General features: G+C 64.1%; 38 protein-coding genes, 3 pseudogenes and 1 riboswitch (1 of these 42 running past the window's edge). Of the genes and pseudogenes, 18 read left to right on the forward strand and 23 right to left on the reverse strand.

Annotated features, from left to right (window positions below; genetic code table 11):
• Window positions 1–467: 467 nt before the first annotated feature.
• From ACCAA_RS13625 to ACCAA_RS13640, 4 genes are all read right to left on the reverse strand, one after another.
• Window positions 468–14615 carry a PKD domain-containing protein gene (locus ACCAA_RS13625; RefSeq protein WP_186407795.1) on the reverse strand — a complete coding sequence of 4716 codons (14148 nt, stop codon included), beginning with the start codon at window positions 14613–14615 and terminating at the stop codon, window positions 468–470.
• Between the two features lie 540 nt (window positions 14616–15155).
• Window positions 15156–15563 carry a type II toxin-antitoxin system VapC family toxin gene (locus ACCAA_RS13630; protein ID WP_186407796.1) on the reverse strand — a complete coding sequence of 136 codons (408 nt, stop codon included), beginning with the start codon at window positions 15561–15563 and terminating at the stop codon, window positions 15156–15158.
• Window positions 15560–15826 carry an antitoxin gene (locus tag ACCAA_RS13635; protein WP_186407797.1) on the reverse strand — a complete coding sequence of 89 codons (267 nt, stop codon included), beginning with the start codon at window positions 15824–15826 and terminating at the stop codon, window positions 15560–15562. Before ACCAA_RS13635 ends, ACCAA_RS13630 begins: the two co-directional genes overlap by 4 nt.
• A gap of 54 nt (window positions 15827–15880) precedes the next feature.
• On the reverse strand, window positions 15881–17425 hold the full coding sequence (locus ACCAA_RS13640) for a class I adenylate-forming enzyme family protein (RefSeq protein ID WP_186407798.1): 1545 nt from the start codon (window positions 17423–17425) through the stop codon (window positions 15881–15883).
• 462 nt (window positions 17426–17887) lie between these two features.
• Between ACCAA_RS13640 and ACCAA_RS13645 the strand changes: the two genes are divergently transcribed.
• Window positions 17888–19363, forward strand: a complete 1476-nt coding sequence (locus ACCAA_RS13645; RefSeq protein ID WP_186407799.1) for a metal transporter — start codon at window positions 17888–17890, stop codon at window positions 19361–19363.
• 209 nt (window positions 19364–19572) lie between these two features.
• A complete protein-coding gene (locus ACCAA_RS13650) occupies window positions 19573–20349 on the forward strand; it encodes an enoyl-CoA hydratase (RefSeq protein WP_186407800.1) in 777 nt (258 codons plus the stop codon).
• 108 nt (window positions 20350–20457) lie between these two features.
• On the opposite strand, the gene ACCAA_RS13655 is transcribed toward ACCAA_RS13650, so the two are convergent.
• From ACCAA_RS13655 to ACCAA_RS13710, 12 genes and pseudogenes are all read right to left on the reverse strand, one after another.
• A complete protein-coding gene (locus tag ACCAA_RS13655; protein WP_245754577.1) occupies window positions 20458–23073 on the reverse strand; it encodes an extracellular catalytic domain type 1 short-chain-length polyhydroxyalkanoate depolymerase in 2616 nt (871 codons plus the stop codon).
• A gap of 102 nt (window positions 23074–23175) precedes the next feature.
• Window positions 23176–23607: a type II toxin-antitoxin system VapC family toxin gene (locus ACCAA_RS13660; protein WP_186407801.1), complete on the reverse strand. Its 432-nt coding sequence runs from the start codon at window positions 23605–23607 to the stop codon at window positions 23176–23178.
• Window positions 23604–23870: a type II toxin-antitoxin system Phd/YefM family antitoxin gene (locus ACCAA_RS13665; protein ID WP_186407802.1), complete on the reverse strand. Its 267-nt coding sequence runs from the start codon at window positions 23868–23870 to the stop codon at window positions 23604–23606. The genes ACCAA_RS13660 and ACCAA_RS13665 overlap by 4 nt, the downstream gene beginning before the upstream one ends.
• A 196-nt stretch (window positions 23871–24066) precedes the next feature.
• Entirely contained in the window at window positions 24067–26268 is a 2202-nt protein-coding gene (locus ACCAA_RS13670; protein ID WP_186407803.1) for a YgiQ family radical SAM protein, read from the reverse strand.
• A gap of 102 nt (window positions 26269–26370) precedes the next feature.
• Window positions 26371–26667 carry a type II toxin-antitoxin system RelE/ParE family toxin gene (locus ACCAA_RS13675; protein WP_186407804.1) on the reverse strand — a complete coding sequence of 99 codons (297 nt, stop codon included), beginning with the start codon at window positions 26665–26667 and terminating at the stop codon, window positions 26371–26373.
• Window positions 26655–26945: a CopG family ribbon-helix-helix protein gene (locus tag ACCAA_RS13680; RefSeq protein WP_186407805.1), complete on the reverse strand. Its 291-nt coding sequence runs from the start codon at window positions 26943–26945 to the stop codon at window positions 26655–26657. The genes ACCAA_RS13675 and ACCAA_RS13680 overlap by 13 nt, the downstream gene beginning before the upstream one ends.
• Window positions 26946–27062: 117 nt before the next feature.
• Complete coding sequence (locus tag ACCAA_RS22505; protein ID WP_281193198.1) at window positions 27063–27188, reverse strand: hypothetical protein; 126 nt, start codon at window positions 27186–27188, stop codon at window positions 27063–27065.
• 63 nt (window positions 27189–27251) lie between these two features.
• A pseudogene (locus ACCAA_RS22105) lies at window positions 27252–28136 on the reverse strand (formylglycine-generating enzyme family protein).
• Window positions 28137–28211: 75 nt separating this feature from the next.
• Window positions 28212–29132, reverse strand: coding sequence for a formylglycine-generating enzyme family protein (locus ACCAA_RS13695; RefSeq protein WP_245754578.1), 921 nt, complete (start codon window positions 29130–29132; stop codon window positions 28212–28214).
• 393 nt (window positions 29133–29525) lie between these two features.
• Complete coding sequence (locus ACCAA_RS13700) at window positions 29526–31433, reverse strand: serine/threonine-protein kinase (protein ID WP_186407808.1); 1908 nt, start codon at window positions 31431–31433, stop codon at window positions 29526–29528.
• A 27-nt stretch (window positions 31434–31460) separates the two neighbouring features.
• Complete coding sequence (locus tag ACCAA_RS13705; RefSeq protein ID WP_186407809.1) at window positions 31461–32978, reverse strand: Hsp70 family protein; 1518 nt, start codon at window positions 32976–32978, stop codon at window positions 31461–31463.
• On the reverse strand, window positions 32975–34891 hold the full coding sequence (locus tag ACCAA_RS13710; protein WP_186407810.1) for an AAA family ATPase: 1917 nt from the start codon (window positions 34889–34891) through the stop codon (window positions 32975–32977). The genes ACCAA_RS13705 and ACCAA_RS13710 overlap by 4 nt, the downstream gene beginning before the upstream one ends.
• Window positions 34892–35042: 151 nt before the next feature.
• Between ACCAA_RS13710 and ACCAA_RS13715 the strand changes: the two genes are divergently transcribed.
• The 10 genes and pseudogenes from ACCAA_RS13715 (at window position 35043) to ACCAA_RS13760 (ending at window position 44538) form a co-directional block, all read left to right on the forward strand.
• Window positions 35043–36524: a coiled-coil domain-containing protein gene (locus ACCAA_RS13715; RefSeq protein ID WP_186407811.1), complete on the forward strand. Its 1482-nt coding sequence runs from the start codon at window positions 35043–35045 to the stop codon at window positions 36522–36524.
• Between the two features lie 17 nt (window positions 36525–36541).
• A complete protein-coding gene (locus ACCAA_RS13720) occupies window positions 36542–38986 on the forward strand; it encodes a hypothetical protein (RefSeq protein ID WP_186407812.1) in 2445 nt (814 codons plus the stop codon).
• A gap of 285 nt (window positions 38987–39271) precedes the next feature.
• On the forward strand, window positions 39272–39502 hold the full coding sequence (locus ACCAA_RS13725) for a DUF433 domain-containing protein (protein ID WP_186407813.1): 231 nt from the start codon (window positions 39272–39274) through the stop codon (window positions 39500–39502).
• A gap of 14 nt (window positions 39503–39516) precedes the next feature.
• Window positions 39517–39687, forward strand: a pseudogene (locus tag ACCAA_RS13730) (DUF5615 family PIN-like protein); the annotation flags it as partial.
• Window positions 39688–40051: 364 nt separating this feature from the next.
• A complete protein-coding gene (locus ACCAA_RS13735; RefSeq protein ID WP_186407814.1) occupies window positions 40052–40336 on the forward strand; it encodes a ribbon-helix-helix protein, CopG family in 285 nt (94 codons plus the stop codon).
• A 2-nt stretch (window positions 40337–40338) separates the two neighbouring features.
• Window positions 40339–40656, forward strand: a complete 318-nt coding sequence (locus ACCAA_RS13740; protein ID WP_186407815.1) for a type II toxin-antitoxin system RelE/ParE family toxin — start codon at window positions 40339–40341, stop codon at window positions 40654–40656.
• 8 nt (window positions 40657–40664) lie between these two features.
• Window positions 40665–41525 carry a metallophosphoesterase family protein gene (locus tag ACCAA_RS13745; protein ID WP_186407816.1) on the forward strand — a complete coding sequence of 287 codons (861 nt, stop codon included), beginning with the start codon at window positions 40665–40667 and terminating at the stop codon, window positions 41523–41525.
• Between the two features lie 212 nt (window positions 41526–41737).
• Entirely contained in the window at window positions 41738–42781 is a 1044-nt protein-coding gene (locus ACCAA_RS13750; RefSeq protein ID WP_186407817.1) for a formylglycine-generating enzyme family protein, read from the forward strand.
• Between the two features lie 133 nt (window positions 42782–42914).
• Entirely contained in the window at window positions 42915–43280 is a 366-nt protein-coding gene (gene avd, locus ACCAA_RS13755) for a diversity-generating retroelement protein Avd (protein ID WP_186407818.1), read from the forward strand.
• Window positions 43264–44538, forward strand: a complete 1275-nt coding sequence (locus ACCAA_RS13760; RefSeq protein WP_186407819.1) for an RNA-directed DNA polymerase — start codon at window positions 43264–43266, stop codon at window positions 44536–44538. Before avd ends, ACCAA_RS13760 begins: the two co-directional genes overlap by 17 nt.
• 204 nt (window positions 44539–44742) lie before the next feature.
• On the opposite strand, the pseudogene ACCAA_RS22110 reads toward ACCAA_RS13760, so the two are convergent.
• Window positions 44743–44853, reverse strand: a pseudogene (locus ACCAA_RS22110) (type II toxin-antitoxin system VapC family toxin); the annotation flags it as partial.
• A gap of 46 nt (window positions 44854–44899) precedes the next feature.
• Window positions 44900–45193 (reverse strand): antitoxin, encoded by a 294-nt coding sequence (locus tag ACCAA_RS13765; protein WP_186407840.1) that lies wholly within the window; start codon window positions 45191–45193, stop codon window positions 44900–44902.
• Between the two features lie 152 nt (window positions 45194–45345).
• Here ACCAA_RS13765 and ACCAA_RS13770 point away from each other — a divergent pair, with 152 nt between their 5' ends.
• From ACCAA_RS13770 to ACCAA_RS13795, 6 genes are all read left to right on the forward strand, one after another.
• Entirely contained in the window at window positions 45346–45537 is a 192-nt protein-coding gene (locus ACCAA_RS13770) for a GntR family transcriptional regulator (RefSeq protein ID WP_186407820.1), read from the forward strand.
• On the forward strand, window positions 45534–46631 hold the full coding sequence (locus ACCAA_RS13775) for a branched-chain amino acid ABC transporter substrate-binding protein (RefSeq protein ID WP_186407821.1): 1098 nt from the start codon (window positions 45534–45536) through the stop codon (window positions 46629–46631). The genes ACCAA_RS13770 and ACCAA_RS13775 overlap by 4 nt, the downstream gene beginning before the upstream one ends.
• Window positions 46632–46781: 150 nt before the next feature.
• Window positions 46782–49925, forward strand: a complete 3144-nt coding sequence (putA, locus tag ACCAA_RS13780; RefSeq protein ID WP_186407822.1) for a bifunctional proline dehydrogenase/L-glutamate gamma-semialdehyde dehydrogenase PutA — start codon at window positions 46782–46784, stop codon at window positions 49923–49925.
• A gap of 56 nt (window positions 49926–49981) precedes the next feature.
• A riboswitch (cyclic di-GMP riboswitch) is annotated at window positions 49982–50066 on the forward strand.
• 72 nt (window positions 50067–50138) lie between these two features.
• Complete coding sequence (locus ACCAA_RS13785) at window positions 50139–52436, forward strand: S8 family peptidase (RefSeq protein WP_186407823.1); 2298 nt, start codon at window positions 50139–50141, stop codon at window positions 52434–52436.
• A gap of 50 nt (window positions 52437–52486) precedes the next feature.
• Window positions 52487–52798, forward strand: a complete 312-nt coding sequence (locus tag ACCAA_RS13790) for an EscU/YscU/HrcU family type III secretion system export apparatus switch protein (RefSeq protein WP_186407824.1) — start codon at window positions 52487–52489, stop codon at window positions 52796–52798.
• 86 nt (window positions 52799–52884) lie between these two features.
• On the forward strand, window positions 52885–53682 hold the full coding sequence (locus ACCAA_RS13795) for a flagellar brake protein (RefSeq protein WP_186407825.1): 798 nt from the start codon (window positions 52885–52887) through the stop codon (window positions 53680–53682).
• 151 nt (window positions 53683–53833) lie between these two features.
• Here the strand turns inward: ACCAA_RS13795 and frdD are convergent, their stop codons facing one another.
• The 5 genes from frdD to rquA form a co-directional block, all read right to left on the reverse strand.
• Window positions 53834–54232, reverse strand: coding sequence for a fumarate reductase subunit FrdD (frdD, locus tag ACCAA_RS13800; protein ID WP_245754579.1), 399 nt, complete (start codon window positions 54230–54232; stop codon window positions 53834–53836).
• Window positions 54229–54627 carry a fumarate reductase subunit C gene (locus ACCAA_RS13805; RefSeq protein WP_186407826.1) on the reverse strand — a complete coding sequence of 133 codons (399 nt, stop codon included), beginning with the start codon at window positions 54625–54627 and terminating at the stop codon, window positions 54229–54231. Before ACCAA_RS13805 ends, frdD begins: the two co-directional genes overlap by 4 nt.
• Complete coding sequence (locus ACCAA_RS13810) at window positions 54624–55379, reverse strand: succinate dehydrogenase/fumarate reductase iron-sulfur subunit (protein WP_186407827.1); 756 nt, start codon at window positions 55377–55379, stop codon at window positions 54624–54626. Before ACCAA_RS13810 ends, ACCAA_RS13805 begins: the two co-directional genes overlap by 4 nt.
• Window positions 55372–57159, reverse strand: coding sequence for a fumarate reductase (quinol) flavoprotein subunit (gene frdA / locus ACCAA_RS13815; RefSeq protein WP_186407828.1), 1788 nt, complete (start codon window positions 57157–57159; stop codon window positions 55372–55374). Before frdA ends, ACCAA_RS13810 begins: the two co-directional genes overlap by 8 nt.
• Before the next feature lie 103 nt (window positions 57160–57262).
• Window positions 57263–57671: the 3' portion of a rhodoquinone biosynthesis methyltransferase RquA gene (gene rquA / locus ACCAA_RS13820; protein ID WP_186407829.1), read on the reverse strand. The gene runs 302 nt beyond the window's last position; 409 of the gene's 711 nt are visible here — the last part of the coding sequence; its start codon lies off the right edge, out of view; the stop codon is at window positions 57263–57265.

Consider the following 57671-nt stretch of genomic DNA (forward strand, 5'->3'; position numbering starts at 1 on the left):
TACGGGCCTACCAAGGTACCAGGCCAGCGCTGGGATTTCACGCAGCATTGCCGAAAGGACACGTTTCCTTATACGCGTCAGTCAGTGGCCTCCCCACTACCGCAACGGGTCTCCCGTGCTGCACGGTCTATCCTCCACAACATGCCACCCCTGATACCCCGGGAGTCGATGCGCGCCACTTCCGTTATTCCAGCGCTCATCCAACGGCCTTCCCCTTCAGACGAGAGGGTCGGCTTCTCCATTCGTGTTACGAGGCTACGTCTAGGTTCACTTGCGTTGCGGCCTGCTGCTTTGCCCTTGGGAAACTTACGACCCCCGATTACTCGGACGCCGCTTCCCAGTGCTAAAAAGGCGTACGGACAACTCCTTTCACGGGACTTTAACCCGCTGGATATACCGCCGATCACGGCGAACGGTCTGTCCCCGGATCTGCGCATGCGGATCTGCCGCATGTGTGCGACCCCTTGCTACCAGTAATCCTTTAGGGCGTTTATTCTGGGCAAGGCGGCTATTGATAGCACCTGCTGCAAACGTAAACGCGCTTTATCTTGCGATTTCGGCCGATAAGTCTTTCGCACAAATTGATCGACAACCAACCAACTAATCGTCTCAGTCACTGTTATGGCGCTGCTTCCAAAGAAGATCTCTTCGCTTGTACCTTGTTTTCCTTGCGGCGTCGCCTTGTAGTAGCTCCCGAAGGGAAATGCCACATGGTAGTTCGTGTTAAGGTAGCCACCGTTGTCAGGTTCGGATTGGGCAGTAAGATTGACGTGACACTCGGGATCCGTTCCACCCCCAGTCTCAGGCCCACCAACGCTGAGGACTATGGTTATATTCGGCGGGCCTCCAATCGGAGCTCGTGACTCCAGTTTTGGATGTGGGCCACTGGAAGTAGGGCAATTGCGGCATTCGGTCGCTGTGCGTGTCTTGCTCAAGATCTCCGAGAGTCCCCTGGGCGCTTGCCATCCCGCCAAAGCTACAAACGGTAGGCCGACATCCCGAACAGACAGATCGGCCAAAGTTGTAGTGCCACTAGGGTCCAAATTACTCTGCGGATCGTTCGTAGCATACTGGTACCGATGAAAACTTGCTGGGTCCGAGCTATCGCCCTCCGCCGGATCAGTCGTTCTGAATCGAGACGTTGCCGGATCATAGTATCGAGCTCGAAGATAATAAGCCGAAGCATTTGCGTCCAACGCTTCTGCTCTATAGTAGTACCCGTTACTGGTCGTACCCACGTTCAAGACAACATTCCCAAACGCCTCATAGCTATACGTATCCGTCACAGCGCCACTCGCATCCGTCAGATACCTCACACTCCCATGCCCGTCATACCCATAAAAACTCACCCCTGACGCCTGCTTCTGACTGACAAGCTTCAAGCCATAGGTATAACTCCGCTCCAGTGCCCCGCCAACGACCTCCTCCAGCACCTGCGCGTACCCCGTCGGGTTGCGATCATCGACCAGGAAGCCTGTCGTCACCCCACCCGCGCTCTTCGCCACCCGAATCCCGTCGCCGTTATAGACGAAGCTCACGCCGCCGTCGGCGCTGGTCAGGTGGTTCTCGAAGTCGTAGCCGAAGGTCTTGCTGCCCGAAGTCAGCGTGTTGCCGTTGTCGTCGTAGCCTTCGCCGCCGAGGCGGTCGTTGAAGTCGTACTCGAAGCTCTGGTCGGTGATGCCGGCGACTGTCGAAATGCGGGTGAGGCGATTGCCGACCTTGTCGTAGGTGTAGCCGATGGCGCCATTCGGCCCTGCTGGATCGGCGCTGATCGTCTCGCTCTTCAGGCGATAGAGGTCGTCGTAGGTGTAGTCGACGCGGCGGCCATTCGCTTCGGTGACCGCGGTGCGGTTGCCCGCCGGGCCGAGGGTGTAGGTGTAGCCGGCGATCGTCGTCGCGCCCCTGGCGCCGGTGACATTGGTCAGGCGGTTCAGCGGGTTGTAGGTGTAGGTTGTCTGCACGCCGTTCGGGTAGAGGAAGCCGGCGAGGTTGCCGACGGCGTCGTAGCCGTAGGTCGTCACGCGGCCCTCGGCATCGGTGACCGAGGCGAGGCGGTTGCGCTGGTCGTAGCTATAGTCCATCGCCGCGCCGCCGGCGTGGTTCGAATGGATACTGGTCAGGTTGCCGGCGGCGTCGTAGCTGTAGCTGAGCGCTCCCTGCGGAGTGGTCTTGCTGAGCAGGCGGTCGCGGTTGTCGTAGCTGTAGGTCGTGCTGCCGCTGGCGTCCTGCATGCTCGCGCGCTGGCCGGAAGGCGTGTAGCTGAAGACCACCGGCGGCTGGCCGAGGCTGGCGTCGGGGGTCTTCCTGAGCAGGCGATTGACGCTGTCGTAGGTGTAGCTGGTCGTCCGGCCGTTGAAGTCGGTCTTGGTCCTGAGGTTGCCGTCGGCGTCGTAGCTCATCTGTTCGGTCTGGCCGAGCGGCAGCGTGCGCTTCGTGCGCCGGCCCATCGTGTCGTAGGCAAAGCTCGTGCTGCGCCCTTCGCCGTCGGTCTGGGTGAGCTGGTTGCCTTGTTCGTCGTAGCTGTAGCTGGTCACCTGGCCGAGCGCGTCGGTGACGCGGATCAGGCGGCCAAGCGCGTCGTAGGCGAACTGGATGGTCTTGCCGGCCTGGTCGGTCTTGGCGGTCTGGCGGCCGAGAGCGTCATAGCTGACCTGGTCGAATGTGCTGTCGGCGTAGGTGGTGCGCGTGCGGCGGTTGTTGGCGTCGTAAGTGAAGGCGACGGCGTTGCCGTTGGCGTCGGTGACGCGCGTCTGGTTGCCCAGGTCGTCGTAGCTGAAGGTGGTGGCCTGACCGAGAGCGTCGATGACCTGCGCGCGGCGGCCGGCGCCGTCGTAGACGTAGCTGGTGGCGTTGCCGCGCGCGTCGGTGCTGGTGAGGACCTGGCCGGCGGCGTCGTAGGCGGTGCTGCTGCCGGTGCTGTCGGGGTACGTGGTGGCGGTCAGCCGGCCGAGCGCATCGTAGGTGGAAGTGGTCGTCCGCCCTGCCCGGTCGGTGCTGCCGGTGCGCCGGCCTTCGGCGTCGTAGACCGACGATTCGCTGCTGGCGTCGGGATAGGTGGTGCGGGTGAGCCGTCCCATGTCGTCGTAGTCGAACTTCGTTTCGCGGCCGAGGGCGTCGGTGGTGATGCTCTGCTTGCCGATGGCGTTGTAGGCGACGCGGGTCAGCGAGCCGTCGGGATGGGTGGTCTGCGTGAGGTGGTTGGCCTTGTCGTAGGCGAAGGTGGTGACCAGCGTTTCGAGACCGCTGGCGGTGGTGCGGCTGGTCGTCTGCGTCAGGCGGTTGCCGTTGGCGTCGTAGGTGTAGTTCGTGACGCGGCCAAGGGCGTCGGTTTCGCTGATCAGGTTGCCGGCGGCGTCGTAGGCGTAGCGCATGAGATTGCCGAGCGGGTCGCTGCGCGTGAGTTGCAGGCCGCGCGCGTCGTAGGTGTAGCTCGTGACCTGGCCGGCGGGGTCGGTGGTGCTCGTCAGGTTGCCGGCGCCATCGTAGGCGTTGCTCGTCGTCCGCCCGAGCGCGTCGGTGACGGTGAGCACCTGGCGGTTGCCGTTGTAGGAGTAGGCGGTGGTCTTGCCGAGCGCGTCGGTCTCGGTGAGTCGGTTGTCCTGGCCGTCGTAGGTGTAGGTGCGCGTGCGGCCGAGCGGGTCCTGTTCGCTGAGCGTGTTGCCGCGCGCGTCGTAGCTGCGGTTGGTGACGCCACCGAGGGCGTCGGCGGTCTGCGTGACGTTGCCGAGGTCGTCGTAGACATGGACGGTGGCGTTGCCGAGCCGGTCGGTGATGACTTCGCGGTTGGCGCCGAGGTCGTGCGTGTAGGTGATCGCCTTGCCGTAGGCGTCGGTGGTGCGGATCAGCCGGCCGGCTTCGTCGTAGTCGTTGCGGATCGGGTGGATGCCGCGCGGGTCCTGGATCTCGATCAGGCCGTGGTCGTAGTTGTAGAGGAAGCTGGTGCGCCGGCCTTCGCCGTCGGTGTGGCTGGCGAGGTCGCCGTTGATGTCGTAGGCGTAGCTCTGGACGTTGCCCTGCGGGTCGGTGACGGTGGTGATGCGGTTCTGCGCGTCACGGTTGAAGACGATGCTCTTGCCCGCCGAATGGGTGATGCCGCCGGGGGCGAAGCTGACGGTGTTGCCGCTGCGGTCGCGGATCTGCTTGACGCCGGCGCTGCGGCTGAGCACGATGACCTGGCCTTCGGGAGTGGTGTATTCGAACTCCTCCGGGTTGAAAACCTCGAGCCCGGATTCGGTGAGCAGGTCGAGCGGACCGGTGGCGCCGAAGGTGACCAGCCGCGTTTCGCCGAGCGCGCGCAGGCTGCCGCGGGTGAGCGGGCGCGGCGCATAGACGGCGTCGGTCACTTCGATGGGGACGAAGCGCTGGCTGGTCGGCGAGAGGGCGAGGTCGAACTCTTCGACCTTGCCGTCGGGCAGCGTGATGGCGACCTTGTGAACACCCCGCGGGACGAGCGTGTACAGGCGGTTGAGCGTGTCGCCCGTGCGAACCTGCTCCCAGCCCTGCCCGTGCACGCCGACGACGCGCAGGCGCAGGCTCTGCACGTCGAGCCGCCAGCCGATGCCGAAATCGCCCTTCGTCTTGTCGCGGCTGTCGTAGCTGCGCACGACGCTGATCGGGATGCCGGCCATCGGGACGTTCACGTCCTGGAAGGCGAGCGTGAAGTTGCCGACCTTCTTGTCGCGCGTGAGCTGGAGCGTGATCTCGGTCTGCGTGCGGTTGTCGGCGCGGTCGACGACGGTGAGGCGAACGACGTAGATGTCATTGACCAGCGTCGTCGGGTCTAGCGTGGCGAGCGTTCCGTTGCTCACCGGCGCTGTGCCGACGGCGAGCGTGCTGAAAACGCCGGTCTCGAACGGCGCGATCTCGATCACGTACTTGAGGAAATTCGCGTCGCTGGCGGTACCGACGATCGCCACCGCGGCGGCGACGCTGGCGCCGTCGGCCGGCGAGGTGATCTGCGCGACGGGCAGCGTACCGTCGGCGACCGCCTGCGCGACGTTCAGGGTCGTACTGCCGGTGACGCCACTCTGGCTGACGCTGATCGTCGTGCTGCCTTCAGCGAGCGCGCTGACGACGCCGGCGGAGTCGATGCTGGCCACTGCCGGGTTGCTGCTCGCCCAGGTGAGGCCGCTGGTCAGCGGCAGGCTGGATCCGTTGGCAAGGATTCCCGTGGCGACGAAGGCCTGGCTCTGGCCGGTGAGGATCAGGAGTTTGATCGGCGTGACGCGGATCGAGGCGAGCGCCGGTCCGGCCGGGCCACTGGAGACGACGAGGGCGACGGCGCTGCCGCTGTTGACGACGGTGCCGGCAGTCGGGTTCTGGCTGATGACGCGGCCGGCGGGAACAGTTTCGCTGGCGGCGAGAGTGACCGTGCCGACGGTCAGCGCGGCGGCGGTGATCGCACTCTGCGCGCTGCTCTGTTCCTGGCCGACGACGTTGGGAACGCTGACCGGCACCGGTGCGGCGACGACGACGATGACGAAGCTTTGCGGGGCGAAGAGGCCGCCGGGGTCCTGGACGCGGAGGGTGACGTTATGGCTGCCGATCTGGCCGGTGGTCGGGGTCCATTGGATCAGGCCGCTGGCAGAGTTGATGCTCATCCCGGCGGGAGCGACGGGAAGCGAGAAGGTCAGCGTGTCGCCGGCGTCGGGGTCGCTGGCGGCGACCGGGTAGGTGTAGGCGCTGCCAGCGGTGGCGGCGGTGATCGGCGTCGAGCTGATCGTCGGCGCGTGGTTCACCCTGGCGGCGGTGATGCTGACGCTGTCCGGCGCGCTGGCGCGGCCGGCGTTGCTGACGATCAGTTCGAGCGCGTAGCTGCCGGCCTTGTCGGCGATGAAGGTCGGGCTGACGGTCGTCGGGTTGGCCAGGAGCGCGGCGCTGTCGGCCGGGCGGGTGGTGAGCGTCCATTGATAAGTGAGCGGGGCGCCGTCGAAGGCGCGCGACGCGCTGCCGTCGAGGGTGACGGTGGCGCCGACTTCGACGGCCTGGTCGGCGCCGGCGTCGGCACGGCTGTAGCCGGCGGTGCATTTACCCAGGTCACGGGCGGCGTGCAGCGTGGCGATCTCGGCCGGGGTGAGCGCGCGGTTGTAGAGCGTCGGTTCGTCGAGCAGGCCGGCAAAGCCCGCGGCGGCAAAGCCGTCGGCATTGCCGAGCGTGATCGGGTCGCTGCTGTCGATGATCGAGAAGGCGTTGTCGAGGCCGGCTTCCTCGATGCCGTTGACGTAGAGGCGATAGCGCGCACCGTCCCAACTCAGTGCGACGTGTTGCCACGTACCGGCCGGCCAGGTGGTCGTGGTGCTGACCAGCGCCGGGGTGGGCGGCATGCGCACCAGCAGCCGGCCGTCGCCGCCCAGCACCTGAATCGCCACCGGGGCGTTGAAGCTGCCTTCGAGGTACCGCCCCTTGGCCAGCAGCACCTGGTTGGGCGTACTGGTGCCGATCGCCGTCGTCGGGTTGAACCAGAATTCGACGGTGAACGCGCCGCCGAAGCTGACCGTCCGGCTGCTGGCGACGCGGATGACGTCGTCGACGCCGTCGAAGCGGAAGGCCTGGCCGACCAGGCCGGCGGCGAAGGTCGCCCCGTTCTCGGCGAGGCCGTCGTTGGCCGCGGCGCGGTCGAGCGTGTTGCCGTCGCCCGGCCACCAGCTCACGAGGCCTGCCGGCGGCGGAACGCAGACGGCGGTGGCGCTGACGGTCAGAGTGAACGGCTGCGTGGCGAAGAGTCCGCCGGAGTCCTGGACCTTGACTTCGACCGGGTGGTCGCCAGCCTGCTCAGCGGTGGGCGTCCACTGGATCAGGCCGGTAGTGGCGGCGATGGTCATGCCGGCCGGAGCGGTGGTCAGCGAGTAGGTCAGCGTGTCGCTGGGGTTCGGGTCGGTGGCGGTGACGGCGTAGGTGTAGGGCGTGCCGGCGGTGGCGGCGGTCGGCGCAGTTGAGGTGATGACCGGCGGCTGGTTGCCCGGCCCCGGCGCGGTGACGGTAATCGTGAAGCCCTGTTCGGCGAAGAGGCCGCCCTGGTCGGTGACACGGATGGTGACCGGGTGAATGCCGACTTGCGCGAGGGTCGGCGTCCAGGTGATCAGGCCGGTGGTGGCGTTGATGCTCATTCCCGCTGGGGCGGTCGGGAGCAGGAAGGTCAGCGTGTCGCTGGGGTTCGGATCGGTGGCGGTGACGGTGTAGGCGTAGGGCTGTGTTGCCATTGCCGACGTGACCGCCGTCGACGTGATCACCGGCGCTCTATTTCCTGTCACATCGACTCGCACCGTCGCGACGTTCGACTGCTCCGCGCCGTTGGACGCACGGTAGGTAAAGGTATCGATCCCGACGAAGTCGTTCCGCGGCAGGTAAGTGAACGACCCATTTGCGTTCAGGGCCAGGGTACCGCCGGCAGGTCCAGCGATCAGCACAGCGCTCAACGCCTTGCCGGCCACGTCGCCATCGTTGCCCAGTACACCCGGCACTGGGACCGTCAGGAGAACGCCTGCCTGAGCGGTGTAGCGATCACTGGCGGCCACCGGCGGAATACTGGTCGGCTCGATCACGACCGTCACCGTCGCGGCGTTCGAATCGGTCGTGCCGTCGTTGACCTTGTAAGCAAAGCGGTCGCCGACGTGGACCACCGACACGCTGTGCGAGTCCGCGTCAGCCGTGTAAAGGCGATCACTGAGCGGATTCACCGCCAGCATCTGTGGGTTGCGACCCACACCGACGGTCGCGCTGACCGTTGTGGTGGCGGGGTCGATGACGGACACCGTGTTGTCGCCCGCGTTGGCGACGTAGACGCGGTTGCTGAACGGGTTGACGGTGATCGACTGCGGCGAGGTGCCGACCGGGAGGGTACCGAGATTCGCGCGACTGTGCCGATCGAGCACGCTGACGCTGTTGCCCGTGCCGTTGGCGACATACAGCCGATCGATCGTCGGGTGCAGCGCTATGGCTGTCGGTCCGCTGCCGACGGTGACCGTGTCGATCGCTGCGTTGAGCGTTGTATCGATGACCGTCAGCGTGTTGTCGGTGCCGTTGACGACGTGGAGCCGCTCGAACTCGGCGTCGACCGCCATGAATCGTGCACCCGCACCGACCGGTACGGTGGCGACCACTGCATTGCTCGCGCCGTCGATCACGGTCACGTTGCTGTCCAGCGTGCTCAGCGCGTAAATCCGGTTCGTCCTGGCATCGACCCGTACCTGCCTCGGTTCACGGCCGACCGGGACCGTCGCAAGCACCGCATTGCTCGTGCCGTCGATCACCGACACGCTTCCGCCTGCCACGTTGGCCACGTAGATCCGGTTGGTCGCGGCGTTGACCGCCAAGTGCCCAGGCTGATTGCCGACGGGAATCGCGGCGATCCGGGTGCTCGTCGCCCCGTCAATGACCGTTACCTCATTCGACTGCACGCTGCTGGAGGTGTAGTTGTTGATGGCCGTCCCGGTGACATAGAGGCGATTGGTGACCAGGTTGGCTGCAACTTCCTCGATGTGCGAGTGGTTGGTTGTCGGCAGAGCGATCACCTTGCCGGTGGCGCCGTCGATTACCGCCAAAGTGCCGGCGAAGAGGTTGGTCACATAGATCCGGTTGGTCTGCGGGTTGATGTCGATGCTCTTCGGCTGGCCAGGCATGAAGGTCGTTCCGATCAGAGCATGGGCGCTCGCGCCGGGGCCGAAAACGCCGGGGTTGGGCGTGTAGTTGAACGAGCCGTCGCTGTTGAAAACCAGGCTGCCGTTGGCTGGATCGCTGAGCTTGGCGGCGGCAAGTGGATTGCCGTCCGGATCGTAGTCGTTGGCCATCACCCCTGGGGCTGGCACAGCCAGCGTCTGGCCTAACTTGACCGGGTAATTGTCATCCAGCGCGATCGGTGGACGATTGCCCTCCATCACTGCGATCGAGATTTCTGACGGCGCGCTGTCGGTGACCCCATCGTTCACGACGAGTTGCAGGCGATAGCTTCCCTGCCGGTCGGCGACGAATGTGGGCTGGGCTGCGTTCGCATTGTCCAGCGCGGCCGTGCTGTCGGCAGGTCTGGCTAGCAGCGTCCAGCGATAGGCCAGCGCGTCCGCGTCCGGGTCGCTGGAGCGGGTACCGTCGAGCCGCACCGTGTCGCCGACGCGCAGCTTGCACTTGCCGGCGCTGCCGGCGAGGTACAACGACTGAATCTCGGCCTGCGAGAGCGCGCGATTGAAGATCTCTGCCTCGTCGAGCACCCCCTTCAATGGGCGCATCGGATTGAAGCCAGGCCAATCCAGATTCTGATGACCAATGAACAGCCGGGAAGTCGTGAGAAGATCGCCAACATGCTCCACGCTCAGTTGTTGTTGGAGCACCCCATCCATGTACATGGAAACCGTCTGGCCGGACCGATCAACAGTGACAGCAACAAAATGGAACTCTCCGTAGGCAACGGGTTTCGCAAAAACGTCTTGGCCAATGTTCGCCGCATGGTCCTGCAGGAGCCCGAAGTGGAACGACCAGGTGCCAGTGGGATTAAAGGGAGGGTTGAGAACGTCAAGGACGTAGCCGCCCCGCGTCCCGTCCACTCTCGGACCAAGCTTGTCTACCACCGAGTTGGCAGCGTTATCTCCTCCCTGGCCGTCGACGCGCACCCAGGCATCGATCGTGAAGGAGTCGTTCTTTCCAAAATTGACGCTCGGATCATCAGGTGCGATCAAAGCGGTGCTGCCGTCGAATTTGATCCCTTGGCCGACCTTCCCGGCGACAAACTGTGGATTGCCGATCGTTGAGTTCGGCGAGTTCGGCCCGACGATGTCTGCCGAGTTGCCGTCACCCGGATACCAGGACACCAGTCCAGCCGGTGGCGCCACGCAGGCCGGTAGCCCCGGCGCATTGAGCAGACCGGCCACCGCGACTGGCCCGCCATTGGTCACCCTGGCCGCGATCGTGAAGCTTTGCTCGGCAAACAGGCCAGCGGCGTCGGTGACGCGAACGGTGACGCTGTGGCTCCCCAGTTGCGCCAGCGTCGGTGTCCACGCGATAAGGCCAGTGGTCGCGTTGATCGTCATCCCTGCCGGGGCAGTCGGCAGCGAGAATGTGAGCACGTCGCCAACATTGGCGTCGGACGCCGTCACTTGGTAGGCATACGGCTGGGAAACAGTGGCGGCGGTGAGCGGGGTCGAGGTGATGACGGGCGCGACATTGACGGGTGCCGGTGGGCCGGTCGACATGACGATCGCCACGGGTGTGTCCTTGGGTACGTGGATGTTCGGCAGCGGCGACTGGTCGCTCACCTGCCCGGCCGGGATCGTCGGGTGGGGGGCGCTGGTGACGCCCCCCAGCTTGAGGTTGGCGGTGACAATGGCGGCTTCGGCGACAGCCTGGGACAGGCCGATGACGTTGGGCACCGTCTCGGTGGCCGGGCCATCGACAATGGTGAGATCGACCGCCGTCTTGTTCGGAACCAGCGTACCCGCCGGCGGGTTCTGGCCGACGACGCGGGGTTGAGTGAACTTATACAGTGCGTATTCGGCACGGGCATTGCCACCGGTAATCGTCGGATCACCAAGCAAGAGCAATCGAGCATGCGGCGTCCCTGGGCTTGAAATCGGGGATCTGTCCTGAAGTCGAGTCGTCCCGTCAACAAGGAGGCTATATCGATCGCTCCCCTGCCTCTCAAGAAGGTAGTCGTGAAACACGGTGTTGTCCTGAGTACTCACGGTTGTCCAACTCGTCCCATTGATGAGTACTTCGTGCGGATTGAGATGAAACGAAAAAATTTCGTTGTCCGTTTCCGCGTACAGCCCGACGCCCACGAAAGGACCTTCGAGCACCCGAATCCGGGTGGCCAACTGAAACGGCAAGCGCGGATCCACCGCCTTTAGCTCGTACATCGCAAATACATCGCCCCCACCGCTGGTGTTTTGTTTCAGTACGCCGTCGGCAACGGAGAACATCGCCTCGGTGCCACCTGTATGCCCATCGAAGTTCCACCCCTGCCTGCTCGGTAAGGAATCGAAGTTGAGCGTCACCGCCCCACCCTGACTGGTCTTCGTGCCGACGGAAAGATCCGCCGCAGTGATGAACGACTCCGCCCACTCGGGCGCCAGCCCGACGACGTTCGGCACCGCTACCGCCGCCACAGTAGCGGTCAAGGTCTGTGTCGTGAAAAGCCCGCCCCGGTCGGTAACCCGTACGGTGACCGCGTGGTTGCCGATCTGCGCGATCGCCGGAGTCCAGGCAATCGCCCCGCTCGCCGCGTCGATGGCCATTCCGGGTGGTGCCGCATCCAGGGAATGCCGCAGCGTATCGCCAATATCCGGATCGCTTGCGGTGACCTTGAACGTGCATGGCTGGCCGGCGGTGCAGTTACCCGAGGCGTTGGCAAGAACCCACACGTCATTCAGAACGGCCTCCGCGGTGCTGATCCCAAGTGCCACGATGAGCCGATTAGATGACTTCATGTAACCCGCCGTCGGCGAACTGGCCACTGCCGGCGTCGCTCCCGAGGTCAGCTTGATCCACTCCGACGTTCCACCCTGGCCGTTCGCTTGGGTCAGAACCCAGGTGTCGTTGAGCCTGCTATCCTGAACGCCATCGTATCCGCCGAACACGATCAGGCGGTTGCTGTTCGGGTCATAAGCCATCGTGTGGTGTGCGCGCGGAATCGGGGCAAGACCCGCGGGGCTCAGTTGCGTCCAGATCGGGACGCCACCCAGGCCGTTGGCATTGCTGAGGACCCAGACGTCGTTGTAGTTGTAGCTGCTGCTGGCAGTGGACTGCCCGCCAAAAACGATCAGCACGTTCGACAGTGGGTCATAAACGCCGGGCTGGCTGTGACCCCGCACGGGCGGGCGCGCTCCCTCGGGGCTGAGGGTCAGCCAGCGCGGATCCCCGATGCCGTTGGCGTCTAGGAGAACCTTGACGTCGGTGGTGTCCGATCCCTTTCCCGCAGTCGATCCGCCGAATACCACCAGCCGGTTGCTGATCGGGTCGTATCCACCGACACCATAGGCAAGGGCATTACTGGCAGGCAGCGGCAACCATTCCGGCTGCCCCCCGAGCCCGTTGGCATGGGTAAGGACCCACGCATCTGAAAGCGGTGAGCAAAACCCCGTGCATCCTCCATAGACAATCAGCCGATTGGCGGTCGCATCGTAAGCGGACGCGAAGTGGGGTCGAGGCGAAGGAGCCGATCCTGTGGGTTCCAGCTTCGTCCACGCTGGTGTGCCCGTCAGTCCGCTGGCGTGGCTGAGGACCCAAACCTCGTTCAGTTGGACAGTGATTGCGTCCTGGCCGCCGAATATGATCAGGCGGTCGGTGACTTCATCATAGGTGTACAGAGAACCCGCGTATCTGGGAACAGGAGCCGTGCCCGTGGGCACAAGCTGCGTCCACTGCGGCGCGAAGCCGGCGAAGGTAATGAGCGGCGGATGGTTTGGCTGCGCGACGAGGATCGTGAAATCCTGCGTCGCTGGCAGCCCACCCTGGTCGGTTACCCGCACCGACACCGCCTGCGAAGCCACCTGTGCTTCGCTCGGCGTCCAAGTTATGAGGCCGCTGGCCGCATCGATGCTCATCCCGCTCGGAGCGGTGACGAGCGACCAGGTCAGCACGTCGCCGACATCGGGATCGCTGGCGACGACCGGGTAGCTGTAGGGCTGCCCGATGGTAGCGGTAGTCAGCGCCGTGCTGGTGATCACCGGCGGATGGTTGGCCGCCAACGCCTCCACCACGACCAGTGCCGGAACGCTGTCGATCTTGCCGTCGCGAACGATCAGTTGAATCGTATAGACGCCCGGTACGTCCGGCACAAACGAAGTCTGTGCGGCGGTCGGGCTGACGATGCTGGCGTTGCTGCCGCCGGGGCGCAAGGCGATGCTCCACGACCAGGTCAGCGGATCGCCGTCAGGATCCGACGAGGCCGTTCCCCTGAGCACCACGCTGCTGCCCACCGTGGTTTTCGTCGGAATCGCTTCGGCGACCGCCACCGGCTTGCGATTCGCCGCGCTGACGCTGATCACGACGGTGACCGGCAGACTGCTGAGTTGACCGTCGCTGACGATGAGCTGGGCGATGTAGGTGCCGGGCAGATCGGGAACGAAGCCCGGATTGACGAGGTCGGCGCCGGTCATGACCGCGTGGCTGCCGGGCGGCAGCGTGGTCAGCGACCAGGCGAAAGTCAGCGCGTCGCCGTCGGCATCGCGCGAGGCGCTGCCGTCGAGCGAGACGGGGACACCCGCAGCGACACTCTGCGGCGTGCCGGCATCGGCCACCGGCCGCGAGTTGGCGGTCGAGATGGTGACCGTGTCGGGCGCACTGGCGAGCTGGCCGTCACTGACGATCAGTTGGGCAATGTAGTTGCCGGGCCGGTCGGCGGTGAAGGCGGGATTGAACGTGTTGCTGCCGGTGAGGCTGGCGCTGCTGCCGGGCGGTTTGCCGATCAGCGACCAGGTCAGGGTGAGGACAGCGCCTTCAGGGTCGCGCGAGGCGCTGCCGTCGAGGGTGACCAGGCTGCCGAGTGGAACGGTCTGATCGGGGCCGGCGTCGGCCATCGGTGCCGCGTTGGCAGTGGTCAACGTGACACTGGCCGGAGCGCTGTCTGCCGTGCCGTCGTTGACCATCAACTGCGCGACGTAGGTGCCAGGCAGATCGGCGGTGAAGCCGGGGTGGACGCTGTTGGCGTTGCTGAGCACGGCTGCGCTGCCGGACGGGCGGGCGAGCAGCGACCAGCGGAAGGTCAAGGGGTCGCCGTCGACGTCGCTGGAGCGGCTGCCGTCGAGGGTGATCACGGCGCCGAGCGGGATAGACTGGTTGGGTCCGGGGTTGGCGACCGGCGGCGAGTTCTCGGTGGTCACGGCGACCGTGGCCGGCAGGCTGACGAGTTTGCCGTCGCTGACGGTCAGCGCGATCAGGTAGCTGCCGGGCTGGTCGATCAGCAGCGTCGGATTGACGCTGTCCGGGTTGCCAAGCGTCGCGCCACTGCCGGGCGGGACGCTGGCGAGGCGCCAGGTGTAGGTCAGCGGGTCGCCGTCGACGTCGGTCGAACGGCCGCCGTTGAGCATGACCAGCGTGCCGACGCGAACGCTCTGGTCGGGGCCGGCGTTGGCGATCGGGCGGCTGTTCTCGGTGCTGATGACGACCGTGTCGGGAACGCTGCTGAGTTTACCGTCGCTGACGATGAGCTGGATCAGGTACTGCCCTGGTCGGTCGGCGGTGAAACGCGGCGCGACGGTGGCGGCTTCGATCAGGCTGGCGAGGCTGCCGAGCGGACGGTTGTTGAACGTCCAAGTGTAGCGCAGTGCGTCGCCGTCCGGGTCGGACGAGGCGGCGCCGCTGAGCACGACGAGGTCGCCGACCTTGACGCTCTGGTCGGGGCCGGCGTTGGCGAAGGGGGCCTGGTTGACCGTGCTGCACTTGGCGCGCGTACAGCGCAACGCGCACAGACGGCCGTCGATCGAGTTGATGACGCCGTTGCCGTCGGCGTCGCGCGGGTCGTTCGCGCCGCTGACTTTGGCGCGGGCGAGGATCGCTTTCTGGATGAGGTTGAGGTCGTCGAGGTCGATGTCGCCGTCGTTATCGACGTCGCACGGCATCGCCCACACCTGGCCGGCGAGAACCAGCCAGCACAGGATCAGCCACACCCAATGTTTCGCGCTTCGAAACATCGACCCCTTCCCCTCGGCGAGCGTTGGAGGCTCTCAAAAGCGCCTCAACTCAAGGCCAGGTCCCTCGTCTGGCGTTCAGTATTCTTGCTCGGCAGTCTGTGCTGCCTGCTGCGCCCGCAGGAGGTGGGCGGCTTGCCTTGCTGATCTGCTGGACCGTCTGGTAGACGATGCTGGCGGCAGGCGCCGAGAGCGGTTCGCGCGACGGGTCAGGTACTGTCTGGAACTCTTTGGCCGCGTTACCCTAGTGGATTTGATCGCCCATGTCAACACCACAGATTGGAAACCTCGCTCAAGACGGGCAGCAAAGACACTGTTACGAGTCGCCTTCTCCCACCCGGAGGTACTACGCGAGTTCCAGCCCTGAAGCCCACACGTCGCGGTGAGTTCCTTCCGCTCACGTTGGTGGCGGGCGTACGCCTCCTAAGGAATGTTGGAGTGTTGGACCCGACACTGTCTGCAGTCTCTGTCTGCTGTCTTGGGCTGCAATGTGGCTTGTGAACTTCGAGGATCAAACTGCGCATGACCGCGATCCCCGTGCGCCTACGCCACCCAGTTCTCGAGCGCCAGGCCGTCGATGCGCTGGAACTCATCCCAATTGTGGGTGACGAGTGTCGCCCGTTCCGCGAGAGCGTGGCTCGCGATCCACAAGTCGTTACCACCGATCGGCCTGCCCAGCGCCTTCAGCCGCGCGGCGTGAACGGCGTAGTGCCGGCATAACTCTGGACCGGAGGGGTATGCCACCGGAACCTGCCGGACCAGGCCGTCGAGTCGTCCGAGGACAGCGCCCTTTCTCGTGCTGGCTTCGGCACCCTTCAACAGCTCGGCGTATGTGACGAACGACATGCATAACTCGTCTTCATCGCGCAACCGATTGATGCGCTCGACGACGGATGGCGGCTTGTTCTTGACGAAGTAGATCAGCGTATTGGTGTCGAGCATGTACTTCACAGCGGGTCGCGCTCCTGCGCTGGAGCTTGCTCGCTGCGGTCCGCGACGAGCTGCGACAACCATTCGGCCGATACCTCGTCGTCGAAAGCCTGCAAGGCCTGGAGCAAGGCAAGGCCACGATCCGCCGGCAGCGGCCTGATCAACAGATCACCTTGCGCCGTGCGCTCGATCTGCACCCGACTGGCGTGTAGCCGAAACTCCTGTGGGATGCGAACAGCCTGGCTGTTGCCGTTCATGAAGACGCGAGTGGTAACGGGTGCCATGGCGGACTTGTGTGTATGTTGATGTGTGTATTTTGCGTTATGAGCAGAAGCAGGTCAAGCGTGCGGCTCGGCGGGCATTGACGATGGATAAGCGTCGCGCATCGTGCGCTTCATCGTCTTGCCGGCCGCGTTGCGGGGAAAGTCGGCCACGATCTGCACCGCGTGCAGGCGTTGGTAACGCGCGCCGACGCGCTCGTTGATCCAGTCGCGCAGTTCCTCGGCGTCGACCGACGCATTGGCTTGCAGGACCACCGCGGCCACCGGCGTTTCGCCCCATTTTTCGTGCGCGACGCCGAAAACGGCTACTTCACTCACCGCCGGATGACGCACGGCGACTTCTTCGATGTCGCGCGGGTAGACTTTCACGCCGCCGCTGTCGATCATGTCCTTCTTGCGGTCGACCAGGTAGAGGTAGCCCTCGCTGTCGGCATAGCCAAGGTCGCCGGTGAACAGCCAGCCGTCGCGGATCGCCTGTTCGGTCAGGTCGGGCCGGCCGTAGTAGCCGAGCATCAGCGACGGCCCACGACCGACGATCTCGCCGACTTCTCCAGGTGGAGCGTCGCTGCCGTCTTCACGGACGATGCGCATCTGGTAGAAGCAAGGTGGCGAACCGACCGAACCCGCCTTGCGCACCGACTGCGTCTTGTCGAGAATGGTCCAGAAACCTTCGGTGAGCCCGTACAGTTCGTAAAAGCGGTTGGGCAGATGGCGATTGAGGAGGTCCTTGTGCTCCTGGTAGAGAGGCGCACCGAGCGAGAGAATCATTTCCAGCGAAGCGAGCTTGTCGGGCGAGAAGCTCGGCGATTCGAGCAGGGCGATGATCTGCGCCGGCACCATCATGGTGTGTGTGACGCGCTCGCGGCCGATGATTTCGATCGCCTCTTCGGGATCGAACTGACGCTGCAGGATGTAGCGCGCGCCGAGGTAGAAGCAGGGCATCAGGGTGACGAAAGCGCCGTTGAAAACGATCGCGCCGGTGTGCAGGACGACCGACTCCGGGGTCATCCGCCAGGCCGAGGCAAACAGCGTGCAGTACATCGAACGAACGAAATGACTGTGCATGATCCCCTTGGGCAGGCCGGTGGTGCCGCTGGTGTACATGATGTTGAACAGTTCGTCCTGGCACACCGTGACCGGGTCGGCCTGGCCCGCGGGACAATTGTTGAGCAAGGCCGCGTAGTCGGGGTAGGCACCGATCGCGCCATCGACCATCAGCACACGGTCGGCCGACAACGCGGGCAGTTCATCGCGCACCTGATCGACCAATGCCGCCATCGAGCGCTGGGTGATCAGACAGACGGCACCCGAGTCACGCAAGAGACTGGCCAGCCCGGAAGCCATCAGCAGCGGGCTCAGCGGCACCAGCACGGCACCGATTGAGGGCACCGCCCAGTACACCTCGAGCAGTTCGCGGCAATTGGTCAACACGGTTGCCACCCGGTCGCCCTGGCGCACGCCGAGGGAACTCAGCAGGCGGGCGCATTGGCTGACGCGCGCTTCGAACTGCCGCCAGGTGAGGCGTTCCTGCTCGAAAACGACCGCCGGATGATCCGGCCGAAACGTCGCGTGGTGCTTGATCAGCGTCGCAAGTTGCAGCATCTTGTTCTCCCTTCCAGAATTTCTATCGCAGCGCAACAAAGCAATAGTATATAACTCAAGTTTCCGTTGCGGGGCAAGGCGCTGGGGAAGCTCCTGCGAAAAGTCCCTTCACTGCCGCCGGATCGCTTTCTGAAGTCCGTTTAACAAACGTTAATCGTCCCTTGCGTCGGCCTGGCAAATAATCTCTTGCGAACCGCAGAGCGGGGTCAACAAATCCGACACAGAAGAGTAGAATGCATTGTGCGGTGCAGAATAGTGCTCGATCGAGAGCTTCTCTCGGGCGGTGTGCTCGCCAGGACCGGGAAAGCGAAAGGCCTGCCAGCTCCCCTGAATCGGCAGTTCTGGCCGGCAGTGTGTTCGCGATCAATCGCGTGGGATGCATTCAGGCATGGCCAAGGTAATCGTGGGTCGCCCCGGCGGGCTGACCTGTTTTGACTGACGTTAATTGTTGGAGGTTGGAAAATGTTTGCACTGCTAAGAGAAATGCCTGATTTCACGACCAGTTGGATGCGCTATACGATGGCCATGATGCGCGCTTCGAACCGCGAAGTCACTGAGTTCAACGACAATCTGTTCATTGCCGCGCAAATCGCGATGACCGCGGCGCGCGATAATCCGATGAGCGTGATGGAAGCCTTCGAGGTCGCCGAGCATAGCGTGGGAATGGCGCGCAAGGGAATGGCCGGCGCGCAGGGCAAGATGGCCGACTACGCTTTCGACCAGATGGAAGAAGGAACGCGCGCTTTCCTGAACACGGTCCTCAAGTCCGATGGCGAGAAGCTGGGCGGCTACATGAAGCGCGAAGCCCAAATCATGGAAGCGGTTTCGAACTTCCATGAGCAGATCGAAGCCATCGGCGACGAGTTCGGCTTCCATTTCGACACTTCCGCCTACAAGCTGGTGCACGAAACCGACTCCTTCGAGCTTTACCAGGTGCTGCCGATCAAGGAGGGCGTCAAGGTCAATGAGCATCTGAAGCCGGTCATCCTCGTCCCGCCGTACATGCTCGGGGTGCACATCCTGGCCTTCCTGCCGTACGAGAACAAGAGCTACAGCCACTCGTTCGCCAACGAGGGAATTCCGACCTACGTCCGCGTCGTCAAGGACATCATGACCAACGACAAGGTCCAGATGATGACTCCGGAAGACGACTGCGAGCAGACGCGCCAGCTCTGCGCCAAGGTCATGGAACTCAACGACGGCAAGAAAGTCACCCTGAACGGCACCTGCCAGGGCGGTTACATCTCGCTGATGAACATCCTGTCGGGCAAGCTGAAGGACGTCTGCGACGCGCTGATCACCAACGTGACGCCGGTTGACGGCACCTACAGTGAAGCCATCAGCGGCATGCCGACGATGCACCACGACTTCGTCACCACCACTCTGCCCAGCGGCAACAAGGTTGCCAACGGCTACCTGCTGAGCCTGGGAATGCGTTTTGTCGCCATCGACCGGGAAACCCCGCTGGTCAAGGTGCTCGATCAGATTTCGCTGCAACGGGCGACCGACATGAATCCGGGCAAGACGCCGGCGGCGCTCTTCCGCTGGCTGCTCAAGGAACGTGTGCACCTGCCGCTGGCGATCGCCAACATGAGTTCGCACACCTTCCAGGACCCGATCGCCGATGACGGCACGCTGCCGGTGAAACTGTTCGACCAGCCGCTGAACATCAAGGACCTGATCGCTCTCAACGTCCCGTGGTACCAGAACTATGCGATCAAGGATGACCTGGTCACGCCGCCGTGCGCCACCGCCGGCAACAAGTTCCTCGAAGGTTGGAACGGTCTCGAATCGGTCGCCTTCTTCGGCGGTCACGTCGCCATCCTGACCAGCCCCTACGGCAAGAAAGCACCAGTCACCGGCAACTTCACCGACGCCAATGGCAATGCTTCGCGCGGGCCGGTCAAGTTCCAGATGGACATTTCCAAGACCGCCTGACCACTAGCGGTCACTCGGGCACTGGCTTCGCTGTACCGTTAAGGGCCGCATCCTGGTTCATCCCGGTTGGGAGCCAGGTGACGCGCCGGCTGGACGCTTTCTGTTCAGGCCGGCGCTTCTCCTTGATGACCAGGATGCACCGGCGCAAGCGGCGCCAAATCCCGTCCAAAATTCCACATCCATCCCATCTGACTCCGGAGATTTCCTTTATGAGTTACGACAACATCATCGCCGAAGTACGCGGAAAAGTCGGCCTGATCACTCTCAACCGCCCGAAGCAACTCAATGCCCTCAACGATGACCTGATGAACGAAATGGGCAGCGCACTGGCCGACTTCGAGGCCGACGAGAACATCGGGGCAATCGTCATCACCGGCTCGGAGAAGGCTTTCGCGGCCGGCGCCGACATCACGGTGATGCAGTCACTGACCTATATGGAGGCGTACAAGGGCGACTTCATCACGCGTAACTGGGAAGGCGTCAAAAACTGCCGCAAGCCGGTCATTGCCGCCGTCGCCGGCTACGCCCTGGGCGGCGGTTGCGAACTGGCGATGATGTGCGACATCATCCTGGCCGCCGACAACGCGCAGTTCGGCCAACCCGAAGTCCGCCTCGGAATCATTCCCGGCGCCGGTGGCACGCAGCGCCTGCCGCGTGCGATTTCGAAGGCCAAGGCGATGGAAATGTGCCTTGCCTCGCGCAACATCGACGCCGTCGAAGCCGAACGTTCCGGCCTGGTCTCGCGCGTCGTGCCGGCCGACAAGCTCCTCGAAGAAGCGATGTCGACCGCCACGCGCATCGCCGGCTTCTCGCTGCCGGTGGTGATGATGATCAAGGAATGCATCAATCGTTCGTATGAAAGCTCGCTGTCGGAAGGGCTGCTCTTCGAACGCCGCGCATTCCATTCGGCTTTCGCGCTCGACGACCAGAAGGAAGGCATGGCGGCTTTCGTCGAAAAACGCAAGGCCTCGTTTACCAACCGCTGAAACAGCCGAGACGGCCATGAAAGTCGCTCCCGCGACTTTCATGGCCAGCCCCCTCCGATTACCGGCATCGCCTTGACGGCATGGGGCTCAAACCGGAGGGGCCTACGGTCAGCAATGGGCCAGGTCTACTGCATTCTGTATCGTGACCTGGTCCACCCACGCCTTGGCATGAACCGTGCTGTAGATGTTCGAGCAGGCGGCCACTTCAAGCGTCAGGGTCACCGTCCGGTTGGCAAAACGCGTCAGGTCGATCGGCGCTGGGCGCAGCCACTCGGTTTCCTGATGGACCATGCCGATGGCCGTCACTTCATCGACTACGACGCCGTCGACCAGAACCCTGAAACTCGCGCTGGTGTAGTCGTTGACCGCCGCGTTTAGATCGAGTCGGCGGACGTAGCTCAACTCGGGCTGCGAACCGAGCTTGATACGCCGCGAGCTTGACTGCGCTCGCGGCCCGACGGTTCCGCCGTCACCGGAAGACACCTGCCCGTAGAGCATCGAGCCACCGCGAAAAGCGCGCGGGTCGTTATGCAGCAGTTCCCAGCCGGCGCCGTCCCAGCCGGACATCTTCAGCGCGGCCTCCTCTTGCGTGGAACCTGCGGCCCGCGCTGCCGCCGACCGCTGCGAGATACCCTTGAGCACACCGGCCGCCTCCAGCGCCGTCGAAATGATTCCCGGAACGTCGATTCCCAGCGGCGCCGAACTGTTCGACCGGCGCGTCGCACCGCCCTTGAGGAGACCCGCCGCCTCGAGCGAGGCCGTGATGATGCCGTGCACGTCGAGGCCAAAAGGACGGTTGGCGCCGCCGCGCCGATCGTCGCCAGCGGATCCGCCCGCCTGGCCGCTGTCGCGCGCCGGCTCGTCACGCGCAACGCTGTCGGTCGGCCTTGCGGCAGAGGCCGCCTCGGCAGCCGCCGGTCGAGCCGATTGGTGGGCCGATGAGCGGGCCGATTCGGCGGCCTGCGCATCGCCGCTCGCAGGCGCTTTCGCCTGCGCTGGACGCTCGGCCAGCAAGCCCCAGAAGTCGGCGATGCGGTGTGTCGACGAGATGCCGACCGCATTGAAGAAGGGTGCTGCAGTACCACACTGGTGCGGCTCGCTGCCAGGGTCGAGGGCGGCGCCGTGCGACATGCCGGTGATCGTGTACGACTCGATCAGTTCCTCGCCGTTCGGCCCTTGCCAGACGCGCCGCGGGTAGCCGGCGACGGTCATCTCGACCGTCGGCTGCACGCCGATGCCGTGCACGTCGGTCCATTGCTTGATGATCTCTTCGGCGTTGATCGGTTTGACCGCCGTATCGGCGTCGCCGTGCCAGATGGAGACCCTGGGCCACGGCCCCTGATGCGCGGACGCTGCCCTGACCAGGTCGCCCCACTCGTTGCCCGAACGACAGCGGCCCTGGAAGATGCTCTCCAGCCCCTCCTGCAGGCCCCTGGCCGTACGGTAGGGAACACCGGCAATCACCGCGCCACCGGCAAACACCTCGGGATACGTGGCCAGCAGCACCGTGGTCATCGCCCCACCCGACGAAGTCCCCGTGACATAGACCTGGCGGCGATCGATACCGTGGTCGCGCACCATCTGGTCGACCATCTGCGTGATCGACTGCGGCTCACCTCTGGCGCGCTCGTTGTCTTCCGGCCGGAACCAGTTGAAGCAGCACAGCGGGTTGTTGTTCCATTGCTGTTGCGGAAAAAGGAGCGCGAAGCCATGCCGGTCGGCCAGCGTCGACCAGCCCGATCCCTTGTTGTAAGAACCGGCGCTCTGCGTGCAGCCATGCAGCACGACGACCAGCGGCGCGTCGGCCGGCAAGCGATCGGGAAGATAGGTAAACATGCGCAATTCGCCGGGGTTGGAGCCAAAACCGCTGACTTCGAGCAAACGGTGCTCTTGCGAGTCGACCTGGTCGGACCAGGCTTGCACCGTCGCCAGCGTCGACAGGAGTTTTTCCCAGCGACCGCCGTGCGGCGTCTTGGCAGCGAGTTTGGCCATCTTGGCAATGGCGGCCACTTTGTGGCCCAGTTTGTTGAACATTGGATTACTCCTGTCATCGGACGAGGTGGTAAGCAGACCGATCTCGATGAATTTTCGGACCGGCAGAAAGACGCTGTGGAACAGGCCTGGATCGACCAATCCACCACGTTGAGGATCGAGCCAGGCCGGCGGAGCGGCGTCCGCGGCCAAGCCATAGGTGTGACTGACGACCGCCCGGCGGCCCTGCCACCAGGAGCTGAACTGCAGCGAGGCGACCGGACAACCGCGGTTGATCCAGACGCCAAAGAGTTCGCCGGCGACGATGGCCCGCGTCTCGTCGGCGCAGGCCAGTTCGAGCAAGCCGGCCAGCGCCTCGCCGAAGCGCAGTCCGTCGAGGCTGATGGTCGCTACCGGCGCTGCCGGCGCAGGCTCGCTGTCCGTGCGCGCCAGCGCCGGACCAAAGATAACGCGCGGCGTATTGCCACCCGGAGCGACAGCGACAGGCTGCAGGTCGGCATAACAGCGAATCGCTTCGAGCGTCTGCGACTGTTGTGGCGCGGCCATCGCTCCGATCAAGAGATCGGCCGCATACTGCGGCGTCGCCAGTGGTGACCCCCTGCCCCGCGGACCAGGAGCCACCAGCCCGCCGGTGACCATCAGGGTGACTCGAAAACGCAGATCGCGGCGCGACTCCCCAAGGATGTCGGCGAGGCGTTCACTGAACTCGTAGCGTGCAAGTCGATTTACCATGCAGCAACGATAGCATGCCTCGCGACGGTTTGCACGTATTTTTTAGTAAGTGACGTCTAATAGTTTTTTGCTCAATGCCGGCAACCGCTGAGCTCTACACGCTCATTGTGCGGCCAGTGTCAGCATACCCAGCACCTTGGCAGACCTTTGCAGGCGGATGTCGAAACAGGCAAAGTGCAATTCCTCGCCAGCCTCTTGTTGCAAAATACGCGCCGCGGCGAGTTGAACGCTGTCGTAGCCGCGCAGGGCAAAGGTGTCGGCATATTCGCCAGCCATGTCGACCAGCGACTGCGTCACCTCAATGATCGCATAGCGCGGCCAGTCGCCACGCAAGCGGGTTCTTACCGCCTCGATCACCTCGGCGTCGGTCGGATTCTCGCGTACGCGGCGTGCCAGCGCCGCCATGGCTTCCGCCCAGGCCACGCGGCACACCGCGATGGCGGAGGCCGACCCGGCAAGCGACAGCATGAGATCGCTGGAATTTTCGTTGATGTATAGCTTGACCAGCGCCGAGGTATCGCAGAACAGAATCAACGCCGATCCTCGAGCACCATCCGGCTGACCGCCGTCCCCCCCTCGACGATGTCCAGAGGCGGCCCCAGCCGAGGCTTGCCGCCGCTCCAGGACAAGGCACCGCTGGCGATCAGGCCACGAACTCCCTCGCCGGCACACGACGGAATGCCCACGATGCGGGCAATGGGCTTGTTGTGCGAGGTGACCTCGATGACTTCGCCTTCCTGCGCGCGCAGCAATACGCGGGAGAGACAGGCTTTGAGTTCGCGAACGGCAACGGACATGGCGGAACCTCAGGAGAAAAAGTCGTCACATTATAAGGCCGCCTATGGTTAATGTGGTCACATTGCCTACCCGACCGTAAGCATGTAGGGTGCAATAAGCGAAGCGCATTGCACCAGATAACGAATGCCAGAGTCGGCCGCCATCAGGCATCGGACGAGCCATGCGATGTTTTGCGCCTGGCGCAATGCCCTACGGCTATTGCGCCCTACGATTTGCCTTGGCCGGCAGCGACACACTTCCCGGCGAACGCACCGCCGGCTTCGCCCACACCGGCGCAGCGCCGCGCGTCCCGGTCCCCGGCGGCTGAAAACTCGGGATCAGTTGCTGCCGGCCATTGCCGATCAGGTCGGCACGCCCCATCTGCTTGAGCGCTTCGCGCAGTAGCGGCCAGTTGTTGGCGTCGTGATAGCGCAGGAAGGCCTTGTGCAGCCGGCGCTGGCGGCCGGCGCGAACGGTTTCCACAGCATCGGAAGTGCGACTGACTTTCTTGAGCGGGTTCCTGCGGCTGTGGTACATCGCCGTGGCGATCGCCATCGGCGTCGGCAGGAAGGTCTGCACCTGGTCGAGACGGAAATTGTGGCGCTTGAGCCACAGCGCCAGGTTGAGCATGTCTTCGTCGGTCGTTCCGGGGTGGGCGGCGATGAAATACGGGATCAGATATTGCTCCTTGCCCGCCTCTTTGGAGAACTTCTCGAACATCGCCTTGAATTGGTCGTAGGAAGCCATGCCGGGCTTCATCATGTGCGCCAGCGGCCCCTCCTCGGTGTGCTCGGGAGCGATTTTGAGGTAGCCGCCGACGTGATGCGTGACCAGTTCCTTGACATACTGCTGGTCGCGCACGGCGAGGTCGTAGCGCAGCCCCGAACTGATCAGCACCTTTTTCACTCCCGGCACCGCCCTCGCCTTGCGGTAGAGCCGGACAAGCGGCGTATGGTCGGTGTCGAGATTCTCGCAGATACCCGGGAAGACGCACGACAGGCGGCGGCACGAAGACTCGATCCTGGGATCCTTGCACGCCAGACGGTACATGTTCGCCGTCGGTCCGCCGAGATCGGAAATGACGCCGGTGAAACCGGGTGTCTTGTCGCGGATTTCCTCGATCTCGTGCAGGATCGATTGTTCGGAACGGCTCTGGATGATTCGCCCTTCGTGTTCGGTGATCGAGCAGAAGGTACAACCGCCGAAGCAGCCGCGCATGATGTTGATCGAGAAGCGGATCATCTCGAAAGCCGGGATCTTCGCCTCGCCGTACGACGGATGCGGCCGGCGCCGGAAGGGCGAGGCAAAGACGCCGTCCATTTCCGGCGTCGTGAGGGGAATCGGCGGCGGATTGAGCCACACATCGCGCTCGCCGTGCGCCTGGACCAGCGCGCGCGCGTTACCGGGGTTCGATTCGACGTGGAAGGTGCGCGAGGCATGCGCATAGAGCACCGGGTCGGCGGCCACCTGCTCGTACGACGGCAGGCGAATCGCGGTGCGTGTCCGGTCGAGCTTCGGCATGCGCGAGTGCGACTGGAAATCGAGCTTGATCACCTGCGCCCGGGGTTTCCCGCCGTCCGACCCCGCCGGCCTGGCCGCACAGGCGGCGTCCTGACCGGTCTCCGGGGTCATCGCGTAGGGGTCGGGATGGCGCACCAGCGCGCCTGGCGTATCGACGTCGCTGGCGTCGACCTCGGCCCAGTCATTGCCCGGCAGCCAGCCGCGCGGCACCATGAAAGCGGTGCCACGCAAATCGCGGATGTCACTGATCGCTTCGCCGGCAGCAAGACGGTGCGCCAGTTCGACGACGGCCCGCTCGGCACTGCCAAAGATCAGCAGGTCGGCTTTTGAATCGGGCAACACCGAGCGGCGCACCTTGTCCGACCAGTAGTCATAGTGGGCAATGCGGCGCAGACTGGCTTCGATCGAACCGATCACCACGTTGGCGCCGGGAAAAGCCTCGCGACAGCGTTGCGCATAGACGACGACCGCGTGGTCGGGCCGCTTGTTCGCTTCGCCGTTCGGCGTGTAAGCGTCGTCGGAACGGGGCTTGCGATCGGCCGTGTAGCGATTGACCATAGAGTCCATGTTGCCGGCAGTGACGCCAAAGAACAGGTTCGGCGCTCCAAGCGCGCGGAATTCCCTGGCCGACAGCCAGTCCGGCTGGCTGATGATGCCGACCCGAAAACCCTGTCCCTCGAGCAGACGGCCGATCAGCGCCATGCCGAAGCTCGGGTGGTCGATGTAGGCGTCGCCGGTAACCAGGATGATGTCGCACGAATCCCAGCCGAGTTCGTCCATTTCGGCACGCGACATCGGCAGGAAGGGCGCCGTGCCGAAGCGGCTGGCCCAGTATTTGCGGTAGGAGAAGAGGTTACGGGGCGCAGTGCTGGGCGCCTGGTTGCTCGCAGTTTTCATGGGGGCTGGATGAAGAATGTTGAACAAAATTTCCCGGACCGTCGGGCGGCCGAGTTGGTCAGCAGATCGACCGTAGGTCGCTCTGGAGTCCAACCCTCGCCATCAATACCCCATCTCCCGCTGGTGCCGAACGGCGAGAATTACCGCCGTTCTCTGATCCGCCTCGTAGCGGTAAATGGCCACGTATCCGCTATCACCGAAGTCGATCAGCCACTCCCGGTATTCCGCTTCCATGTCCTCGATCGGCCGACCAACGCCGGGCTGCCGTGAAAGAATCCTCACCCCATCCCGGATTGCCTTCGCCGCTCGCCTGGCCGCGTCGACGTTCTTCTCGGCAAGAAAGCGATAGAGGCGCTGCACGTCGCGCAACGCCGATGGCGACCAGATCAGGCGTGGCACTCAGGCGGATCCACACCCTGGCCCGCTGCCAGCTTGCCAAGCCACTCGTCCGCTTGTTCCATCGTCACGTGCTGGCCAGTACTGCAATACTCGCTCCAGGCTGTCATGGCCTCCTGCCGAAACGCTTCGCGCTTTTCCTCGCGCTCGACATATTGTCGGATCGCTTCACGCATCACCCAGTGCGGCGTGCGCTGGCGAGCTTCAGCCAGGCGCTGCACGCGCTCCTTGATGTCGAGGTCGATCTTGATCGCCACAGGGCGCGCAGTAGCCGTGCTCATCGCCGCATCCTCCGGGTATTAGCAGGTATTACCATAGCACGGAACCTGGGCTCCTGCCCACCACGATTCGCCCTCCCCCAGCATCCCCCTTCGGTTTTCATGGCATCGAGCGCATCGTCATCCGCACTTCTCGACGGATTGACGGCGCTTACCTGTAACATCCTCGACGTCAGGCTTGGCACCGACCGGCGGGTACGTCGCCTCGATCAGGCTTTCCTGCACATCGAGCGCCGGCGTCTGCATGCGTGCTCATCTTTCAAACCGTAAAGGGGTAAAGAAGCCAGGAGCAAGCTTCCTCCGCTGACGCTACGGAAGCATCCTGGCCAGACGAAAACCGAAGCTGTAGCCCCGGCCCGTCGAGTCGCTCCTGCTGCGAGTGGCCGAGCGAGCGACCTGCGGAGCGTTGCCCCAGGAACCGCCACGCAGCACGCGCCCGACAGAACATTGTCCGCTCGTCCACGCGCTGCCGTCGCGCGGCGCACCACTATAGTTGGCATTCCAGCAGTCCTCCGTCCATTCCCAGACGTTGCCGCTCATGTCGTACAGCCCAAAGGCGTTCGCCTGTTTCCCAGCCACCGAATGCGTATTCTCCCCACTATTACTGGAGTACTACGCCACGCTCTCGATGCTGTCGCCCCCACAATACTCATGCCTGCCGCCCGCTCGGCAGGCGTATTCCCATTCCGCTTCACTCGGCAAGCGGTAGGTCTTGCCGGTGTTGGCGCTCAACTTGCGAACGTAATCCTGCGCGTCGTTCCAGCTCACCTGTTCCACCGGGCAATCGGCGCCGCAGTTGCTGAAGTAGCTCGGGTTGTTGCCCATCACCGCGCGCCATTGCCCTTGCGTCACTTCGGTCCTGCCCATCGCAAACCCGCGGACGCTGACGCGATGCACCGGGCTTTCATCCCCAGCGCTGCCGCCCATGTCGAAACTCCCCGCCGGAATCACCACCATCTCCGGGCAATCCGCGCAGTCCCTGAACACCTCGCCGGAGCGCCGCCCGCCAGCCGCTTTCGGCGATGCCACAGGCGATGCCTCCTGCGCCTTGGGCGCGGCTTTCGGCATGGGCTTCGGCGCCGCCTTGGGAATCGGCTTCGGCTCCTCCGGCAAAAACCCCCACGCCGCGCTCGCCACCCCAAGCAGGACCGCCCCACAGAGCACTTGAATTCGCCGCCTCATCAATGCTTTCATCCTCTTAATCCAGTGTGCTCATCTTTCAAACGGTAAAGGGGTAAAGAAACAAGGAGCAAGCTTCCTGCGCTGACGCTACGGAAGCATCCTGGCCAGACGAAAACCGCCGTAGTTGATCCGGTACGTCGTGACGAACCAGAAGCGATCGGCCGAGCGAGCGAGCTGCGGCTTGTAGTACCAGGAACCGCCACGCAGCACGCGCCGCCCGCAATCGCCGCTCGTCCACGCGCTGCCGTCGGTCGGCGCACCACTGTAGCTGGCATTCCAGCAGTCCTCCGTCCATTCCCAGACGTTGCCGCTCATGTCGTACAGCCCAAAGGCGTTGACCTGCTTGCGGGCGACCGGATTCGTACTCTCTCGGCTGTTGCCCTTCGGTGTGGCGTAGGCGCCATACCAGCCAACCGCATCGAGATTGTCGCCCCCACAATACTCATGCCTTCCTCCAGCGCGGCAGGCATATTCCCATTCCGCTTCACTCGGCAAGCGGTACGTCTTGCCCGTGTTCGCACTCAACCTGCGAACGTAATCCTGCGCGTCGTTCCAGCTCACATTTTCCACCGGGCAATCGGCGCCACAGTTGTCGAAGCGGCTCGGGTTGTTGCCCATCACCGCGCGCCATTGCCCTTGCGTGACTTCGGTCCTGCCCATTGCAAAACTGCGGACGCTGACGCGATGCACCGGGCTTTCATCGCTACCGCTGCCGCCCATGTCGAAACTCCCCGCCGGAATCACGACCATCTCCGGGCAATCGGCGCAGTCCCTGAACACTTCGCCGGGCCGTCGTTCGGCTGGGGCTTTGGCCGGCGGCGCTACCGGCACCGCCGGCGCTTCAGCCGCTGCCTCCGGCGCCTTGGGCGCGGCTTTCGGGATTGGCTTCGGCGCGGCCCTGGGGACCGGCTTCGGCACCGGCTTGGGCTCGTCCGGCAAAAAGCCCCACGCTGCGCACGCCACGCCAAGCAAGACCACTCCACCAAGTACTCGAATGCGCTGCCTCATCGATGCTCTCCTCCAGATCACCTCAATGCCCCGAAACCCCATCCCCGCCCCACCCCTCCCCTTGAAGGGGAGGGAGTGACAAATCTGGCCATTGCCCCCCTTCGGCACCACCCAACCCAACTCGTCTCATCGCAAACGTCGCTCCCTCACCTTCCCCCTGCAGGGGTGGAAGCGCTTGCATTCCGATGCACGGACCCGGTGACCAATGGAACTCCTCCCCCTTCAAGGGGGAGGCGGGGAGGGGGATGGGGCAAAGCGACCCCACCCCGCAGCGTCCACAACCAGAGCCTCCACCCGCAAGCCCCGGCGCAACCCGGCGCGCGTCGAGAACGTGCAGGTGGCGAGGGTGCTGCCGACTGCGGCCGTGGCCACTGCGGCATCGGATCGGCGTCGTCAGCCACACTTCTTGAGTGACTGACGGCGGCTGCCGGCAACGTCCTCGACGTCAAGCCTGGAACCGGCCGGGGTGTAGCGGAACAGCTTGCCGCGCTGCGCCGCCGGCGTCACCACCACGGTGGTGATCGTGTTCGCAGCCACCTGAACGATCTTCTCTTCCGCCAGGCCAGCGGACGGCCAGTACTGCATCAACATGGAATCCTTGACGGTAAACGTGGCGGGCGAATCACAGCCACTCATCGACCATTTCCCGTCGACCTGGGCGAGAAGCTTGCTGCGTGAGTCCAGCAACTGCTTCTTCACTTCCTCGGGAATGGCGCGGATCTGGTTGAGCGTCACGAGCGCCGCATTGAACTTGCTGTTCGCCTCGTCGGCATGGCCGCTCTTGAGCGCGGTTTCCGCAGCGCTGATGCCGCCTTCGATGGCCGGCAGCCCATTCGTGCCTTCGAGTTGTTCACGCAGGCGCTTCTCCACCTCGCTGGCCAATGCGCCCTTCTCCCGCGCTTCGAGTAAGCTCGCCTGCAGGGTCGCCCGCTCCTCGGCCGACTTGGCCGAGCGGATCTGTCCTTCGATTCTCTCGGCGTCGCGACTGGCTGCGCTGACAGCGTCCTTGACTTCGCGCCGCTGCGTGTCCACCAGTTTCAGCACCGATTTCACTTCGCCCTGCAGCCGGGCAGCCTCCTGTTTGGCACTGGCCTCGGCTCCCCGGTCGGGAAGAACACCCCGCCACGCAGGAAAGGTGCCGACCAGTATCCCGACCAGCGCCAGCCCGCCAGCGACCGCTCCGATCAACTTGAAATTCTTCGCCGAAGCACTCAGTCGAGACATGAACAGGGCCTCGCGAAACTCCTTCATCGAGGTGTAGCGGTTGGCAGGCTTCTGCGACAGCGCCTTGTCCACGGCGTCCGAAACAGCGGACGGGACGTCTTTGCGTACCCTCTTCAGCGAGTCGATACGGCCAGTCGGCACCTGTCCGCTCAACATCTCGTAGAGCATCACGGCCACCGCGTACTGGTCGGCGCGGCCGTCGACCCCGCCCAGGCCGGCCAGTTGCTCCGGCGCCATGTAGTAAGGCGTGCCGGCGCTCATCATCGTCTCGAGGGCATGCGTGCTGCTGGTCAGCAGTGCGATGCCGAAGTCCATCACCTTGGCCTTGCCGTCGTCGGTCAGCCAGATGTTCTCCGGTTTGATGTCGCGATGCACGGTCTTTTCGTGTGCATAGGCCAGCGCCTGGCACACCTGGTCGGCGATCCGCAGCGCATCGTCCACCGCCATTTCCTTGCGCAGCCCCTTGAGATTCTTCAGATAGGTGCGCAGGTTCTGCCCGTTCAGCAACTCCATGGTCAGGAAGCAATACGCCCCGTCCTTCTGCACATCGAAAACCGTCGCGATGTTCGGGTGCGACATTTCGCTGGCCACCCGCGCTTCGCGCAGGAAGCGCTCCCTGGCGTTGGGACTGGTGAGCATCTGCGGCAGCAGCACCTTGATCGCGATGTCCTTGTCGCGGTTGCGGTCGAAAGCGCTGAAGACAGCTCCCATGCCGCCGGCGCCGATCTGCTCGTGCAGTTCGTAGCGCCCGGCGATGGTCTGCCCCGGTTTGAGGGCGATGCCCAGGTTGGCGGCGGGGCCACCACCCGTGCTGCGCGTGTAGGCCGCTTGCGCGAGCGGCAGGTCGGCGATCATCGTCTGTGACAGCCCGCCGGCCGTCGGACCACCGACCAGGACGGCGCGCGCCTCCTCGATGTCGGCCAGTTGGCGACGGTACTTGTCCTTCAGCGCCTCGCTCGGCGCGCCATTCACTCTCTGTTCGAGTTGCGCCACCTTGTCCAGCAGCGCGTGTTCGATGTCGGCGGGGGACACCGAAATTTCGAGTCCGAGGGCATGCAGGGCTTCTTCGCGAGTCACTGTGTTCTTCTCCTTGAATGCGCCGGGCTAGACGTTGATCTGGACCGATTCGACGAGTTTGCGCTGCTCGTCCAGATCACGCATGCCCAGCTTGCCGTCGCCGTCCTGCAGGGTATGCGCGATTTCCTTGCCGACCACCAGGTCCCGAGCCGTCACGCGCACCAGCCCATCGCGACCCAGCGCGACAGTCACTTCGACCGGGTAGTTTTTCCGGGGATTCTGAATCGGCCCGAAGGCGAAGTGCCCCAGACTGAACTCCTCGCCAGCCTCGCCGCGCTTCTGCACGAACTCGAGCACCAGACGCGTCTGGTCGTCGCGGTTGGTGTAGAAGGTGCGCGCATACGATGTCGGCAGCGGCGTGTTGCGCGCGATCAGGCTTTCGAGCGCCGGCTGGTTGTTTTGCCGATCCCATACCCGCAGGCACAGATCCGCACCGGAGACCTGCTGAATCACCGAGTCCGAGTCGCGATGGCGGCCAAAGCGTTCAGCGAGGATCGCGGCACCGAAAGCCACCGCCTGGTGCGGCTGCTTCGATACCACATCGCCCGCGCGCTTGCCCGACACGCGCAGGATTTCCGCCTGCACCTGCGGCAGCAGCGACGACCCGCCGGTGAGCAGAACCTTGTCAACGTCCTTCCAGGTCAGCGACGCGGCATTCAGGCAGCGCGAGCACGAGGCCAGCGTCTCGCTGACCGCCTCGGTCATGATGGCGTCGAACTGCTGCCGGGTGAACACCAGATCGAAGGGATTGCCCAACAGCAGCAAGGACTGTCTGACCTGCGGCAAACCGGGTTTCGAGAGCTTTATCTTGGCTTGCTCGGCGAGCCGCCGCAGCCTTTGCGCCGACCCCGGATCAGCCAGCGGATTGCGACCGAAGCGACGCTGAAAATCGTCGGCGATCAGCGCCATGATGCGCTCGTCGAGAATGCGCCCGCCGAGCTTGGCGACCCCATCCGAGGCGAGGACGAAGAGGCCTTCCTTCGCCGTCTGCAGGACGGTCACGTCGAAAGTGCCACCGCCAAAATCGTAGACCAGCAGCGTCCGGTCGGATGGCCCCTCATTCAGCCCGTAGTAGGTCGCTGCCGCGACCGGCTCTTCCATCAGGCGAACGCTGCCCAGTCCGGCCAGCGTGGCGGCTAGCAAGGTGGCGCGGCGCTGCTCGTCGGTGAACTGGGCCGGCACCGTCACCACCGCTGGCCCGATTTCGTCGTTGGCGAACGTGTCGGCGTCCTTCAGCAGCTTGCGCACGATCAGCGCCGACAGGCCCTCCGCCGACCACTGCCGCTGCTGGTGGTCGCCGTGCGACCACTGCGTCTGCGCCAACCGGGCCTTGACGAAGCGCGCAATCGGCAGCTCGGGGGCATCCTCGAGCAGTTCTTCTGCCGCTTCGCCGACCAGACATCCCTCGCGGCCGATATAGACCACGCTCGGCGTCCGGAACTGACTGGCGTTGTGCACGTCGGGGAAGAGCGCCGGCTGGCCATAGGAATTCACATGCGCCATCATCGAATACGTGGTGCCGAGGTCGATACCGGGAAAGATCATCCGCCGGCCTCACTCGAACCCGAAGCCGCCGCCGATCTGCGCAGCGCGTCCCTGGCCTGCTCGAACCAGTCGCCAACGAGTTGCCGCAGCTTGCCGACTTGTTGACCCAGGCCCTGCAGTTCACGCAGCCGCTGCTCGATCAGCTTGAGTTTGGCACGCGCATCACGCCGTTCGCTCTCGGTCGCCTGCGCCTTGCTGAGCTGCGCTTCGCGCAAGGCGGCATCGAGCCGGGTGACGGCCTGGCGCTTGATGTCGTCGAGAACCTGCTGCAGGCGGCTCTGCTTCTCGCGCAGAATATCGTTCAGGACACGATTGAACTCGGCGGACACACTCTCGCGAACGCGCTCGATCTCCTTGCCGAAACTCTCTTCTTCTTCGTGCCGCCAACTCCTGTACGTAAAAGCGACCGCACCGAGAAACAGGAGCAGGAAAACCACCCCGGCCCAGGCGGCCTTGCGAACGTTGAAGCCGACAAAACTGCCCACCAGCGACAGCGCCATCATGCCCACGAAAACGATCCGCCGCCCTTCGCCAAGCCGTTGCATGAAGCCACGCCGCGGGATTTCCCCGCGATACTTGATGTCGAGATCGAGCATCTCGGCCAAGGGCTCCCACAGGGCGCGGTTGTCCGGTGGCGTCAGCGCGAGGCTGCGATTGACCGCACCCGTTTCAGCCAGCAGGTCCTCGGCGCTGCGTCGCGTTTCTTCCAGGCTGTCGCGGATCAGCACGCACTCTTCGTCGAGTTGATAGCGCAGGGCTTTGGACAAACGGCGGCGGAAGTCGGCCAGCACTTCGGTCTTCAGCGAGAGTTTGATCGTCTTCGACGAGGTCTCCCGGTCGAGGTCTGCGGCTTGCAGGCTGGCCAGCAATTGTTCCAGGACCTGCGCAATTTCACCCGACTTCAACAAGGCCCGCCGATTGCCTTCACGCAGCGACTGCATCAACTTGTTGAACTCGTCGCTCAACTGCAGCTTGTAGCGATCGAACACCAGCTTGACGTCCTGCTCCCTGGCCGCCACATCGGCCGCACGTTCGAGGCGTGCTTCGCGCTTCTGGCGCGACTGCAACTGCCGCAGATCGGTTTCGAAACGCTCCTGAATCATGTCGACCAGGCTGCTGCCCCGCTGCGCCAGCGCGACCCCGGACAAGGCCTGGCGGATCGGATGATTCGGGCCGCGCGCGATGAAGTCAGGCAGGAAGCTGCCCCCTTCGCCGAGAACATTGACCGGCAACAGCGTCATCCCGGTGGCGGCAAGCGGCCGCAACCAGACTGGCGCCGTGGCGGGCGCGGGTCCGACGACCAGCGGCCAGATGCCGGCAACGCTTCCCGCCAGCATCTGCATCGCGTCGAGGTCATCGGGCGTCGGACGATAATCGCCAGCCGCAGCGACCATCAGCACCGGCGAACGATTGACCAGGCTGCCGAGAATCGCGGGCGAGCGCAGGACGGTGGCCGAGTCGCGCGTGACGACCAGGTGAAGATTGCGCAGCGCTGGCGGCGCCGCCAGCGCCAGGCGAATCGGCGATGCCAGATCGGGGCTGGCACTACCCAGCACTTCCAGGGCGGAGGCCAGGTGCGCAGCGGAATCGAAGTCGGATCTCCCCTGAGAGTCTGTTTCCAGGCTGTAGCCGCGCTCCTGCAGGCGAACCTCGAACATCTCCAGAGGTTCGGACAACCTGATCGTCACGCTGTGGTGCTGCGGGCCGATCAGCCAGGCCAGCGCCGCCGCACGCGCTGCCGGCTCGAGGCCCAGCAGAACGACCGAAAATGCGCTGTCAGGCAGTCCGAGCAGAGCCTCAGCCTGATCGACGAGCGGCGTCTCCGCCTGCCCGCGCTCAAGCTGTTCTGCAATGGCGCGCAACTGTTGCGCGACCTCCCTTGGGGTAGACAAAGACCCCGCAATCCCTGCCATCGACCTCGAACTCCAGAAATGCCCACCAGGTCAGAACGAACGAGTTCGCGAGTTTAGCGCAAGGATCACGCCAAGGTCACGAAATCATTGAATTTCGTCGTTCGTATGGCTATCCTGTCGCTTCGCAAACCGACCGACTCCGGGAGAAAACATGGCCGCCCAACGCATCTCCGAAGCCCTTGACATCGCCAACCAGCACGCAGACCACGCCGAGGAGTCGGCGCGCAAGACTGACGACTCCGCGCATCAGGCCGAAGTGCATCAACAGGCCGCCGAGCATGACGCGCAGGCGGCGACGCAAGCCGCACAGCAGAGCGATCAGCACACCCAGCACGCCGCCGCAGGCCAGGAACGTGCCGAGTCGGAAGCCGCCGCCTCAACCCAGTCGGCGGCAGAGACCCACGACCATTCGCGCGCCGCCCAGGATTCGGCTGGCCAGGCGCAGGAGCATTCGTCGCAGGCCGGCTCGTCGGCCCAGGAGGCGCAGAGCGAGGCTTCGACGGCAGGCCAGTCCGCCGGCGAGGCGCAGCAGCACTCAGGCGCTGCCGGGCAATCGGCAGCGCAGGCGCAGGATTCCTCAGGGCAGGCAGGGCAATCGGCGGCGCACGCGCAGGAAGAAGCGCAGCACGCCACGCAGGCTGCCGGCCAGGCGCAGGCGGCCGCGCAAACGGCGGAGCAGGCCGGGCACACGGCACAGGATCAGGCGCAAGCCGCATCCGCGTCGGCCGAGCAGGCGCATCAGCAGGCCGATCAGGCCGCGCACTCGGCGCAGGAATCGCAAAGTCAGGCCGCGGCCGCCTCGCAGTCAGCGCAGCAGGCCGGCGAACAAGCCACGCACGCCGAGCAGGCGGGCCAGGAAGCGCAGACTTCGGCGACCCAGGCGGGGCAATCGGCGCAGGCCGCCGACCAGCATTCCCAGGAGTCGCAGCAGGCGGCCTCCGAGGCCGGCGCTCATGCCTCACAAGCCGAAGTCTCCGCCAGCGAGGCTGCGGCGCAGGCGAGCGAAGCGCAGGCCGCCGCCGAGCGCGCCGCAGCCGAGGCGGAGAGCGCTGCGGGTGCGGCAGCGCAGGCCGGCGAACAGTCCGGGCAGGCAGCGGCGGCGGCGACGCAGTCGCAGGAAGCGGCGCAACAGGCCGAAGCGCTGGCCGCGCAGGCCGGCGAAGCGGCAAGCAAGGGGCAGACCGTTCTCGGCTCGATCGAGCAGCTTTCGACGCAGGCCAGCGCGGCACTCGAAGAGGCGACCCGGCACTCGCAGGAGGCCAGCGAACACGCCAGCCAGGCCCAGCAGCACAGCGAGCGCGCCGGGCAGACCGCGCAGGAAGTCGAGCAGCGCCTGGGTGAAGCGCAGAACGTCTTTGAGCAGACACAGGATCTCCACCGCCAGGCGGAGGAGGCGCTGTCGCAACTGAAACAGGTGCTCGTCGAAAGCCAGCAAGCCAAGGAAGAAGCCGACCAGGCCAAAGAAGAAGCCAGTCGCTCGCGCGACGAGGCCCAGCGCGCACTGGAGCGCGCGGAAGCGGCAAGCCGGCAGTCCGAGCAGCACGAGTCGACGGCGTCGCGCTCGGCCAGCGAGGCCGAGTCTGCAGCTTCGCAAGCGCAAGCGGCGTGGTCGCGTGCCATGTCGATGATCTGATCCAGGGGAGAATCGCTATGGCACGCATCGTGTGGACGCCCAGCGGGCGGCAGGTAGACCTCGACCAGCTCGATTCGCAGGGCTTGCAGGCCCTGTACTATGAAATCAGGATCGCGCAGGGTGTCGCGCAGGGCGCGACGGGCGAGATGGTCGACGCCCTCAATACGCGCGTCCAGAGTTACGCCGATGCGGCACGCGACATTCGTGGATCGGCCGCTGATGTGCGCGGCCATGGCGAGGATGCGTCATGGTATACGCACCTCGCGCAGGGGTCTTCTTTTGGCGAGATGGTCAAGGGCTTTGGTGATGCGTCTGCCGCCGTTGCCGGTAACATCCCAGCCGCCAAGCCGGTCGCCGAGGCATGGAAAATGTCGACGAAGCTCACTGATAGCGCTTTGGCAGCAGGTGATGGACACTACGACGCCGCTGCCGGCAAACTCGCCGAAGCGCTGGCGCCAAAATTCTTTGGTGCCGCGATGGATGGCGAGGATCTCACCAAGTTTGCCATCAGTGCCGGCAAGGCGACGAAGTCCGCGCTGCACGGCGACGGCGAAGGCGCGGCGCAGGAAGGGGCGAAAGCCCTCGGCAGTGCCTTGAAGGACTTCGGTGCCAAGGATCTGGGCAGCGCGGTCAGGTCAGGCACTGAAGCGGTCGATGGCATGAAAACCTACCAGTCAGGGGTGGGCCACTATGCCGAAGCCGGCGCCGAGCGCGAACGCCTTCTCGACATCACCAGCCGAACTGCGGATCAGGCTGACGCCCAGTCCAGCGCTCTGCAGGACAAGGCGGAGACCCTTCATCGCTGGCAGCAATACATGATCACCGGCAACAGCGACTATAACGATAATGTCCTGTCGATGATCCGCGCGAAAGCGCCCGGCATCGACGCGTCGGCCAATACCGAGATGCTTTCCGATGCCGTGCGCACAGCGCGCGGGGAAATCTCCTCGCAGTTGTCCAAGAGCCCGGGCGCTGCCGGAGGCGGTTTCGATTCCTACCAGCCGGGCCTCGCCGATGCCGACGCCTCCACCGGCTCCGTCAGCGACGCGGCACGCCGTGCCGAGGCGGCGTCGGGCGACGCGCATGCGGCAGAGGACCGCGCCAGAACTGGCTCGGGAGCGGCGGAAACGTCGCACCGCGAAGCCACCGGCCAGGAACAGGCCGCCGCGCAGTCCGGCCAGCAGTCCGCAGTGCACGGCGAGGCGGCGGCGGTCGCTGGCGCCAAGTCGGCCGAGTCTACACAGGCAGCGGCGAGCGAAGCGGCCAGCGCGAACGACGGAGACGCTCAGGCCGGCAATGCCTCCCAGTCCGCCGAGGCCGCGCATGGCGAGGCGGCGCAGCAGACGCAACAGGCGAGCGCCGCCAATCAGTCGTCCGAACACGCCGCTACCGACGCGCAAGCGCAGTCCGAGCACGCCGAGGGCGCGCTCACGCAGGCCGAAGCAGAAGCGCAGGCGGCCCAGTCGCACAGCCAGGAAGCGGATAGTGCGCAGCACGAGGCCGAGGGGTCCGCGCAGTTGGCCGAACAGGGCGCCAGCGAGGCGACGGCGCAGGCCGAGGCCGCGCACGCCGCCGACGAGCAGGCCGCCGCGCAGGAGCAGGCCGCCGAGCAAGCCACTGGCCAGTCGGCGGAAGCCGCCCAGCAAGCTGAAGCGAACCTCGCCGAGGCCAGCCAGTCCGCCGCTCAGGCCGAGGGCGGGCAGCAGCAGGCGCAGACCGCGATGGCTGAGTCCGATCAGGCCGCGCAGCAGTCCGGCAGCGCCGCCGAGTCGGCTCGTGAAGGGAGTTCACAGGCGGGCGAAGCGGCCACGGCGGCGCAGGCCACCGTCGAAACAAGCACCCAGGCCGCGCACGAGGCTTCCGCGCAGGCGCAGACGACGTCCGAGGCGAAGGAACACGCCCTCGCCGCCGCGACCGAGGCCGAAACGGCCACACGGGAAGCGCAGGCACACGCCGACGAATCGGCGACCGAGCGATCGGAATCCGAACAGCAGGCGCAGGCCGCCGCACAGGACGTCGAAACACTGACCGGCATCGACGGGCAGTCGCAGACGCTTGCCGGCGAAATCGATGGCCACGTCAAGGCCTGCGGTCAGGCTTGCGAGCAGGCACAGACCGCCGAGACGCAGGCCGGTGAAGGGGCCGAATCGACGAATCAGACGCTGACCAGGGCCGATGCCACTTTGCGCGATCTTCAGGGCACGCAGGAGCGCACGCAGCAAACGACGCAGAGTCTGCAGGAACTGCTGCGCGAAGCCGAGCGCGTCAGACAGCAGGTCGAGGACCTCAAGACGCAGACGCTGCAAACCCGCGACGAAGCCGAGCGCCTGCTGGACGAGGCTTCGCGACTGGCCGAGCAGACCGAGCAGGTGCAGAGTGATTCGGAGTCACACGCCTCGTCGACCGAGAACGAGGCCAGTCGTGCCTATGCAGCGGCTCAGTCTGCCGAGTCATTCATCTGATCATTGCCCGGACATGTCTGCCGAAAATAATTCTGTTGGGGTGACGAAGGAACCCCAACGTAATCGCGGCCCGTCAACGTTGGGGTTCGTGCCTCACCCCAAGCTGCGCGCTGTCGGAGAAAGCACGCCATGATGACGGATCTGCCCGCTCGTTCTGTTTCGGCAAGTTGGGTTGTGGTCGGATCGCAGAGGATGAAAATTGCGCCTGGCCGATTTCCTGCCTTCTTGCGTCTTGCAGCCTTCCCAAACCAGTAACATGATCCTGAAACGGACAAGGAGCAGAGCATGCGAGAACTTGACCGCATTACGCAGCAGCCGGAGATAATGGGTGGCAAAGCGTGCATCCGTGGCATGCGCGTCACCGTCAGCATGGTCGTCGGTCAGATCGGCGCCGACCACAGCGTTGATGAAGTCCTCTCCGACTACCCCTACCTTGAGCGGGAGGACATCATGCAGGCGTTGCGCTACGCGGCCTGGCGAGCCGAAGAACGCGAGGTCATGCTGACCACATCATGAAGCTGCTGGTCGACGAGAAACCAAGCGTCGTGCAAATCCGTGCCGAGGATGTCAGCCCGAATGCGATCGGCAAGCAGGTTATTGTCGCCCTGCTGCAGATGGCAGCGGAACTGGAAGAAGGCGCGTTACTGACCATTGATCCGAACCGCACTCGCTTGCGCGTATTGCCTTTGCATCCCAAGTAGCCATCCCCCGGCAAAGGCGGGGGCTTTCGTTATCAGCATGTGCACGTGAACCTGCATCAGTTCTGTTGGAGTGACGAAGGAACCCCAACATAATCGCGGCCCGTCAACGTTGGGGTTCGTGCCTCACCCCAACACGCTGAAAGACGGCACGAGTTGGCGTCGTCTGGTGGTGCGGTGCTGATCGTGATCCTGGGCGGTGGCGACAAGTCCCACAGCCCGCCACTATTTCCGCGGCCGTACCACTCGCCGCCGACATCGAAAAGTGTTCAGGGACTGCGCTTGCTGACTGTGGGACACCGCCTGCAGTGGCCCGCTGTGACACGATTGTGCTACAATTTCGCGAGCCATCGATCCGGAGATCGCCATGACCACCACAACCATTCGCCTGCCTGAAGAACTGAAAGCCAGAGTCACGGCCGCGGCAGCACGCACCGGCACGACGGCCCATGCCTTCATCGTCGAAGCCATCGCCGAAAAAGCCGCGAACGAAGAGCGCCGTGCAGAGTTCGACGCCCAGGCCGAGGAGCGCTACACAAAGATGGTCGCCTCCGGGATGGCGATCCCCTGGAGCAACATGCGCGCCTATCTGCTGGAGCGTGTTGCCGGCAAGCCGGCAACACGGCCCGTAGCGCGCAAGCTGGCTCGCTGAATGTGGTGCGCATCGAGATTGCGCCCGAGGTCGTGGAGGATTTCGAGCGCATCCTGGATCACCTCGCCACCTACCAGGTCGAACACCCGGAACGGCGCATCGACGAAATCATCGCTGCACTGGATGTGTTGGAGAGCAACCCGCTGATCGGCCGACCCGCTGCAAACGGCAAGCGCGAACTCGTCATCGGGCGCCGCGCCCAGGGATACCTGGCCCTCTACCGTTACGTCGCAGAGATCGATACCGTGATCGTGCTGGCCGTGCGCAGCCAGCGGGAAGCGGGGTACTTGCTGCCCGATGTGCGCTACGTGGCAAAATAGCGACGGATTTGCACCTCCAGCGATTGCTTGCCTGGTGTGCCCTGGCCCCACTCCTGGCTGGTGCGGAAACTCTGCTCGCCCCTCCAGCAGTGCTGCTGGCTGCCGGCGATATTGCCGACTGTGGGCCCGGCGCAACCGCGACCGCCAATCTCCTCGACACGCACCCCGGTCTGGTTCTGGCCGTCGGCGATCTGGCCTACCCTCGGGGCAGCGGCGATGACTTCAGGAAATGCTTCGCGCCCACCTGGGGACGCTTTCTGTCGCGCATGAAAGCGGTGCCGGGCAACCACGAGTACATGACCGCCGGGGCACAACCTTACTTTAGTGCGCTGGGTGGCGTTGCCGGTCCGCTGCGCAAGGGCTATTACAGCCTGGATTACCATGGGTGGCATCTGATCGCCCTCAACAGCCACATTCCGATGAGTGCGAACTCGCCACAAGCCGCCTGGCTGAAAGCGGACGTGGCCCAAACAACCGCGCGCTGTCGGCTGGCCTTTGTACACCTGCCACGCTTCAGTTCAGGCGAAGGCGGCGACAACGACTCGACAGACGCTCTCTGGAAAACGCTGGCGGCTGGCGGGGTGAGCATAGTGATCGCCGGGCACGATCATCTGTACGAGCGCTTCGCGCTGTTGAACAGCGACGGGTCGCCGGACGAGCGCGAGGGAATGCGCGGCTTTACCGTCGGCACCGGCGGCGCCACTCTGGACATGCAGCCGCTATGGACTCGCCGCCATTCCGAAAAACTAATTACCGGCCGTTGGGGCGTGCTGAAACTTGAATTGGGCAACGACAGCTACCGCTGGGCCTTCCTCGACACGAACGGCCAGGTGTCGGACAGCGGACAGAGCAAGTGCAGGACCCGGTGAAAGCAAAAGGAACAATAGAGATCGAGCCTGGGCCCTTTGTTGCTCTCTTGCTCTCACCGCCGTCGTGTGCCTTGTCGCCGCGTTTCTGTACGCGACCTGGTCGGCTACCTGCCGTGGCTCGCGGGGAAGTCTTGAAGCGTTGTGAACGCGAATGCAAGCGTTGGCGGATAATGCGGCCGTGCAGGCAACTGCGAACCACGAGGAGGGCATTGATGAAGTATCGACTTCGAATTCTATGGGGCGTGCTCTTGCTCGGCACGGCGGGCGCGGCGTGGGCCTATCTGCCCGACGAGCCCAAGCCGGCGCCGAAGCCCGCGGCCAAGCCGCAGGAGCGAAGGCCGGTCGAGCGGGTGGCGCCTGCCGAGAAAGCGGCTGGCGACCAGCGTCCCGGCGAGGTGTTCAGGGACTGTGCGGATTGCCCGGAGATGGTGGTGATTCCGGCGGGAAGTTTCGAGATGGGGAGTCCGCCCAGTGAAGAGGGGCGGGACAATGACGAGGGGCCGGTGCATCGCGTGCAGATCCGCAGGGATTTTGCCCTCGGCAAGACGGAAGTGACCTTGGGAGAGTTCCGTTCCTTTATCCGGGCGACCAGCTACCGTACCGATGCCGAAAACAACGAGGGCGGCAAATCGGGGTGCAAGGCCTGGGACAGCAGCTCCGGCAAGTTCGACTGGCGAGCGGGGGCCAACTGGGACAACCCGGGCTTCAGCCAGAGCGAGCGACATCCGGTGGTCTGCGTGAGCTGGGACGATGCCAAGGCCTATGTGGCGTGGCTCAGGAAGAAGACGGGCAAGGGCTATCGGTTGCCGAGCGAGGCTGAATGGGAATACGCGGCGCGCGCCGGGACCCAGACGGCCCGGTATTGGGGTAACAACCCGAATGAGGCCTGTCGCTACGCCAACGTCGCCGACACGACGACCGGACCCAGCGGTAACACGTGGACCAAACGGCATGAATGCAGCGACGGGTTCTGGTTCCCGGCGCAGGTGGCTTCGTTCGTGGCCAACAATTTTGGGCTGCACGACGTGATCGGGAACGTTTGGGAATGGGTGGAAGACTGCTATCACGACAGCTATACCGGTGCGCCGGGCGATGGCAGCGCCTGGACCAGCGGCGGCTGCTCTGTCGGGCGCGTGCTGCGTGGCGGTTCCTGGTACGACTATCCGCAGATCGCGCGCTCGGCCAAGCGCGGCAGGTGCGTCTCGACGCTCCGGAACATCAGCGACGGTTTTCGTCTGGCCAGGATGCTTCCGTAGCGTCAGCGCAGGAAGCTTGCTCCTTGTTTCTTTACTCCTTTACCCCTTGAAAGATGAGAACACCTGATCGCAGCGACGGGGTTGTAAGCTTCGGGGTGCAGGGGCGGAGCCCCTGCCCGCGAATTTTTTTGCCATGACCGAAACGGATCGCAGCCGCAAGAGCGGCGTCGCGCTGGAAAAGACTTACCGCTTCCTGCTGTGGCTGATTCCGGCCGTCGAGAAATTCCCCCGCAGTCAGAAGTTCCTGCTCGGCGACCGCATGCAGACGCTGGCACTCGACGTGCAGGAAAGCCTGATCGAAGCGACCTATTCCAGGACCCCGACACCCCACCTGCTGGCCTGCAACCTGCGGCTCGAAAAACTGCGCTTCCTGTTTCGCCTGGCGATGGATCTGCACTATCTGGACCTTGCGCGCTATGAATTCGCCGCGCGCGCGATTGACGAGATCGGCCGCCTGGTCGGCGGCTGGCTGAAAGCGAATCGTGCGCCGGCGGCATGACGACCTGTTCCCCGCCATCGCCAGCTTTCGCGCCTTGCACGAGGCCGCCGAGCGGGCGATTCGCGGCAAGCGGCAGAAACCCGGCGCAGCAGCGTTCATGGCCAATCGCGAAAAGGAGTTGCTGCGGATCGAGCGCCAACTCAACGACGGTACCTGGCGCAGCGGCGGCTACACGGTGATCGAGGTCCGCGAGCCGAAGCCGCGCAGGGTGTCGGCAGCACCATTTCGCGACCGCGTCGTCCATCACGCGCTGTGCGCGGTCATCGCGCCGATCTTCGAGCGCGGCTTCATCGCCGACAGCTACGCCAATCGCAACGGCTACGGCACGCACCGCGCGGTGGCGCGCTACGAGCACTACCGCGACCGTTACCGCCATGTGCTGCGCGCCGACATCTACCGCTACTTCCCGGCCATCGACCACCAGATCCTCAAGGCCGATTTTCGCCGCCGCATCGCCTGCCCACCCACGCTGGCGCTGCTGGATGCCATCGTCGACGGCTCGAATCCGCAGGAGCCGGTCAACCTCTATTTTCCCGGCGACGATCTCTTTTCGCCGCTCGCGCGCCAGCGCGGCCTGCCGATCGGCAACCTGACCAGTCAGTGGTTCGCCAACCTTTATCTGGACGGCTTCGATCACTTCGTCAAGGAAGTGCTGCGCGCGCCGTATGTGCGCTACGTCGATGACTTTGCGCTGTTCGCCGACGATCCGGTGGTGCTGGCGCAGTGGCGGCAGGCGATCGCCCGCTACCTGGAAGGCCGCCGACTGGTGCTGCATCCGGTCAAGACCTTCGTCGCGCCGAGCAGCGAAACAGCCACCTTCCTCGGTTACGTGCTGAGCGGCAACGGTGCGCGCCGCCTGCCCGAGGACAACCTGCGCCGTTTCCGTAACCGCTTGCGCGGCCTGCGCGACCGCTGGCAGGCGGGTACGGTGGACGAAGCGGAGATCAAACAGCGTGTGTCGTCGTGGATCGCCCATGCCGAACACGCCGATACGTGGCGCTTGCGCCACGCCCTCTTTCGCGGCGGGTGGTTCGACCCGTTGCGGGAGCCTGACGGCCCGCCTGTCGGGCGCGTGCTGCGTGGCGGTTCCTGGAACAACAAACCGCAGAACGCACGCTCGGCCAAACGCAACAGGAACGACACGACGAACCGGAACAACAACAACGGTTTTCGTCTGGCCAGTACGCTTCCCATTGCCGGAGCCGACGCATTCACGGATGCGCCGGGTGTGCATGGAAGCATCCACGGGCCGTCATGATGAGGTCGGGTCCGCTTGCCGCGGACCTTGGGGCCGCGCCCGTCCTGGCCTGCGGGCGACGGGCGCGGCGTCCTGCCCAGCGCGTAGGGCGCAATAACCGGAGGGCATTGCGCCAAATGACCAATCCCACTCTTACTCACCGGCTGCCTGATAGTACAAGAACCGGCTGTTTGAGATCGCCAGAACAAACTTACCGCGGCGACGCTACGCCCAGTTCTCCAGGATCAGAGGTGCTGTGATCCGATCGTAATGCCGGTGGTTATTGGTGACCAGGACCGCGCCGGCAGACAAGGCATGGGCGGCGATCATCATGTCGAAATGATGTAGCTTGCCGTGTCGGTATCCAGCATGTGCAGCATCGCTAGGAGCCCACCTTGCCATTCGCCATAAGCTCGTCATCAAAGATGCCGCGTTCTTGCGGCAACATATTCAGCGGGCGATCGGCCATGAAATGAGCGGGCACGTCGACTTCGTGCAGCAACTCGAAGAACTCGTTCCAGGTCTTCGCGCCCGGCCGGTTCGACAGCACGACATCGCCGGTCGCATCGTCGCGCGTGACGTACACCTCGTCGCCTTCGAAGCGGAAGTCGGCAGGGAGACGAACGGCCTGACTGGCGCCATTCTTGAACAACTTGGCAACACGTGTTTCGATCATCATGGCCCTCCTCGTAAAGTCAAAAAGGATAGGCGTTAGTAGATACCTACCGCCGTAAGGAGCCACCTCTTCTTCTCCGTCCAGGATTGCCGATTGCTGCACTGCAACTTGCCATAAGGGAAATCTGCCTGTACAACAAAGTCGAGCGTTCCATGCGTGCGCTCTTGTCCGTAGCCACTGAAATGCCCGAGACCCAGCACCAACACGCCGAGATCCTCGACACATTCGTCCGCCGGGACCCCTGTGCGGCGGACGAACTCCCTCGGGCGCATGTGCTCGATGCGGGTGCGTCACTTGCCAATTACCTTAACGACCACCGTAGCAAAGGAGGAATCAAGAAATGAGCAAACCTATCCTGGCAGCCAGCTTCAGCCTGCTTGCCCTGGCCGCCGCCAACGCCTGGGCCGATTATCCGGTCGCCATCGCCGGCCCGATGAGCGGGCAATACGCCTCGGCGGGCGACCAGATCAAGAAAGGCGCCGAAATGGCGATTGCCGATATCAACGCCAAGGGCGGGGTGCTCGGCCAGAAGCTGAAGCTGGAAATCGGCGACGACGCCTGCGATCCGAAGCAGGCGGTGGCCGTCGCCAACGCGATGGTCAACAAGAAAATCGTTTTCATGCACGGCCACTGGTGCTCGTCGTCGACGATCCCGGCATCCGACGTCTACAACGAAGCGCAGATCCCGATGGTCACCGTGTCGACCAACCCGAAAGTAACCGACCGCGGCCTGAAGAACATCTTTGCCATTGCCGGTCGTGACGACCAGCAGGGCCAGGTGGCCGGAGCCTACCTTGCCGAGAAGTTCAAGGGCAAGAAGATCGCCGTGGTCGACGACAAGAGCGCCTACGGCAAGGGCCTCGCCGACGAAGTCGCCAAGGCGATGGAAGCCAAGGGCGTCAAGCCGGCGCTGCGCGAGTCGATCACCGCCGGCGAGAAGGACTATTCAGGCCTGATCAGCAAGCTCAAGTCGGCTGGCGTGGAAGTGATGGCTTTTGGTGGCTACCACACCGAAGTGGCGCTGATCCTGCGCCAGGCGCAACAGGCCGGCCTGAAGCTGACGGTGATGGGCGGCGACACGATGTCCAACTCCGAGCTGGCGACCGCCGCCGGCGCCGAGGCCAACAATGTCCTGTTCACCTTCGGTCCGGATGCGCGCAAGAACCCGAACGCGGCGCCTATCGTCAAGAAGTTCCACGACGCCAAGATCGAACCGGAAGGCTACGTCCTCTACGCCTACGCCGCGTTCCAGCTCTTCGACCAGGCAGCGGTCAAGGCCAAGAGCACGAAGTACGCCGAGCTCGAGAAGGCGCTGCGCAGCGGCACCTTCGACACGGTGATCGGCAAGCTGTCGTTCGACGCCAACGGCAATAGCTCGGCGCCAGCCTTCGTCGTTTATCAGTGGAATAACGGCAAGTACGACTACGTGAAGAAGTGATCGCCGGGCACGCCAAGTGGCGTCTGCCGCCTGGCGTGCCCGCGACCGCGGAGTCCGGCACCCCTGCACTCCCGTCCGCCTGCGGACGGATATGTCAAGCACCCTGCGCGACACACGCCGTGTCGACGCCCACCCGGATTGGAAGGCAGCATGAGCGTCGTCGAGACCAATGCCTTACGCCAGCGCCTGCATGACCATCACCACATCGACGAAGCACAGGTCGTCGATGAACTGATCGCTCTGGCCCGTTTCAGTCATTCCGAACAGGAAGGCATCCGCCAGCGGGCGACGCCCCTGGTCCAGGCGGTGCGTGACAGCCGCCTGAATACAAGCGGTATCGACGCCTTCCTGGCGACTTACGACCTCTCGTCGCGCGAAGGCGTCGTCCTGATGTGCCTCGCTGAAGCCCTGCTGCGCATCCCCGACGCGGAGACCGTCGATCGCCTGATTCGCGACAAGATCGGCAACACCGAGTGGGAGAAACGGCTCGGCAGCTCGCACAGCACCTTTGTCAACGCCGGCACCTGGGCGCTGATGCTCACTGGCCGCATCGTCAATCTCGACAACGACGACCGTAACCTGCGCGGCACCCTCAAGCGCCTCGTCGCACGCGCCGGAGAACCAGTGATCCGGCAGGCCGTGAGCACCGCGATGCGCATCCTCGGCAAGCAGTTCGTCATGGGACGCAACATCGACGAAGCGCTGGATCGTGCCCACGGCGCGGAAAAATCCGGCTACCGCCACTCCTACGACATGCTCGGTGAATCGGCGCGCACGAGTGCCGACGCGCTGCGCTATTTCGAGTCCTACAGCAAGGCCATCGCCGCCATCGGCAAGGCCGCCACCGGCCGACCGGCTTTCGAGGCGCCGTCGATCTCGATCAAGCTCTCGGCGCTGCACCCGCGCTATGAAGTCGCCAACGAGCAGCGCGTGCGCAACGAACTGCTGCCGGCGGTCCAGGCGCTGGCCTTGCGGGCCAAGGCGCGCAACATCGGCTTCACGATCGACGCCGAGGAAGTGGATCGACTGGAGATTTCGCTAGACCTGATCGAGACGCTGGCCCTGGCCCCCGAACTCGCCGGCTGGAACGGCCTCGGTCTTGCCGTCCAGGCCTACCAGAAACGCGCGCTGCCCCTGATCGACTGGCTTGCCGACCTCGCGCAACGCGCTGATCGGCGGCTGATGGTGCGCCTGTGCAAGGGCGCTTACTGGGATGCCGAGATCAAGATGGCGCAGGAACGCGGCCTGTCCGACTACCCGGTGTTCACCCGCAAGGTGTCCAGCGATGTCTCCTATCTGGCCTGCGCCCGGCGCCTGTTGGCCAACCCGCAAGCGTTCTACCCGGCGTTCGCGACGCACAATGCCCACACGCTGGCAGCGATCGCCGAGGTGGCCATCAGCGCCGGCGGCAGCGACGAATGGGAATACCAGCGCCTGCACGGAATGGGCGAAGAGATGTACGACGAGGTTGTCGGCGACGACAAGTGGGGACGAGCCTGCCGCGTGTATGCGCCGGTTGGCAGCCACGAGGACCTGCTCGCCTACCTGGTCCGTCGCCTGCTCGAGAACGGCGCCAACTCGTCGTTCGTCAATCGCGTCAATGACGCCACCCTGCCGATCGCCGCGCTGATCGCTGACCCGGTCGAAAAAGCAGCCGCCCTGGCCGTCAAACGCCAGGCGCGCATCCCTCTGCCGTGCGACCTCTTCGGTGCCGAGCGTACCAATAGTGAAGGCCTTGACATGAACGACAAACCCACTCTCGAAGACCTGCGCAGCACCATCGAACAGAGCCACCGGGTCAGCTACTTCGCTGCGCCGCTGATCGGCGGCAAGGCGCGTGCCGGAGCCAGCCAGCCGGTCCGCTCACCCGCCGATCAACGCGAAATCGTCGGCCAGGTGGTCGCCGCCAGCGTCGCTGACGTGAGCGCCGCGCTGGCCGTGGCGCAGGCCGCTTTTCCGGCCTGGGAAGCGACACCCGCCAGCGAGCGCGCAGCGGTGCTGGAACGTGCCTCCGACCTGATGCAGGGGCGCCTCCCGGAACTGGTCACGCTGATCGTCCGCGAAGGCGGTCGAACGCAGGCCGATGCCGTCTCCGAGGTACGCGAGGCGATCGACTTCTGCCGCTACTATGCCGCGCAGGCGAGGGAGAAGTTCTCGCAGCCGATTCTGCTGCCGGGCCCGACCGGCGAGCGCAACAGCCTCTCGCTGCACGGCCGCGGCGTTTTCGTCTGCATCAGTCCGTGGAATTTCCCGCTGGCCATTTTCGTCGGCCAGATCGCCGCCGCGCTGGCTGCCGGCAATTGCGTGCTCGCCAAACCGGCCGAGCAGACGCCACTGGTCGCCGCCCTGGCCATCAAACTGCTGCACGCTGGCGGCATCCCGGCTGATGCGCTCGCCTTCCTGCCGGGCGATGGCCACATCGGTGCGGCGATGGTCGCCGGCCGCGAATGTGCCGGCGTGGCGTTCACGGGTTCGACCGAGGTGGCGCGCGTCATCGCCCGTGCGCTGGCCGACAAGGACGGCCCGATCGTGCCGCTGATTGCCGAAACCGGGGGCCAGAACGCGATGATCGCCGATTCGTCCGCGCTCCCCGAGCAAATCGTCCGCGACGTCGTCGCCTCGGCGTTCAACTCCGCCGGCCAGCGCTGCTCGGCGCTGCGCGTGCTGTTTGTCCAGACCGACATCGCCGACAAGGTCAATGAAATGCTTGCTGGCGCGATGCAGGAGTTGCGGATCGGCAATCCGGCTGAACTCGCCACCGACGTCGGCCCGGTGATCGACGAGGCGGCGCGCGGCGTACTCCAGGCACACGCGAGCTGGCTCGACAGTTTCGCGATGCCAATCCACACCTGCCCGCTCGACCATCAGGCGACTGCGCATGGCACTTTCTTCGCGCCACGGGCCTACGAGATCGACAGCCTGTCGCGCCTCGGACGAGAAATCTTCGGTCCGATCCTGCACGTCATTCGTTGGCGCGCCGAGGACCTCGACCAGGTCTGCGAAGCCATCGCCAATACCGGTTACGGGCTGACACTGGGCATTCACAGCCGCATCGACGAAACGATCAAGCGCATTACCGCCCGCCTGCATGTCGGCAACACTTACGTGAACCGCAACCTCATCGGTGCGGTGGTCGGCGTCCAGCCTTTTGGCGGCGAGGGTCTCTCGGGCACCGGCCCGAAGGCCGGTGGGCCACACTACCTCTATCGATTTGCCAGCGAACGGACGGTTTCCGTCGATACCACCGCTGCCGGAGGCAATGCCGGACTGATGGCGCTCGATGAAAGCGAGTGATCCGCGTCCACTGTCGAAAGTAAGTGTTGCATCTCTGTTCGGAAATCTATAGGATTTCTCGAAATTGGCAAACCCGCCGAAAGTCGGGGGCGCAAAGCCACGGAGCTAAGGAGGAAACTCTATGCTGGCCGGGCCGCCGGGCCGCTTCCGTGGCGTCTCGTGATCGGTCGACCGCTTTGCATCCCGACTCCAGGCAACTCACAGGAGATCGCGATGTCCAGACCCCGAGCAAGCCTTTCTCTTCCCGCAGTGGCCATGTTGTCGGCCTTTGCCAGCCTGAGTGTGCAGGCCGCCGATCCGGGACTGGCACCCTGGCTAGTACAGATGGGTGCCAGCACGGCCATCGTCTCCGCGGCCAACTGGGGCAAGGGCCAGGTTCTCGGGGTGGTCGACACGGGCATTGTCGCCAACCATCCAGTCTTTGCGCCGGGGCAGGTTTCCGCGTCGCTGAGTGCCTGCGCCGCCGTCTCGTTCAAGTGCTCCAGCGGGGTCAACGATGACAACGGCCACGGCACCGCGGTCGCCTCGATTGCGGCGGCCAATCGGCCGACCGCCGGCACCTACAGCTACAACGGTTATACGGTAAAGGCCAACAGCCTCATCGGTGTGGCACCGAACGCCAACATCGTCGCAGAAAAGGTCCTCAACGCCAGCGGCTCCGGATACAGCACCGACGTCGCAAACGGCATCAACAAGGCCGTCGCGGCCGGTGCCGGGGTCATCAACCTTTCGCTGACCTACATGGCCACCCCGGATATCATTGCCGCGATCAACGGCGCCGCCACCAAAGGCGTCACGATTGTCTGGGCCGGCGGCAACGACAGCAGGGCACTGCTGGCCAATGCCAATACCAGCGGGCTCACCGCTGCCGCGATCAAGCGCCTGGTGTTCGCCGGCGCGCTCGATACGACGGCAGCCCATGCCGCCGCGTTCAGCAACAACGCGGGAACGGGATCGCTGATCAGTACCACCGGGGCCAATACGAGCTACGCCTCCCGCTGGATCTCGGCGCCCGGCACCAGCATTCTCGCACCCGGGATTCAATACGGTCCGAATGCCATGGCGACCTGGTCGGGGACGTCGATGGCCGCCCCATTGGTCAGCGGCTCACTGCTCCTTCTCCAATCAGCCTGGCCGATCCTGAAAACGAATGGCACAACCGCCGATCTGCTCCTCGGCACAGCCACTGATCTAGGCGTCAAGGGAGTCGATTCCACCTATGGGACGGGCCTCGTCAATCTCGCCACCGCTTTTCAGCCCGTCGGCGCACTTTCAGTCACCCTGGCCAACGGCAACAGCACTCCCGTGTCAGCGATCAGCGGGTCGCTTCTCACCAGCGGGGCCTTGGGAAATCTCATGGCGATCAAGGAAAGGCTTGCCAATTACATGAGCTTCGACAGCTACCAGCGCAACTTCACGGTCAACCTGTCCGGGCTGATTCAGAGCAGGCCGACTGCGGCCTCGCTCAACCCATTGCCGACGAATGTGAATAGCGGCGTGACGACGATCAAGTTGAGTGACGGCAGCGAAATGTCCAGACTTCATCTGCCGACTACCACTGAGACAGAGCGCATGGGTGCTTTCGCGAACAGCGATCGGCCGCAGGGCAGTAGCCCTGGCTGCGTGGCCTTGACCAGCACCGCCGGCACCACGATGGCCATGGGCTACGGTGTGTCGAGCCAACTGTCGTTTTCAAGAGCCCTCTACGACGACAGCAAGCTGGTATCGATGGCCGGAGAAATGGCGGTTTCGAATCTCTCTGATCTTGCCCAGGGTGGTTACCACCTCGTCTATGGGATGAGAGCCAATCCGGACACACGCCTTGCCTTTGCCTTCAGCCGGAGCGCAAGCACGTTCTATCCCGGCAAACCCGCCTGGGGAGAGACTGGAGGTTCATCCGCAGCGGCCAACACCCATCTGCTGATCGGCTTGATGCACAAGGTGAACCCGGACTGGACGGCGGGAGTCTCCGTCGGCCATCTGACCGAAGCCAACGGCATGCTGGGCAGCAGCTACGATGCGAACTCGGTGATCAGCATGGGAACGAACCGGACGACCAGCCTGGGACTGTCGCTCGGCTACTCTCTCGACACCGACCACAGTCTGCTGGCTGAAGCAGGGGTGGCCTTCACCGCAGCCGGGAGCAGCAACGGCCTGCTGACAGGAACGACGGCGATCGAGTCGCGCTCATTTGGCGTCACCTTCCTGTCGCAACGCCTCTTCAACCAGGAAGACAGACTGGCGCTTTCCCTGAAGCAACCGTTGCGCGTGGTTTCCGGAAAGGCTTCGATGATCGTCCCCAACATCGACGAAGAGGGTGTGGCATACTACTCCAAGGAACTGGTCAGCCTGGCGCCAACCGGCAGGGAAGTGAATTTCAGGATGGCCTATGACACACCGATCAACAGGAACCAATCGCTCAGCGTCCAGCTTGGCGCACGCCGAGAGGTGATGAACATCGCCGGCAATAATGACGCAGGCATCGGCGCGACGTGGTCGGCGAAATTCTGAGAAACGAGCAGTGATCACCGTCCGTGTGATCCTGGAGGAGAGCGAGGCAGATGCCCAAAGCAGCGAGTGATCCGCAGCGGAATGCCATCGCCCTGGCCTACAGCCAGACCGATGCGGCGCCGCGCGTGGTCGCCAAGGGGCGTGGCCTGATGGCTGAGCAGATCATCGCGCGAGCGCACGAGCACGGCATCTACGTGCATGAATCAGCGGAAATGGTCTCGCTGCTGATGCAGGTCGATCTCGATCAGCACATCCCTCCACAGCTCTACCTGGCGGTCGCCGAACTGCTGGCCTGGCTCTACCGCCTAGAGAATGGCGAGTCGGGATTGCCGGTACCGGCTTTCGCCGCCGCCGAGCAGTGATTCCGGAACCATGACGGTGGCGGCGTCGGTTACCCCCTCAGCGGTTTTGCTTTAAACTGCCGTCTCCACCTGGGCCAGGAAAGCAAATGGAAGAAACGGACATCCACTCGCCAGCACCGCCGCGGCAATTCGAAATCGAGCAGCCCGAGAGCTACGACGAATACCTCCTGCACTCGCCAGCCGAGGTCGCTGCGGTGCTTCGCTCGCTGATCGAGCGAAGGGCACTGGTCAGCGCCTACTTCAATCGGGGCCGTTCCTTCCTGCTGACCTCGGTGCTCAGCGTCGAAACGGATGCCGGCGAGCTCGTCCTCGACTGCGGCCGCGAGGAGGAGATTTGCCGCCAGGCCTTGCTGGCCGAGCAGCTTATTCTGACCGCCATGGTGGACAAGGTAAAGATTCAGTTTACGCTGCGCAAGGTAACGGCAACCCGGTTCGCCAGCCGGCCTGCCTTCCGTGCCGCACTACCCGACAAGGTATTGCGACTGCAGCGCCGGGAATATTTTCGCCTGTCGACGCCGATCGCCAAACCGGTGAAATTCGTCACGGCGATCAAACGACCCGACGGCAGCACGCTGGTCGTCGAAGCGTCCTTGATTGACATCAGCGGTGGCGGCGTCGGTCTGATGGCCACTCCCACCCTGGGTGCACTGCTGCCGCGCGGGGCGGCGCTGAACGACTGCAAGATGACGTTACCCGACGAGGGGCTACTGGTCGCCAATCTGTGCGTACGCAACAAGTTCGACGTCACGACCAGAGGTGGTTCGCACTACGTCCGCGTAGGCTGCGAATTCGTCGCCCTGCCCGGAGCCAGGACGAGCATGGTACAGCGCTACATCACGCGCGTCGAACGCGAGCGCAAGGCCAGACTGAGCGGCCTGACCTAGCCCGACACGGCAGCCACGGATCGACTTCAGGCCAGTCGTCGGATGGCTTGAATCCGTAGTTCCGTAGGTTGGCTAAGCCCGCAGGGCGTAACCCAACACCTCGGCGGCAGGTCGGGTTACGCTAACCCGACCAACCTACCGTCTCGCGCGCCTAGAAACCGATGGCCAGTAACGCGTAAGCGGCGATCACCGTTCCCACCATCGCCAGCCCGTAACAAAGCAGCTTGGCGCCGGTGCCAGCGTGGATGCCGATGTCGTGCAGGCTATGAAAGATGCGGTGCGCTGCGTGCCACAGGAAGAGCGCGATGATGGCGAAGATGAAACCCTTGCCGATCAGGTTCTGGGCGAAGGCGAGCATGTGCGGATAGCTCATGGTGTCCTTCGGCAGAACCACTCCGAGCGGCACGGCAATGCCGGTAATGAACACCAGCATCGGGCCAAAAAGCGCCGACAGCATGCCGCCGGCCCCGAACAGTGCCCAGAAGATCGGTGCGTTGGAACGTTTGCGTGTCGTCGTCTTCATCGCATTGGTCGCATTGGTTGCATTCATCGTGCCATCCCCCATACCAGTCCCAGCAAGGCCGCCATGGCCGCAGCGGCAACGGCCAGCCCGCTGCCGGTGATCGCCCAGGCCGAGAGCCGCTGGCCACCGACGACTACCGGCGGCATGGTCCTGGGCATGATCTTGAACCAGGTATAAGTGTGGTAGCCGAGGGCGATCAGGGTCAGCACGTGAAAGCCGATGTACCACGAGCTCTTGAGCCCCAGCAACCAGACATTCCAGGCGGCTTCACCCTGCGACAGGTGAACCAGCCCGTTGAGCAGAATCCCGGCGTAGGCGGCGACAAACAATGCTGTCCCTTCGTGGATCATGTACTCAACGAAGAACGGATTCTTGCGCCACCATCCGTCCATCGAGCGCACATACGGACGACGCTTGTTCACTTGGCACCTCCCTTCGGAGTGAGGAAACGAAGAAAATAGTCTGCCGCACTAATAGTCTTGTTCTGGTTGACGGCGTTGGCCGGGTCCACATGCTTCGGGCAAACCTCCGAGCAGTAACCCACCGCCGTGCAGTTGAACACCCCTTCTTCGGAATTGATCAGTTCCATGCGCTCGGCCTTGCCGCCGTCGCGTGAATCGACGTTGTAGCGATGCAGCAGAGCGGTCGCTGCCGGTCCGATGAAACTGGAGTTGAGACCGAACTGCGGGCAGGCGGCATAGCACAGCAGGCAGTTGATGCACGAACTGAACTGTTCGTATTCGTTGAGCTGCTCGGGCGTCTGCAGATACTCGCCTTCTTGCAACGTGCGTGGTTCTTTCGGGATGATATAGGGCTGGATGCTTTCCAGCTTTTCCATGAAGCCTTCCATGTTGATCACCAGATCACGCTCGATCGGGAAATGCGACAGTGCTTCAACGCGTACCCGGGCCGGATAGTAGTCACGCAGGAAGGTCTGGCACGACAAACTCGGCTCGCCATTGATCATCATCCCACAACTACCGCAGATCGCCATCCGGCACGACCAGCGGAAACTCAACGAGCCGTCGAGATAGTCCTTGATGTACTGCACGCCCTGCAATACCGACATGTCGTCGGTAAACGGGACTTCGAAGACCTGCTTGTGAGGTTCTTTGTCCTTCTCCGGGTGATAGCGCAGAACCTCTATTTCGATGACTTTCTGATTATCAGACATGGGACGCCTTCCTTTCCTGCTCGGCCTTTTCGCCTGCGGCACCGTAGGCGCGCGTACCCGGCTGCGACTTGGTGATCTTGACTGGACCGTAGTCGATACGTGGAGCGCCGTCCGCGACGTAGTGCGCCTGCGAGTGCGCGAGGAAGTTGACATCGTCGCGCAGCTCGAAGCCGTCGAGTCGCTGATGGGCACCGCGCGACTCGCGCCGGTTGATCGCCGAATACGCCATCGCCTGCGCTACGTCGAGCTGGTACTCAAGTTCGATCGCCAGCAGCCATTCGGTATTCCAGACGCTCGACTTGTCCTCGAGATTGACATTCCTGAACCGTGCTTTGAGTTCGTCGAGTTTGTCGCAGGTTTTCTGCATCGTTTCGGCCAGGCGGTAGATGCCGCAGCCGTCCTCCATGGTCTGCGCCATTTCCTTGCGCAAGGTGGCGATACGTTCCGTGCCGCCGGTTTTCTTCTTCAAACCAAGAATCCGCTGCTCGACCGCCTGCGCCTGCCTGAGCAGGCTTGCCGAATTCCCCGGCGCAACCGACTTCGCGAAACGAGCGGCTTCGACTCCCGCTACCTTGCCGAAAACCAGGAGTTCGGACAGCGAATTGGAACCGAGACGGTTGGCACCGTGAATACCGACGCTCGAGCATTCTCCAGCCGCATAGAGACCCGCCAGTGGCGCGGCGCAAAGACCGTCGACCAGGATGCCGCCCATCGTGTAGTGCACCGCCGGGCGAACCGGGATCGGCGCACGCGCCGGGTCGACGCCCATGAACTGTTCAGCCAGTTCGTAGATCTGCGGCAAGCGCTCGCGCAGCTTTTCCTCGCCGAGATGACGCAGGTCCAGATGGACCACCGAACCGTGCAGACCTTCGATCGTGCGACCCTTTTGCTGCTCGTACCAGAACGCCTGGCTGAGACGATCGCGTGGCCCGAGTTCCATCGCCTTGTTGCGCGGCGTCGGCTCGGCGGGACCGAGACCGTAATCCTGCAGATAGCGGTAACCATCCTTGTTCACCAGGAAGCCGCCTTCACCACGACAGGCCTCGGTGAATAACAGCCCGGTGCCCGGCATACAGGTCGGGTGATACTGAACGAATTCCATGTCGCGCAACGGAACGCCGTGCCGATACGCCAGCGCCATACCGTCGCCGGTTACCACGCCGCCATTGGTATTCTCGCGGAACACCCGGCCGGCACCACCAGTGGCGATGACCACCGACCGGGCCTCGATCAGCGACAATTCCCCCGAAGCGATCTCGATCGCGACAACGCCCTGCACGCGGCCATTGTCGACGACCAGATCGACACAGAAATGCTCATCGAAGCGTTTGATCGACGGATACTTGATCGACGTCTGGAACAGTGTGTGCAGCATGTGAAAACCGGTCTTGTCGGCGGCGAACCATGTCCGCTCGATCTTCATGCCGCCGAAAGCGCGCACGTTGACGTGACCGTCCGGCGTACGGCTCCACGGGCAACCCCAGTGCTCCAGTTGGGTCAACTCTTCGGTGCAGTGCGCCACGAAGTACTCGACCACATCCTGCTCGCACAGCCAGTCACCGCCACCCACGGTATCGTTGAAGTGATATTCGAGGCTGTCCGTCGTCTTCTTCACCCCCGCCGAGCCGCCTTCGGCCGCGACCGTATGGCTACGCATCGGATAGACCTTTGAAACCAATGCAATTCTCAGCGCAGGATCAGATTCCGCGACGGCGATTGCTGCCCGCAGGCCAGCCCCTCCTCCGCCAACGATCACTACATCTGCCTTGTATATCTCCATGCTCAATCCTTTCTCGCGCCAGACACCGCCAGCCGCGATCAACGTCCAGAGAGCCCCGGCAGAGGAAACTCCGGCGGGGCGGTTTGATTATTTGCTCGCCAGGCTACCGATCGTGACCGGCCTCGGCGACCTTGAGCGTCAACATCTGATACATCCCGCCAAAGAAGCGCTGCTTGGCGACGGTGACGAAACTGCCGTCCTTCGGCAACCAGGCTACGACCTCCTCACTGAACAAGTCGTGGGCAAAGGGCTCCAGGCGGTCAAGCACCGGCTTCCAGAAATAGCGCAAGGGGTTGAAGCGGCTAGGCGGGGCGTAGTCGACGATGGTCAGTGTGCCACCGGGGCGGACCACCCGCAGCGCCTCGGCGAGCGTTCTTTCGCGTACCGCCAGCGGCTGCTCGTGGAGCAGGAAGAACAACAATGCCCGGTCAAAGCTCGCGTCGGCAAAAGTCAGCGCCGCCGAATCCATGCAGTGCAGCTTGATCGGCACACCTGCAGGCAGCTTGCTGGCC

It is taken from the genome of Candidatus Accumulibacter aalborgensis, assembly GCF_900089955.1.
Lineage (GTDB): Bacteria > Pseudomonadota > Gammaproteobacteria > Burkholderiales > Rhodocyclaceae > Accumulibacter > Accumulibacter aalborgensis.

Coding starts and splice junctions, on each gene's coding strand:
- ACCAA_RS13650 (WP_186407800.1), top strand. CDS start 19,573: ATGAGTTACGACAACATCATCGCCGAAGTACGCGGAAAAGTCGGCCTG.
- putA (WP_186407822.1), top strand. CDS start 46,782: ATGAGCGTCGTCGAGACCAATGCCTTACGCCAGCGCCTGCATGACCAT.
- ACCAA_RS13640 (WP_186407798.1), bottom strand. CDS start 17,425: ATGCTGCAACTTGCGACGCTGATCAAGCACCACGCGACGTTTCGGCCG.
- ACCAA_RS13710 (WP_186407810.1), bottom strand. CDS start 34,891: ATGGCAGGGATTGCGGGGTCTTTGTCTACCCCAAGGGAGGTCGCGCAA.
- ACCAA_RS13795 (WP_186407825.1), top strand. CDS start 52,885: ATGGAAGAAACGGACATCCACTCGCCAGCACCGCCGCGGCAATTCGAA.
- frdA (WP_186407828.1), bottom strand. CDS start 57,159: ATGGAGATATACAAGGCAGATGTAGTGATCGTTGGCGGAGGAGGGGCT.
- ACCAA_RS13810 (WP_186407827.1), bottom strand. CDS start 55,379: ATGTCTGATAATCAGAAAGTCATCGAAATAGAGGTTCTGCGCTATCAC.
- ACCAA_RS13670 (WP_186407803.1), bottom strand. CDS start 26,268: ATGAAAACTGCGAGCAACCAGGCGCCCAGCACTGCGCCCCGTAACCTC.
- ACCAA_RS13750 (WP_186407817.1), top strand. CDS start 41,738: ATGAAGTATCGACTTCGAATTCTATGGGGCGTGCTCTTGCTCGGCACG.
- ACCAA_RS13715 (WP_186407811.1), top strand. CDS start 35,043: ATGGCCGCCCAACGCATCTCCGAAGCCCTTGACATCGCCAACCAGCAC.
- frdD (WP_245754579.1), bottom strand. CDS start 54,232: ATGAATGCAACCAATGCGACCAATGCGATGAAGACGACGACACGCAAA.
- ACCAA_RS13705 (WP_186407809.1), bottom strand. CDS start 32,978: ATGATCTTTCCCGGTATCGACCTCGGCACCACGTATTCGATGATGGCG.
- ACCAA_RS13725 (WP_186407813.1), top strand. CDS start 39,272: ATGCGAGAACTTGACCGCATTACGCAGCAGCCGGAGATAATGGGTGGC.
- ACCAA_RS13695 (WP_245754578.1), bottom strand. CDS start 29,132: ATGAGGCAGCGCATTCGAGTACTTGGTGGAGTGGTCTTGCTTGGCGTG.
- ACCAA_RS13735 (WP_186407814.1), top strand. CDS start 40,052: ATGACCACCACAACCATTCGCCTGCCTGAAGAACTGAAAGCCAGAGTC.
- ACCAA_RS22505 (WP_281193198.1), bottom strand. CDS start 27,188: ATGCAGACGCCGGCGCTCGATGTGCAGGAAAGCCTGATCGAGGCGACG.
- ACCAA_RS13785 (WP_186407823.1), top strand. CDS start 50,139: ATGTCCAGACCCCGAGCAAGCCTTTCTCTTCCCGCAGTGGCCATGTTG.
- ACCAA_RS13665 (WP_186407802.1), bottom strand. CDS start 23,870: ATGTCCGTTGCCGTTCGCGAACTCAAAGCCTGTCTCTCCCGCGTATTG.
- avd (WP_186407818.1), top strand. CDS start 42,915: ATGACCGAAACGGATCGCAGCCGCAAGAGCGGCGTCGCGCTGGAAAAG.
- ACCAA_RS13775 (WP_186407821.1), top strand. CDS start 45,534: ATGAGCAAACCTATCCTGGCAGCCAGCTTCAGCCTGCTTGCCCTGGCC.
- ACCAA_RS13790 (WP_186407824.1), top strand. CDS start 52,487: ATGCCCAAAGCAGCGAGTGATCCGCAGCGGAATGCCATCGCCCTGGCC.
- ACCAA_RS13720 (WP_186407812.1), top strand. CDS start 36,542: ATGGCACGCATCGTGTGGACGCCCAGCGGGCGGCAGGTAGACCTCGAC.
- ACCAA_RS13680 (WP_186407805.1), bottom strand. CDS start 26,945: ATGAGCACGGCTACTGCGCGCCCTGTGGCGATCAAGATCGACCTCGAC.
- ACCAA_RS13645 (WP_186407799.1), top strand. CDS start 17,888: ATGTTTGCACTGCTAAGAGAAATGCCTGATTTCACGACCAGTTGGATG.
- ACCAA_RS13770 (WP_186407820.1), top strand. CDS start 45,346: ATGCGTGCGCTCTTGTCCGTAGCCACTGAAATGCCCGAGACCCAGCAC.
- ACCAA_RS13625 (WP_186407795.1), bottom strand. CDS start 14,615: ATGTTTCGAAGCGCGAAACATTGGGTGTGGCTGATCCTGTGCTGGCTG.
- ACCAA_RS13655 (WP_245754577.1), bottom strand. CDS start 23,073: ATGGTAAATCGACTTGCACGCTACGAGTTCAGTGAACGCCTCGCCGAC.
- ACCAA_RS13635 (WP_186407797.1), bottom strand. CDS start 15,826: ATGGCACCCGTTACCACTCGCGTCTTCATGAACGGCAACAGCCAGGCT.
- ACCAA_RS13765 (WP_186407840.1), bottom strand. CDS start 45,193: ATGATCGAAACACGTGTTGCCAAGTTGTTCAAGAATGGCGCCAGTCAG.